The sequence below is a fragment of the Anaeromassilibacillus sp. SJQ-1 genome (genome assembly GCF_046693725.1).
Lineage (GTDB): Bacteria > Bacillota > Clostridia > Oscillospirales > Acutalibacteraceae > Anaeromassilibacillus.
This window is the reverse complement of sequence record NZ_JBKEIV010000022.1, coordinates 1-57671: the sequence shown is the minus strand read 5'-3', so window position 1 is coordinate 57671 and position 57671 is coordinate 1. Positions and strand designations below refer to the sequence as shown.

45 protein-coding genes, 1 other RNA gene and 7 pseudogenes (1 of these 53 running past the window's edge) are annotated in these 57671 nt (G+C 48.4%); 43 read left to right on the top strand and 10 right to left on the bottom strand.

The genetic code is table 11. The features are described 5' to 3' along the window. The 3 genes from ACGCCZ_RS06140 to ACGCCZ_RS06130 form a co-directional block, all read left to right on the top strand. On the top strand, positions 1 to 136 hold the 3' portion of the coding sequence (locus ACGCCZ_RS06140; RefSeq protein ID WP_054324755.1) for a CTP synthase. It extends 1478 nt beyond the left edge of the window; the window shows 136 of its 1614 coding nt (coding positions 1479–1614); its start codon lies beyond the left edge, outside the window; its stop codon occupies positions 134 to 136. Between the two features lie 314 nt (positions 137 to 450). Next, positions 451 to 1512: a TasA family protein gene (locus ACGCCZ_RS06135; RefSeq protein ID WP_411655568.1), complete on the top strand. Its 1062-nt coding sequence runs from the start codon at positions 451 to 453 to the stop codon at positions 1510 to 1512. A 389-nt stretch (positions 1513 to 1901) separates the two neighbouring features. Then, positions 1902 to 3008, top strand: a complete 1107-nt coding sequence (locus ACGCCZ_RS06130) for a TasA family protein (protein ID WP_411655567.1) — start codon at positions 1902 to 1904, stop codon at positions 3006 to 3008. Positions 3009 to 3760: 752 nt separating this feature from the next. Here ACGCCZ_RS06130 and ACGCCZ_RS06125 read toward each other — a convergent pair. The 5 genes from ACGCCZ_RS06125 to ACGCCZ_RS06105 form a co-directional block, all read right to left on the bottom strand. Beyond that, positions 3761 to 4621 carry a DegV family protein gene (locus tag ACGCCZ_RS06125; protein WP_085533367.1) on the bottom strand — a complete coding sequence of 287 codons (861 nt, stop codon included), beginning with the start codon at positions 4619 to 4621 and terminating at the stop codon, positions 3761 to 3763. 282 nt (positions 4622 to 4903) lie between these two features. Then, positions 4904 to 7600: a bifunctional acetaldehyde-CoA/alcohol dehydrogenase gene (gene adhE, locus ACGCCZ_RS06120; protein ID WP_082402283.1), complete on the bottom strand. Its 2697-nt coding sequence runs from the start codon at positions 7598 to 7600 to the stop codon at positions 4904 to 4906. 363 nt (positions 7601 to 7963) lie between these two features. Continuing rightward, positions 7964 to 8614, bottom strand: coding sequence for a redox-sensing transcriptional repressor Rex (locus ACGCCZ_RS06115; RefSeq protein ID WP_054324758.1), 651 nt, complete (start codon positions 8612 to 8614; stop codon positions 7964 to 7966). 67 nt (positions 8615 to 8681) lie between these two features. Beyond that, a complete protein-coding gene (locus tag ACGCCZ_RS06110; RefSeq protein ID WP_054324759.1) occupies positions 8682 to 9893 on the bottom strand; it encodes an NADP-dependent isocitrate dehydrogenase in 1212 nt (403 codons plus the stop codon). Positions 9894 to 9919: 26 nt separating this feature from the next. Continuing rightward, entirely contained in the window at positions 9920 to 11854 is a 1935-nt protein-coding gene (locus ACGCCZ_RS06105) for an aconitate hydratase (RefSeq protein ID WP_085533361.1), read from the bottom strand. A gap of 333 nt (positions 11855 to 12187) precedes the next feature. Here ACGCCZ_RS06105 and ACGCCZ_RS06100 point away from each other — a divergent pair, with 333 nt between their 5' ends. The 11 genes and pseudogenes from ACGCCZ_RS06100 (at position 12188) to ACGCCZ_RS06050 (ending at position 25790) form a co-directional block, all read left to right on the top strand. Next, positions 12188 to 13003 carry a ClpP family protease gene (locus ACGCCZ_RS06100; protein ID WP_305764611.1) on the top strand — a complete coding sequence of 272 codons (816 nt, stop codon included), beginning with the start codon at positions 12188 to 12190 and terminating at the stop codon, positions 13001 to 13003. 433 nt (positions 13004 to 13436) lie between these two features. Next, a complete protein-coding gene (locus ACGCCZ_RS06095; RefSeq protein WP_082402284.1) occupies positions 13437 to 15917 on the top strand; it encodes an FtsK/SpoIIIE family DNA translocase in 2481 nt (826 codons plus the stop codon). A 70-nt stretch (positions 15918 to 15987) separates the two neighbouring features. Beyond that, a pseudogene (locus ACGCCZ_RS06090) lies at positions 15988 to 17872 on the top strand (YgiQ family radical SAM protein). A 12-nt stretch (positions 17873 to 17884) separates the two neighbouring features. Further along, on the top strand, positions 17885 to 18802 hold the full coding sequence (locus ACGCCZ_RS06085; RefSeq protein ID WP_054324762.1) for a ComEC/Rec2 family competence protein: 918 nt from the start codon (positions 17885 to 17887) through the stop codon (positions 18800 to 18802). Positions 18803 to 18816: 14 nt separating this feature from the next. Further along, positions 18817 to 19074, top strand: coding sequence for a DUF3006 domain-containing protein (locus ACGCCZ_RS06080; RefSeq protein WP_411655566.1), 258 nt, complete (start codon positions 18817 to 18819; stop codon positions 19072 to 19074). A gap of 398 nt (positions 19075 to 19472) precedes the next feature. After that, entirely contained in the window at positions 19473 to 20207 is a 735-nt protein-coding gene (locus tag ACGCCZ_RS06075; protein WP_054324764.1) for a YveK family protein, read from the top strand. Further along, on the top strand, positions 20156 to 20815 hold the full coding sequence (locus ACGCCZ_RS06070; RefSeq protein ID WP_054324765.1) for a CpsD/CapB family tyrosine-protein kinase: 660 nt from the start codon (positions 20156 to 20158) through the stop codon (positions 20813 to 20815). The genes ACGCCZ_RS06075 and ACGCCZ_RS06070 overlap by 52 nt, the downstream gene beginning before the upstream one ends. Before the next feature lie 109 nt (positions 20816 to 20924). Further along, positions 20925 to 22388, top strand: coding sequence for an NADP-dependent glyceraldehyde-3-phosphate dehydrogenase (locus ACGCCZ_RS06065; protein ID WP_411655565.1), 1464 nt, complete (start codon positions 20925 to 20927; stop codon positions 22386 to 22388). 89 nt (positions 22389 to 22477) lie between these two features. Then, positions 22478 to 22678, top strand: a complete 201-nt coding sequence (locus ACGCCZ_RS06060; RefSeq protein WP_054324767.1) for a hypothetical protein — start codon at positions 22478 to 22480, stop codon at positions 22676 to 22678. A 918-nt stretch (positions 22679 to 23596) separates the two neighbouring features. Beyond that, a complete protein-coding gene (locus ACGCCZ_RS06055; protein WP_411655564.1) occupies positions 23597 to 24277 on the top strand; it encodes a response regulator transcription factor in 681 nt (226 codons plus the stop codon). Then, a complete protein-coding gene (locus tag ACGCCZ_RS06050; protein ID WP_411655563.1) occupies positions 24267 to 25790 on the top strand; it encodes a sensor histidine kinase in 1524 nt (507 codons plus the stop codon). Before ACGCCZ_RS06055 ends, ACGCCZ_RS06050 begins: the two co-directional genes overlap by 11 nt. An 11-nt stretch (positions 25791 to 25801) precedes the next feature. Here ACGCCZ_RS06050 and ACGCCZ_RS06045 read toward each other — a convergent pair whose 3' ends face one another. Next, the gene (locus tag ACGCCZ_RS06045; RefSeq protein WP_411655562.1) at positions 25802 to 26263 is read right to left on the bottom strand and encodes a hypothetical protein; all 462 of its coding nucleotides are present in this window, start codon (positions 26261 to 26263) and stop codon (positions 25802 to 25804) included. 327 nt (positions 26264 to 26590) lie between these two features. Here ACGCCZ_RS06045 and ACGCCZ_RS06040 point away from each other — a divergent pair, with 327 nt between their 5' ends. From ACGCCZ_RS06040 to ACGCCZ_RS05910, 27 genes and pseudogenes are all read left to right on the top strand, one after another. Then, a complete protein-coding gene (locus tag ACGCCZ_RS06040; protein ID WP_054324592.1) occupies positions 26591 to 27550 on the top strand; it encodes an NAD(P)H-dependent glycerol-3-phosphate dehydrogenase in 960 nt (319 codons plus the stop codon). Between the two features lie 118 nt (positions 27551 to 27668). Beyond that, complete coding sequence (locus ACGCCZ_RS06035) at positions 27669 to 28499, top strand: Mrp/NBP35 family ATP-binding protein (protein ID WP_085533341.1); 831 nt, start codon at positions 27669 to 27671, stop codon at positions 28497 to 28499. Between the two features lie 355 nt (positions 28500 to 28854). Beyond that, on the top strand, positions 28855 to 29391 hold the full coding sequence (locus ACGCCZ_RS06030; RefSeq protein WP_054324591.1) for an HdeD family acid-resistance protein: 537 nt from the start codon (positions 28855 to 28857) through the stop codon (positions 29389 to 29391). A gap of 386 nt (positions 29392 to 29777) precedes the next feature. After that, positions 29778 to 30179: a MarR family winged helix-turn-helix transcriptional regulator gene (locus ACGCCZ_RS06025; protein WP_158089005.1), complete on the top strand. Its 402-nt coding sequence runs from the start codon at positions 29778 to 29780 to the stop codon at positions 30177 to 30179. Continuing rightward, complete coding sequence (locus ACGCCZ_RS06020; RefSeq protein WP_411655561.1) at positions 30176 to 31822, top strand: ABC transporter transmembrane domain-containing protein; 1647 nt, start codon at positions 30176 to 30178, stop codon at positions 31820 to 31822. Before ACGCCZ_RS06025 ends, ACGCCZ_RS06020 begins: the two co-directional genes overlap by 4 nt. A 17-nt stretch (positions 31823 to 31839) precedes the next feature. Beyond that, positions 31840 to 32394, top strand: coding sequence for an ATP-binding cassette domain-containing protein (locus ACGCCZ_RS06015; protein ID WP_411655560.1), 555 nt, complete (start codon positions 31840 to 31842; stop codon positions 32392 to 32394). Next, a complete protein-coding gene (locus ACGCCZ_RS06010) occupies positions 32391 to 34310 on the top strand; it encodes an ABC transporter ATP-binding protein (RefSeq protein ID WP_411655559.1) in 1920 nt (639 codons plus the stop codon). The genes ACGCCZ_RS06015 and ACGCCZ_RS06010 overlap by 4 nt, the downstream gene beginning before the upstream one ends. Before the next feature lie 375 nt (positions 34311 to 34685). Further along, positions 34686 to 36536 carry a TasA family protein gene (locus tag ACGCCZ_RS06005; RefSeq protein WP_411655558.1) on the top strand — a complete coding sequence of 617 codons (1851 nt, stop codon included), beginning with the start codon at positions 34686 to 34688 and terminating at the stop codon, positions 36534 to 36536. Positions 36537 to 36555: 19 nt separating this feature from the next. Then, complete coding sequence (locus tag ACGCCZ_RS06000) at positions 36556 to 37515, top strand: hypothetical protein (protein ID WP_411655557.1); 960 nt, start codon at positions 36556 to 36558, stop codon at positions 37513 to 37515. 201 nt (positions 37516 to 37716) lie between these two features. Beyond that, on the top strand, positions 37717 to 38067 hold the full coding sequence (locus tag ACGCCZ_RS05995; protein ID WP_054324586.1) for a DRTGG domain-containing protein: 351 nt from the start codon (positions 37717 to 37719) through the stop codon (positions 38065 to 38067). Continuing rightward, positions 38064 to 38507 (top strand): ATP-binding protein, encoded by a 444-nt coding sequence (locus tag ACGCCZ_RS05990; protein WP_054324585.1) that lies wholly within the window; start codon positions 38064 to 38066, stop codon positions 38505 to 38507. Before ACGCCZ_RS05995 ends, ACGCCZ_RS05990 begins: the two co-directional genes overlap by 4 nt. Before the next feature lie 3 nt (positions 38508 to 38510). Then, complete coding sequence (locus tag ACGCCZ_RS05985) at positions 38511 to 39545, top strand: [Fe-Fe] hydrogenase large subunit C-terminal domain-containing protein (RefSeq protein ID WP_411655556.1); 1035 nt, start codon at positions 38511 to 38513, stop codon at positions 39543 to 39545. Then, positions 39524 to 39826 (top strand): (Fe-S)-binding protein, encoded by a 303-nt coding sequence (locus ACGCCZ_RS05980; RefSeq protein WP_411655555.1) that lies wholly within the window; start codon positions 39524 to 39526, stop codon positions 39824 to 39826. The genes ACGCCZ_RS05985 and ACGCCZ_RS05980 overlap by 22 nt, the downstream gene beginning before the upstream one ends. Then, positions 39816 to 40148, top strand: a complete 333-nt coding sequence (locus ACGCCZ_RS05975) for a DRTGG domain-containing protein (protein ID WP_054324583.1) — start codon at positions 39816 to 39818, stop codon at positions 40146 to 40148. The genes ACGCCZ_RS05980 and ACGCCZ_RS05975 overlap by 11 nt, the downstream gene beginning before the upstream one ends. Further along, positions 40145 to 40864, top strand: coding sequence for a PHP domain-containing protein (locus ACGCCZ_RS05970; RefSeq protein ID WP_085533329.1), 720 nt, complete (start codon positions 40145 to 40147; stop codon positions 40862 to 40864). Before ACGCCZ_RS05975 ends, ACGCCZ_RS05970 begins: the two co-directional genes overlap by 4 nt. 163 nt (positions 40865 to 41027) lie before the next feature. Continuing rightward, positions 41028 to 41549, top strand: a complete 522-nt coding sequence (locus ACGCCZ_RS05965) for an NAD(P)H-dependent oxidoreductase subunit E (RefSeq protein ID WP_411655554.1) — start codon at positions 41028 to 41030, stop codon at positions 41547 to 41549. A gap of 1 nt (position 41550) precedes the next feature. After that, positions 41551 to 42105 (top strand): ATP-binding protein, encoded by a 555-nt coding sequence (locus ACGCCZ_RS05960; RefSeq protein WP_054324580.1) that lies wholly within the window; start codon positions 41551 to 41553, stop codon positions 42103 to 42105. A 1-nt stretch (position 42106) separates the two neighbouring features. Next, positions 42107 to 42478, top strand: coding sequence for a (2Fe-2S) ferredoxin domain-containing protein (locus tag ACGCCZ_RS05955; RefSeq protein WP_054324579.1), 372 nt, complete (start codon positions 42107 to 42109; stop codon positions 42476 to 42478). A 12-nt stretch (positions 42479 to 42490) separates the two neighbouring features. Beyond that, positions 42491 to 44282, top strand: a pseudogene (gene nuoF, locus ACGCCZ_RS05950) (NADH-quinone oxidoreductase subunit NuoF). An 18-nt stretch (positions 44283 to 44300) separates the two neighbouring features. Next, positions 44301 to 46047, top strand: a pseudogene (locus tag ACGCCZ_RS05945) (NADH-dependent [FeFe] hydrogenase, group A6). A 259-nt stretch (positions 46048 to 46306) separates the two neighbouring features. After that, entirely contained in the window at positions 46307 to 47596 is a 1290-nt protein-coding gene (locus ACGCCZ_RS05940) for a dihydroorotase (protein WP_054324576.1), read from the top strand. 33 nt (positions 47597 to 47629) lie between these two features. Continuing rightward, a pseudogene (pyrF, locus tag ACGCCZ_RS05935) lies at positions 47630 to 48560 on the top strand (orotidine-5'-phosphate decarboxylase). Next, on the top strand, positions 48557 to 49321 hold the full coding sequence (locus ACGCCZ_RS05930) for a dihydroorotate dehydrogenase electron transfer subunit (protein WP_411655553.1): 765 nt from the start codon (positions 48557 to 48559) through the stop codon (positions 49319 to 49321). The pseudogene pyrF and the gene ACGCCZ_RS05930 overlap by 4 nt, the downstream one beginning before the upstream one ends. A 12-nt stretch (positions 49322 to 49333) precedes the next feature. Continuing rightward, positions 49334 to 50245, top strand: a pseudogene (locus ACGCCZ_RS05925) (dihydroorotate dehydrogenase). A gap of 28 nt (positions 50246 to 50273) precedes the next feature. After that, entirely contained in the window at positions 50274 to 51002 is a 729-nt protein-coding gene (locus tag ACGCCZ_RS05920; RefSeq protein ID WP_411655552.1) for a histidine phosphatase family protein, read from the top strand. After that, positions 50999 to 51439 (top strand): Holliday junction resolvase RuvX, encoded by a 441-nt coding sequence (gene ruvX / locus ACGCCZ_RS05915; protein ID WP_054324573.1) that lies wholly within the window; start codon positions 50999 to 51001, stop codon positions 51437 to 51439. Before ACGCCZ_RS05920 ends, ruvX begins: the two co-directional genes overlap by 4 nt. Before the next feature lie 184 nt (positions 51440 to 51623). Continuing rightward, positions 51624 to 52043, top strand: a complete 420-nt coding sequence (locus tag ACGCCZ_RS05910) for an RrF2 family transcriptional regulator (RefSeq protein WP_242967290.1) — start codon at positions 51624 to 51626, stop codon at positions 52041 to 52043. Positions 52044 to 52291: 248 nt separating this feature from the next. Here ACGCCZ_RS05910 and ACGCCZ_RS05905 read toward each other — a convergent pair whose 3' ends face one another. From ACGCCZ_RS05905 to ACGCCZ_RS05890, 4 genes are all read right to left on the bottom strand, one after another. After that, positions 52292 to 53167: a DegV family protein gene (locus tag ACGCCZ_RS05905; RefSeq protein WP_054324572.1), complete on the bottom strand. Its 876-nt coding sequence runs from the start codon at positions 53165 to 53167 to the stop codon at positions 52292 to 52294. 27 nt (positions 53168 to 53194) lie between these two features. Further along, positions 53195 to 53998, bottom strand: a complete 804-nt coding sequence (locus ACGCCZ_RS05900) for a DegV family protein (RefSeq protein WP_411655551.1) — start codon at positions 53996 to 53998, stop codon at positions 53195 to 53197. Between the two features lie 222 nt (positions 53999 to 54220). Next, a non-coding RNA gene (ssrS, locus tag ACGCCZ_RS05895) (6S RNA) lies at positions 54221 to 54409 on the bottom strand. 2 nt (positions 54410 to 54411) lie between these two features. Then, positions 54412 to 54756 (bottom strand): DUF1292 domain-containing protein, encoded by a 345-nt coding sequence (locus ACGCCZ_RS05890; RefSeq protein WP_411655550.1) that lies wholly within the window; start codon positions 54754 to 54756, stop codon positions 54412 to 54414. Positions 54757 to 56495: 1739 nt separating this feature from the next. On the opposite strand from ACGCCZ_RS05890, the pseudogene trxB reads away from it, so the two are divergent. Together trxB and ACGCCZ_RS05880 are read left to right on the top strand one after the other, a co-directional pair. After that, positions 56496 to 57418 (top strand): annotated as a pseudogene (gene trxB / locus ACGCCZ_RS05885) (thioredoxin-disulfide reductase). Between the two features lie 15 nt (positions 57419 to 57433). After that, a pseudogene (locus ACGCCZ_RS05880) lies at positions 57434 to 57652 on the top strand (tyrosine-type recombinase/integrase); the annotation flags it as partial. Positions 57653 to 57671 lie beyond the last annotated feature (19 nt).

Below are 57671 nucleotides of genomic sequence, written 5' to 3'. Positions count from 1 at the left end.
ATTGCCGGATCATCCTTGGTTTTTAGCGGCACAGTTTCATCCAGAGTTTAAGTCGCGCCCGAACCGTCCGCATCCTTTGTTTCAGGGTTTTATTGAAGCGGCAAAAGTCTTTCAAGAAAAAAACAGAAACGTGTAAAGTATAAGAGCCAGCTTTTCTGTTCGCAGAAGGGCCGGCTCTTATTATGAACCATAACTCTAAAAATATCTCAGAAATATTTCTAAAATCAGGAAATATGGATTGACAAGCGATAGGGAAGGTGGTATTCTGAACAAGGTTTTCCGGAAAACGATGTTATAAAGTTAGCTGATGCTAATTTTAAAAAGTCCGCGCAGGTAGTGAATTTTTTGGCAGTTAGATAAAGCTAAAAATGAAACTTACGAATCATTTAGATGAATAACATCAATGGAGGGAAAACTTACAAAATGGGTAAAAGTGGAAAAAGACTAGTATTGTCTGTTGGGACAGTACTGACCGCCCTGTGCGTTACTGCAGGGGCAACGATGGCGTACTTCAACGATACGGAACCGCTCGCAGGGGACTTCGTATCCGGCAAGCTTGATATTTCGGTTACACCGGATCAGGCAGAGCCTGGCGAGCAGAAAATTGACTTTGAGAACCTTCGTCCCTTGACTGAAGAAGCTTTTGAGGCAGAGTTGACTGAGGTCAATGGAAAGGTTGTCAATGCAAATACAGAGGGATATTCCCCAATTCCAGTTTATTTTCAGCCGGTAACAGTCCGCAACGAGGGAACTTTGCCGGCACAAATTATGTTCCAAATGGTGGACGACGGTCCGGACGGCAAGAAAGATGTCGATGAGATCACCGTGGAAAACGTGACCATAAATGACAAGGTCTACGGCGAAAAGGTAACCCAGACAGGTGAAAAGGTAACTTGTGAAGAATCCAACTACATTTTGAAGGACAAGCTGAAGATCTTTGTTTACGAGAAGAACGGTGACGGTGAATGGGAAAAAGTTCCGAATGTAAACCTGAATGAGAACACTCTTGAAGAGGGAGAGACGGCGGAATATCAGCCGTTTACCTCGGAAGATCCGTTGCCGGCCGGAAAAGAGAGTGAAGAACAATTCCTGATCGCTGGCTATCTGCCGGAGGACGCAGGAAATGCCTATCAGGCAAAGCATTACCACGGAGTACTGCTGGTTTATGCTAATCAGGTAGAGGAAGAAGCAGAGCCAGATAAGCTTCCTGCACCGACCATCGGTGGAGAGCCTTATAAAGCATTTTTTAGCGATTACTATATCATCCAATTCAATGAGGATAATGATGTATTGGACCCCTGGATGGAGGCAGTTGAGAGAGTAACAGTAAACGGCGAAGAATTTGAAAAGACAGATTATATCACTCTCTATGGCTATAAGACCTATGGAGTGCGTTCTGCGGATAAACAATTCTGCATCGGAAACGCAAGTTTCGAGGTCGGTGAGACCTATCATGTAGTAGTCGAAGCAGAAGGCTACGAAACACTTACCTTCGACATTGTGGCCGAATAAATAGCGATTGGAAGAAATCCAAAGACCATTGAGTGCCCAGCCTGGTATCAGACTGGGCATTTATTTTCTATGAAGAATATGATGCCTAAGCCCTTTGATAGTGTATAAAAGATTGTTCTATGAGAGTAGAAATTCTAAAGAAGAATCCTATAGGGCTCCGTAGTTTTCTAGCTTTTACAGTTATATTACAAACTCTATTTAAAAAATTTATAAGAATTTAATTGTTGACAAGAATTTGGAATGATGGTATCCTGAAGATACGTTTTCCGGAAGATTGTACCAAACGATTAGCTTAAGCTAACTTTAAAACTTTTAGAAGTAAGTGAACACTTCACGTGTTAGCTTGGCCTAAATTTATGCTTAGTCAGTAATAGAAAGGGAATACAAAAATGAAAAAGAACGGAAAGCGTCTTGTACTGTCTGTTGGGGCGGTACTAACTGCTCTTTGCATCACAGCAGGGGCAACGATGGCATACTTCAACGATACAGAACCGCTCGCAGGGGACTTCGTATCCGGCAAGCTTGATATTTCGGTTACACCGGATCAGGCAGAGCCCGGCGAGCAGAAAATTGACTTTGAGAACCTTCGCCCTTTGACCGAAGAAGCTTTTGAAGCGGAGCTGGCTGAGGTCAATGGAAAGATTGTCAATGCAAGTACAGAGGGATATTCTCCGGTGCCGGTCTATTTCCAACCGGTAACAGTCCGCAACGAGGGAACTTTGCCAGCACAAATTATGTTCCAAATGGTGGACGATGGTCCGGACGGCAAGAAAGATGTCGATGAGATCACCGTGGAAAACGTGACCATAAATGACAAGGTCTACGGCGAAAAGGTAACCCAGACAGGTGAAAAGGTAACTTGTGAAGAATCCAACTACATTTTGAAGGACAAGCTGAAGATCTTTGTTTACGAGAAGAACGGTGAGGGCGAATGGGAAAAAGTTCCGAATGTAAACCTGAATGAGAACACTCTTGAAGAGGAAGAGACGGCGGAATATCAGCCGTTTACCTCGGAAGATCCGTTGCCGGCCGGAAAAGAGAATGAGGAGCAATTCCTGATCGCTGGCTATCTGCCGGAGGACGCAGGAAATGCCTATCAGGCAAAGCATTACCATGGCGTGTTGTTGGTCTATGCTGGCCAGGTGGATGAGGGCGCTGAATGGGGACCAGCGGAGCCGGACAAGCTTTCTGCACCGACCATTTATGGCGAGCCGCAAACCCAATCCTACATGGATTACTATACCGTTGCGTTCAATGAAGGTTTTGATGTAGTAGATCCCTGGAAAGAGGCAGTCCAGAGAGTTACGGTAAATGGTGTGGAGTATCGAGAGACGGATTATATCAGTTTTGATTCCAACCAGACCTATCAACTACCGCCAGCGGACAACGAGATCCGCATCGGAAGCGAAAGCTTTGAGAAGGGTGAAACCTATCATGTTGTTGTCGAAGCAGAAGGTTATGAGGATCTTACCTTCGACATTGTAGCGAAATATTAATCGTTGTTTCTCTATATTTAAATAGTCCAGTGCTCGGCCTGTTCTGAGACCGAGCACTTATTTTATGTACACAATAAAACCCTTGATTCCAATTATAAAATAAATCATCCATTGCTTGTGTGAAAGTGCTGAGAAATAAATACATATTACATTTTATGGGGAGGATTTTTTCTGTTGCCTTCATTATAATTCTGTTTATTTGGTTTCTTTGCCCGCATCGAAATCATAAGAATTTTGTCATTGACAAGAGTAAGGGATGGTGATACCTTAAATGTGCGTTTTTCGGAAAATGATACCAGGCGGTTAGTTTTAGCTAACTGAAAGAGGTGCACACTAACAGTGAATTCTTTCACTGTTAGTGCTGTCTAAACCTACAACTACAATACAGATCGGACCTATCAGATCTCCGAATATGACAATGAATTCTGCATTGGAGCCGAAAGTTTTAAACGTGGAGAAACCTATCATGTTGTCATGAAAGCAGATGGTTATAAAGGTTTCACATGTGATATGAAGGCATAACGGCTAGACGGCACACCACAAAAATTAAGCGCCCAACCTTGAGGAAGGTCGGGCGCATTTTTTATCAAAGCGACGTTAAGAAAACAATTTACTTTAATTTCTATCATGATCAAGTTGAAACGTTTGGAAACCGATGGAGATGAATCCATTTCATCCTCATTGTAAACCGTAGTAAAGACAAAATCATGTCTATACTCTTTGATACAGGCAAAGTAGATTCTCGCATAATTTTATTCTCTTGTTTTTCGGAATACACCAATTCCCAGTAGACCAGGCCCTGTATGAACTCCCAAGGCCGGACTGATCTGTCCCTGTACAGTAATCTTTCCTTTGGGAATTTTAGTTTTGAGATCTGCATAAATCCGTTCTGCCTCTTCCGCAGCGTCCCCATGCATAATCGCGAGCTCTACTTCCGAGTGGCCAGCCATCTGTTGCGCAAGCGCTTCAAGCTTGTGGATGGATTGTACACGTCCGAGGGCCTTTCCAGCCGTATAGTAAATTCCGTCGGAATTGCAGGATATGATTGGCTTTAGGTTGAGCGCCGTGCCAAAAGCTGCGGCAACCAGCCCAATTCGGCCCCCTTTTTGTAGGTATTCTAAACTTTTAACACAAAAGAACACGCGGCTATTTGGAACTTCTAAGGGCAACTTTTGCAATAATTCCTGCCAACACATCCCATGTTCCAGATATTGAGCAGCCCGCAGAGCCAGAAAGCCGCTGCCAATGGAGATATTTTTTGTATCCAATACATGGCACTCAAGACCGTGATAGGCATCCCCTAAGATTTTCATCACATTACAGGTTCCGCTCAGATTGCTGGAAATACAGACGATCAATACCTTTTCATAACCATCCGCTTTAATTTGATCGAAAACCTGATTGATGAGGGCGCCATCTGGAAGAGAGGTCTTGGGAATTTCAATGGGAAGCATGGCATATACCGTGTTGGCACTGATGTTCACGCCGTCCAGATATTCCCGTTCTTTGTACAAAATACGCAGGGGAATTTGATAGATATGATATTTCTCCAAAAGCTCCTTGGGAATATCTCCGCCGGAATCGGTTAAAATGGCTACTTTATCCTGATTCATAGTAAAAGCCTTCCTATTAAAATTATGTAATGATAAGCACGCTGTTATCTGGTTTTTATAACAAGATTATAGCGTGCTTTTATAGAAAAGTCAAGGCAACGGCTGTTACAATTCATAGAAGTGTCGTACGCTTTAAGCGCTGATATAGCCCTTCCCTCCATTTGAGGACCTTCTGAAAGAGGAAGAATCGAAAATGCCAACCATCGAGAAAATTTTGGATGGTTTCTTCTTCATGAATCATATTGAAACTTTGTTTGGTGTTTTAAAGCTATCCGGGTCTTATCAACCTCTATAAGGAGCATAATACGCCTGCGCATAGATTTCCTGAATTTCGCGGATCAGCGGATACCTTGGGTTTGCGGTAGTACATTGATCCTCATGTGCACGCTCCGCAAGTTCCGGAAGACGGTCAAAGAAAATCTTTTCTTCCACACCACAATCCTTGATACACAGGGGACAGTCGAGCTCCTGTTCTAGGCGGTAAACCGCTTTGATAAGATTTTGAACACTTTCCTCTGTGGTCCGTCCACCACAGCCGATAAATGAGGCGATCTTTGCGTACTTTTGATCCGCAACAAAGGTTTCGTACTTTGGAAAAGCAGTAAACTTGGTGGGCTTTTGCGCATTGTAGGCAATGACATAAGGAAGAATGACCGCGTTGGCCCGCCCGTGGGGAATATGGAACTCTCCGCCCAATTTATGCGCCATAGAGTGGTTGAGTCCCAAAAATGCGTTGGTGAATGCCATTCCTGCGATACATGAGGCATTGTGCATCTTTTCACGCGCTACAGGGTCTGCGGCGCCGTTTTTATAGGCGCGCGGGAGATATTCAAATACCATTCCGATCGCCTGAAGGGCCAGGCCATCCGTGTAGTCGCTTGCCATGACGGATACATACGCTTCAATTGCATGTGTGAGGACGTCCAGACCGGTATCACGGGTGGCTGCCTTGGGAAGGTTCCAAACGAATTGCGGGTCGATGATGGCTACATCTGGACGGACTGCATAGTCGGCAAGCGGATATTTAATGTTCCCGTTTTGGCGGTCCGTGATAACAGTGAATGCAGTTACCTCACTTCCAGTACCAGAAGTGGTTGGAATCGCGACAAGTTTTGCCTTTTCCCCTAAACGTGGGAATTTATAGGCGCGCTTCCGGATGTCCAGAAACTTTAAACGCAGACCATCGAACGAAGCTTCCGGATGTTCATAAAAGAGCCACATCCCCTTTGCTGCATCGATAGCAGAGCCGCCGCCGAGCGCAATAATCACATCGGGTTGGAATGCGCGCATAGCCTCTACGCCTCTTCGAATGGTTGAAACATCCGGATCGGGTTCTACATCGGAATAGATCTCGGAATGGCAGTACACAGGCCGTTTCCGCAGATAGTATAAAATCTTGTCCACATATCCCAGCTGCACCATGGTCGCATCCGTGACGATAAAGGCGCGTTCGATGTCCGGCATCTTTTCTAAATATTGAATAGAATCTTCTTCAAAGTAAATTTGTGGCGGTACTTTGAACCACTGCATGTTGACCCTCCTCTGGGCAATCCGTTTGCGGTTAATCAGATTCACAGAGGACACGTTGGAGGTGGTGGAATTGTGACCATAGGAGCCACATCCAAGCGTCAGAGAAGGGGTATTGGTGTTGTAAATATCACCGATTGCCCCCTGTGAGGAGGGGGAATTGGAGATTACACGGCCGACTTTCATCTCCTTGCCATATGCTTTGATGAGGTCTGGATTTGTAGAGTGAATCACAGCGGAATGCCCCAAACCGCCGAGTTCCAACATTTTTTTAGCCATCGCAAAGCCTTCGCCGTGACCTTTGACCACGAAATAAGCCAGAACGGGAGAGAGCTTTTCGCGCGAAAGCGGATAGTCAGGTCCTACGTCAGCAAGACGTGCGATAAGGATCTTCGTCTGATCCGGCACATGAATGCCGCTCTGCTCGGCAATCCAAGAGGCAGATTTTCCGACAACATCTGGGTTGACTGCTTGTGTCTGTGGATTGATAACAAAGTTGGAAACCTTTTCAATCTCATCCCCCTGTAAAAAGTAGCAATTGTTTGCCTTCATGATGCGTTCAAAGGAATCTGCAATTTCTTCATCCACAATGACAGCCTGTTCAGAAGCGCAGATCATGCCGTTGTCAAAAGTTTTGGAGAGCATCAAATCTGTACAGGCACGTTCCAAACGGGCGGTCTTTTCAATGTAGCACGGGACATTTCCAGGTCCGACACCCAAAGCTGGTTTCCCCGTACTATAGGCCGCCCGGACCATTCCACTGCCGCCGGTCGCCAGGACCAAGGATACGCCGGGATGGTTCATCAACGCATTGGTAGCCGCAATGGATGGCGCTGTAATCCACTGTATGCAGTCCTCCGGAGCGCCGGCCCTGACTGCGGCGTCGCGCATCACCCGTGCAGCCTCGACAGAGGATTTTTGGGCGCTTGGATGAAATCCGAAGATGATCGGATTGCGCGTTTTCATACAGATCAACGACTTGAAAAGCGTAGTAGAAGTCGGATTAGTAACAGGCGTGACACCGGCGACCACACCCACAGGTTCTGCCACTTCCACATAGTCCTCTAGCTCATTTTCTTCCACAATTCCAACGGTTTTCTGGCCCTTAATGGAGTGCCAAATGTATTCTGTCGCAAAGATATTCTTGATAATTTTATCCTCGACAACGCCGCGTCCGGTTTCTTCATAGGCAAGTTTTGCCAACCGTACATGTTGGTCCAATCCGGCCAATGCCATAGCGTGAACAATGGAATCGACTTGTTCCTGGTTCATGTCCATAAAAGCCTGGAGGGCCCTTTGCGCCCGCTGAACCAGGCGATCAATCATTGTGTGTACTTCTCCTTCGGTGTCAGCCGCTGCCTCCCGTGCCCGTGCTTCCACAGCGGCATCTGTTTCGGATTCCGGGATGCCTGTTTTCTTTACCACAGGTACTTTTCTTGCTTTTTCATCCATACCTTGGTTCCTCCCCTGTTGTATTTGTTGGTAGTATCTCCTTGTGGAAAAGGAAATATGCTGAAAAGTAGGGGGGACTTGCGGCTTTTTGCGTATAAAGGCAGCGCGCAGTTGGAAAAAGAGCTTACTAGTAAGAAAAGAGCTTTGACACGTTCCTTTTGAGATGGAAACAGGTCATGGCTTAACAAAAATGAGTCCATAAAAAAGTGTGTCTCAAGGCTACGAATTTTGAATTCATAGGAAAGGAACATCCTTTTTTCTGTCTGGAAATAACATCGAAGTCTCTAAAAAGCGAGGGTATCCCAAAAGTCATAAAATGACTGAAGGATACCCTCGTTCTGCAAGGATCCGTAGGATCTACAGTTATTTTGTTGGATGCATGGGCTCATTGGTGATGCGATAACAAAGCGTCATCAAGCTGTCGTTCAGATGGACGTTTTCCACAATCGCATCGGCATATTTCATGCTGATGTCATAGTGACTAAAATTCCAGAAACAGCGGATACCCAACGCATACAGCCGGTCACTCAAGGATTCCACCGCACTTCGGGGAACACAGAGCACTGCCATGGTTGGCTTTTCAAGGTTACAAAAGCGCTCCAATGTATCGATGTTGCGCACGGTGAGCCCATTGATGGTTTGACCGATCTTTGTATCGGAATTGTCAAAAATCCCCACCAGCGTAAATCCCTCCGTTTCGAAGGAAAGATGGGAAGCGATGGCCCGCCCCAGATTACCTGCACCGATTAGTACCGCTTTGTAGGCATGGGATAGACCCAGAATGTTTCCGATTTCTGTACAGAGCTGATCCACCATGTAGCCGTATCCCTGCTGCCCAAACCCACCAAAACAATTGAGATCCTGGCGGATTTGGGAGGCGGTAAGCCCCAGTTTGGCCGAAAGCTCCGTTGAGGAGATGCGTGTAACGCCTTTTTCTCCCAAAAGTTTGAGGAATCGGTAGTACCTGGGAAGCCGCCGGATGACGGACATGGAGATATTTTCCCGTTTTGGCATAATTGATTAGGTCCTTTCTATTCAGAAAAAGAAAGCCAGTTGAGATTCCGCCGTCCGTGCGGAGTGCTTACAGCATTGCCACAAGGCGCTTGTCAATCTCTCTCAGGAAGGTTTCCGTATCCACGGTCGTTTTATTCGGAAGATTGGAAAGGCTGGCGAGATCGCCGGTCATAACGCCCTCTTCAATGGTCTGAATCGAAGCGTGCTCCAACTTGTCCGCAAAGTCCATCAGAGCGGAATTGCCGTCGAGTTCGCCGCGTTTACGCAGCGCGCCTGTCCAGGCAAACAACGTCGCCATGGAGTTTGTGGAGGTTTTTTCTCCCTTTAAGTGCTTATAATAATGACGCTGTACGGTGCCGTGTGCCGCTTCATATTCGTATACGCCGTCCGGGGAAACCAATACACTGGTCATCATAGCCAGGCTACCGTAGGCGGTGGCGACCATATCGCTCATCACATCGCCATCGTAGTTTTTACACGCCCAGATATAACCGCCTTCAGAGCGGACCACGCGGGCAACGGCATCGTCGATCAAGGTATAGAAATACTCGATCCCTGCTGCATCGAATTTTTCCTTATATTCAGCGTCAAAGATCTCTTGGAAAATATCCTTGAACCGGTGATCGTACTGCTTGGAAATGGTATCCTTGGTTGCAAACCAGAGGTCCTTTTTGGCATCCAAAGCATAGTTAAAGCACGAGCGCGCGAAGCTGCTGATGCTCTTGTCCAGATTGTGGATTCCCTGGATGATACCGGGGGTCTGGAAATCATGGATGGTAGCGCGCGTTTCCTTTCCCTCGGAATCCGTGACAACAAGCTCGGCCTTGGCGCCGGCTGGCACCTGCATCTCTACATTGCGGTATACGTCGCCGTAAGCATGACGGGCGATGGTGATGGGTTTTGTCCATGTGGGGATGAATGGCGTAATGCCTTTTACCAAAATGGGAGTGCGGAAAACCGTACCGTCCAACATGGCGCGGATGGTTCCATTCGGGGATTTCCACATCTCCTTGAGGTTATACTCTTCGACGCGCGCCGCATTCGGAGTAATGGTAGCGCATTTGACAGCCACGCCGTACTTTTTGGTGGCGTTGGCGCTGTCCACAGTCACCTGGTCGTTGGTTTCATCGCGGTGTTTGAGGCCAAGATCGTAATATTCAGTTTTCAGATCAATATAGGGCGTGAGAAGAATATCCTTTATCATCTTCCAGATGATACGGGTCATCTCGTCGCCGTCCATCTCCACAAGCGGGGTGGTCATAGGAATCTTATTGGCCATGGGAAATCCCTCCATTACGTTCAATTTTATTTGGACTGCTCTCTTGTATAGTTCAGTAGGCCGCCAGCCAGGACCATCTCGCGCTGGCGCGCTGAGAGGACGGCCTCTGCTTCGAATTCAATCCCCTTCGTTACATCCTTCACAACGATCTTTGAATCATTGGCGATTGCTGTACGAATTTCCGGCAATTCCAGCTCATCCATCTGATCTACACGATCATAATCGGACTCATTCTTAAAGACCAATGGGAGTATTCCAGCATTGGCCAGGTTTGCGCAGTGGATACGCGCGAAACTTTTGGCCAGGACTGCCTTTACCCCCAGATACAGCGGCACAAGCGCCGCATGTTCACGGGAAGAGCCTTGTCCGTAGTTAGCGCCGCCGATAACGATGCCCTTGCCATATTCTTTGCAGCGTTCCGGGAACTCTTTATCGCATACAGCGAAGCAGAAATTGCTGAGGTACGGGATGTTGGAACGGTAGGGAAGGATCTTCGCGCCGGCCGGCATGATGTGATCGGTTGTAATATTGTCGCCAACCTTGAGCAGCGCTTTCGCCGCAATGGTTTCCGGCAGCGGGTCCGTGGTGGGAAATTCCTTGATGTTTGGTCCGCGCAGGATTTCGATTTGGTCCATCTCGCTCTCCGGAGCTGGCGCAACAACCATGTTGTCGTTGATAAGGAACTTCTCCGGCAGGGCAATCGGCACTTCATCCCCGAGAGTCTGCGGATTTGTGAACACACCGGTCAGTGCAGAAGCTGCAGCTGTCTCCGGGCTGACCAGATAGATTTGGCCATCCGCAGTACCGGAACGGCCTTCAAAGTTGCGGTTGAAGGTGCGCAGGGAGATCCCTTTGGAATTCGGGGACTGGCCCATACCGATACACGGACCGCAGGCGCATTCCAGAATACGGGCTCCTGCAGCGATCAGATCTGCCAGAGCGCCATTCTGCGCCAACATATTGTAAACCTGCTTGGAACCAGGGGCAATGGCCAGGCTTACATCCGGATGAACCGTCTTGCCTTTTAGGATGGAGGCGACACGCATCAAATCCAGATAGGAGGAGTTGGTGCAGGAACCGATGCAGACCTGGTCGACCTTGATGGCGCCGATCTCATCCACGGATTTTACATTGTCCGGGCTGTGGGGGCAGGCGGCCAACGGGACCAATTCGGACAGGTCAATGGAGATCTCTTCGTCATACACAGCATCCGGATCAGAAGAAAGCTCAATCCAATCCTCCTCGCGGCCCTGCGCCTTCAGGAAGGACCGGGTGATTTCGTCGGATGGGAAGATGGAGGTAGTGGCGCCCAGCTCTGCGCCCATGTTGGTGATGGTAGCACGTTCCGGTACGGACAGACTCTTGACACCCTCGCCGGAATATTCGACAATTTTTCCCACACCGCCCTTGACCGAGAGAATCTGCAAAACCTTCAAGATGACATCCTTCGCAGAAACCCAGGGGGAAAGTTTCCCTGTCAGGTTTACGCGCAACATCTTGGGCATGGTGATGTAATAGGGACCGCCGCCCATGGCGACTGCGACATCCAAGCCGCCTGCACCCATTGCCAACATCCCGATACCGCCGCCGGTTGGCGTATGACTGTCGGAACCGATCAGGGTCTTGCCCGGAATTCCGAAGCGCTCCAGATGCACCTGATGGCAAATACCGTTTCCTGGGCGAGAGAACCAGATGCCGTGCTTTTTGGCGATGCTTTGGATAAAGCGGTGGTCGTCGGCGTTTTCAAAGCCGGTTTGCAGGGTGTTGTGGTCGATATAAGCAACGCTCCGCTCTGTTTTGACGCGCGGAACGCCCATTGCCTCAAATTCGAGATAGGCCATGGTACCGGTCGCATCCTGTGTGAGGGTCTGATCGATTTTCAGGCCGATCTCGCTGCCGACTGTCATCTCGCCGCTCACAATATGGTTTTTAATGATCTTTTGCGCCAAAGTCAGTCCCATATGATTTTCCTCCATTTTTACTTTCGAAAGTTTTCGTGAATGATCCTGTCTAATTTATTATTCCTATTATCGTTCAATTTCCTAAGATTGTCAATATATTCACACAGATGGGGCCTTGTATCGGTTCTATGTTACCGGTTTATGCTCTGTGAAATTTTGGCGAGGCAGCAAGCTCTGCAGATCAGGATTTGGAAATCGGAACAACCCCTGGCTTGAAGGCCGTGTGGAATGATGTTATAATACAATTGAACTTGCCTATACCGCAATTTTCCCGCGTCCTTCGTGTATGAACTGCTGGATGGCCGGAACACTAAGCGGTAGGAGGTGGCAAGTATGGAAAAAACGTATTCGGCCATGCGTGCCGCGCGGTATGCTGTGGCGCAGCCCGCTGGCGTAAGAAATGATAGCGGAGAAAATAAAGACCGCAGTGAAGCGCGAGACGACGAAAAGCAACAGACCGATCAAATTGTGGATACCGGTTCGGTCATCACCGGAGATGGGCGGCATATGATTCATTGCTTGACGGTGATTGGCCAGATCGAGGGACATAATGTCTTGCCGTCGCAAAATAAGACCACAAAATATGAACATGTAATCCCGCAGCTTGTGGCCATCGAGGAAGAACCACGCATTGACGGTTTATTGATTATTCTAAATACCGTAGGCGGGGATGTGGAGGCCGGACTCGCAATTGCGGAACTGGTCGCTGGCATGAAAAAACCGACGGTTTCTTTGGTGTTGGGTGGAGGGCATTCCATCGGAGTGCCGTTGGCTGTAGCAGCAAAGCATTCCTTTATTGCACCGAGCGCAACCATGACAATCCATCCAGTGCGGATGAACGGATTGATGTTGGGGGTTCCACAGACCTTGGAATACTTCCAGAGGATGCAAGAGCGAATTACGCAATTTGTGACCGACAATTCGCATATTACCCCTCAGCGCTTTTATGAGCTGGCTATGAATACCGAGGAGCTGGTCATGGATGTGGGAACGGTCTTGGACGGGCCGGACGCGGTGAAAGAGGGCTTGATTGACTCCTTGGGGAGCCTGTCGGATGCGATCGATTGTTTATACAAGATGATTGACAAGGAGAAAAAGGCAGCAAAAAAGACCTCGAAGTCGACAAAAAAGACCGGCAAAAAGGCTTAGAATGATAGCCTCACCCCGTAGGCGGAAAATAAAGGCTTTTGAAGGCTGTAAGAATATTGAACGCACAGGCGGCTGGAAAACATGACAGGCTACCGTTAGGTAGATTGAACGAATGTAAAAAACGGTTCCCGCTATCCTAATGCCGTAGATGGAAAGATTTGGTGACCGTTTGCCGAACAGCCTTATAAAAATTTCCACACGGATTTGTGTATTTTGGCCGTTTGGTTTTTGAGGAACACAGGCGCGGTGTAAACCGCGCTTTACATATTTTACTTGAATAGACGGCGGATAGGCGCCGAAGTAATTGGGGGATAAAGTGGCTGGTAAATACGAAAAAAAGACGAGGACTACAAAAAAGAATACGCCTGCAAAGCGAAACAGCAACTCGCAGGCGCGGCGGCAGGCAGAAAAACAGCGTGCCGCTAATCGCCGAATGAGTGAAACAAAAACGACGAAAGCGGAACGGGAAGCGAAACGGGCGGAAGAAGCCAAGCAGCGCAATCAGATTTTAGCGATATTGCTTTTTGCCTTGTCCATTTTTATGGCCTGCTTGGTTTTGATCGAGGGAGACCATGTATGGCTTTGGTTACATAATCTGTTGATGGGCCTCTTTGGAACTTGTGCAATCCTTTGGCCTGTGCTGCTCTTGTATATTTCGATTGTTACAGCGTTTGAGCGGCGCAGTGGGAAGATGCGGGTGAAAATCGGCATCATGGTTGGAATCATCATCTTGGTGTGCGCTGCTTTCTACATATTTGGCGAGAGCGCACAGGAAGGGATGTCCTTTTTCCAGACGCTTGGAGGGCTCTATGGGAAGGGGATTGAACGTTCCGGGGCTGGGCTGGTAAGCGGCCTGCTGGGAATCCCGCTTGTGATGCTTTTAGGAACCGTTGGGGCGCGAATTGTGATTATCTTACTATTATTTGTGGCGGTGATGATTCTCACGGGCACAAGCTTGGTGCAACTTTTCCGTACGGTGGCAAAACCTGCAGAGGTGGTTGCCAACAACATTGGGGAAGCGCGTGAGCGCAGGCAGATGGAACGCCAGCATGACATGAATATCGACATCGCTCTTGATCCGGATGATCCCAACCACTTGCCAGCCCACCCGGTCAAGTCGGTCAAACCACAGCGGAATGAAAAGCTGGAAAAACTGGAGAAGGTTTTTCATACGCCGGACCCCGTGCTCGAAGGAGAAGACCGCCCGGAAGAGCCTGCCGAGGTATTCCGCAAGCCGATTGGCGTGCAGCCGACGGACTCTGTGGTACAGCCAGTGGAGGGAATCCCGGTACCGGAACCACTGACTCCGCTTATGCCGAAATCTATGGAGAAAAAGCAGTTACCAGAGGAGCAAGCGCCCGCCAAGGAGGTTCAACTCACGATGTTGGACGAACCGCCGGAGGACGGTGAGTATCATTTTCCGCCGGTTTCGATGTTGGAGACAACGAAAGCAGCCGACGAAAGCGAGATTGCCCATGAGTTGCAGACCAACGGCCGCATGTTGGTGGAAACGTTGAAGAGCTTTGGCGTACAGACGAAAATTCTGGATATCTCCCGTGGCCCGGCGGTGACACGCTATGAGCTACAACCTGCGGCGGGAGTAAAAATCAGCAAGATTACCAATCTTGCGGACGACATTGCCATGAACTTGGCCGCTTCCGGTGTGCGCATTGAAGCGCCCATCCCAGGAAAGGCAGCGGTGGGCATTGAGGTACCGAACAAAAAGGTCAGTGTGGTGCGTATGCGTGAGCTGATCGAATCGAATACCTTTGTCACCAGCAAGAGTCGTTTAACAGTGGTGTTGGGACGCGATATTGCGGGCGAAATCGCTACGGCCGACCTGGCGAAAATGCCACACCTGCTGATCGCCGGTTCTACGGGGTCCGGCAAGTCCGTGTGCATCAATTCGTTGATTGTCAGTCTTTTGTATAAATCGACACCGGATGAGGTGCGTTTTCTGATGATCGACCCAAAGGTGGTCGAGCTCGGTATTTACAATGGAATTCCACAGTTGTTGGTCCCTGTCGTGACCGATCCGCGTAAGGCCGCAGGCGCATTGAGCTGGGCGGTTACAGAAATGCTCAAACGCTATAAAATCTTTGCCGAAAACAATGTGCGGGATCTAGCGGCGTATAACCGCTTGGCCAGTTCCTGTGGGTATCAGGATGAGCAGGGGCAGCCGATGCAGCACATGCCGCAGATTGTGATTATTATCGATGAGTTGGCAGACCTGATGATGGCCGCCCCCAACGAAGTAGAGGATTCCATCTGCCGGTTGGCTCAGATGGCACGTGCCGCAGGTATGCATTTAGTGATCGCCACACAGCGCCCTTCGGTGGATGTTATCACAGGGATCATCAAGGCGAACATTCCCAGCCGAATCGCTTTTGCTGTCTCTTCACAGGTGGACTCCCGCACAATTCTCGATATGGGCGGCGCAGAAAAGCTTTTAGGGCGCGGCGATATGTTGTTTGCCCCGGTGGGTTCTCCGAAGCCCATTCGAATTCAGGGCTGTTTTGTCAGCGACAGCGAAATTGAAAGCATTGTAAACTTTGTTAAGAAATCGCAGGAACCCGGCTACGATGCAGGAATCGCAGAGGAAATTGAGAAGAATGCTGTGGCAGAAAAGGGGAGTGCTGGCAACGATACGGCGGATTCAGACCAGGACCCGATGATGCAGGAAGCAATCAAGTGTGTGGTGGAGGCAGGACAGGCTTCTACGTCTCTCTTGCAGCGCCGCCTGCGTTTGGGATACGCACGCGCGGGCAGATTGATCGACGAGATGGAACAGATGGGAATCGTCGGCCCACACGAGGGAAGTAAACCGCGCCAAGTGCTGATAACCTACCAGCAGTGGCTCGAAATGAATATGCGGGTTAGCGACGAGCAAAGCAATCCGACGAACGAATCGTAAGATGAATCCGGGCCGCTTCAAACAATGGGAAGCGGCCCGCCAATGTAAAAGGGAGCAAAAGGGAAGGAATATGGCTTTTTTACCAATTACAAACAAAGAAATGTTGGAACGTGGGTGGGATGCACCGGATTTTGTGTTGGTGACAGGTGACGCCTATGTGGATCACCCGACCTTTGGTACAGCGATCATTTCACGTCTGTTAGAGCACTATGGGTATCGGGTAGCGATTTTATCACAGCCGGATTGGCGAACGGATCGGGATTTTCAACGTTTTGGCAAGCCTAAATTGGCTTTTTTGGTGAATGCGGGAAATATTGATTCCATGGTGGCCCATTATACCGTGGCGCGAAATCGTCGGAAAACGGATGCTTATTCTCCGGGAAACCGGCCAGGGTTACGACCGGATCGGGCGGTCACGGTTTATTCGCGCAAGTGCAAGGCAATCTATCCGGATGTACCGGTCATTATCGGCGGCCTGGAGGCTTCCCTGCGGCGGTTTGCCCACTATGATTACTGGGAGGACAAGATTCATCCCTCGGTTCTGGTGGATTCCGGTGCGGATCTGATCTCCTACGGGATGGGCGAAAAGCAAGCGCTGGAGATTGCCCAGCGATTGTTGGAGGGAGTCCCGGTTTCCAGCATCACAGACGTTCGCGGTACCTGTTACCTGGTACCGACGCATGAGTACCGTCCGGGACCAGCCGTGGAATGTCCCAGCTATGAACAAGTCTGTGCGGACAAACGCGCTTATGCGCTCTCCTGCCGGAAACAACAGGATGAACAGGATGCGGTGCGTGGAAAGCGGGTTATTCAGCGCCACGGGAATCAAATTCTTGTACAGAATCCACCGATGATGCCTCTTTCCCAGAAAGAGCTCGATGAAATCTATGAACTGCCCTATGAACGAACATACCATCCTTGTTACGAATCCATGGGAGGAGTACCGGCGATTCAAGAGGTGGAATTTTCGATTACACACAACCGCGGATGTTTTGGGGCATGTAATTTTTGTTCCATCGCTTTCCATCAGGGACGCGCCGTTACAACGCGAAGCGAGGCGTCCGTTTTGCGGGAGGCCAAGATTCTGACCCCAAAACCCGCATTTTAAGGGGTATATCCACGACATAGGAGGACCGACCGCCAATTTCCGGGGACCGTCCTGTAAGAAGCAGGAAAAGGCTGGCCTTTGCCCGGGAAAAAAGTGTCTTGCTCCAAAGGCGTGCCCTGCATTGCAGGTTGACCATAGGGAATATCTTGAGCTATTGCGCAAGGTGCGTGCCCTGCCGGGCGTCAAAAAGGTATTTATCCGCTCGGGCATTCGATTCGACTATTTAATGGAGGACCCGGACGACACCTTCTTTCGGGAACTGGTACAATACCATGTCAGTGGACAGCTCAAGGTTGCTCCGGAACACTGTACAGCGCGTGTCTTGGATTGCATGGGAAAACCACATATTGAGACCTATCTGGCTTTTCAAAAGCGCTTTTTTAAACTGACCAAGGAGATCGGAAAGGAGCAGTACCTGGTTCCCTATCTGATGTCTTCGCACCCTGGAAGTACCCTCAAGGATGCGGTGGAGCTGGCGCTTTTTATCAAAAGGAATCATCTGCGTCCAGAGCAGGTGCAGGATTTTTATCCCACACCGGGGACTATTTCTACATGTATGTTTTATACGGGCCTGGACCCATACACGATGAAGGAAGTCTATGTTCCGCGAAGCAGTAAAGAAAAGGCAATGCAGCGGGCTTTGATGCAATATTTTATCCCCAAAAACAAACCGTTGGTGTTAGAAGCGCTGAAATTGGCGGGGCGCACCGACCTGATTGGACGCGGGGAAAATTGTTTGGTATGGGGCCCTGTTCCGGAAGTTCCCCATGGGAAGAAGCAGGAACCGAAATATGGAAAAAGGCCCCCGAAAAGGAAGTCTGGGTCCCGGCGTGGCGCGCACCGGTAAGGAGGGGGGCTTGTGCAGCAGAAACAGACGCTGTGGCGGCGATATATGCCTGTGCTGTTGTTTGTGCTCATCCTCGTAATCTTTTCCCTTCTTCCCTCCTCGCCCGCCGTATGGCGCGATGTACGCCGTGCCTGCGGTTTGGGAACATTTTCAGATGCGGCGGATCGTGCGCCGTTTGCTTTTCATGTATTGGATGTCGGGAAGGCGGACAGCCTACTTTTGGAGTGTGCAGGCGAGGCCATGCTGGTGGATGGAGGGACCCCGGATCAGGGCGCTGGGGTTGTACAATATCTGAAGCGAAGAGGAATTTGTTCTCTGCGCTACGTGGTAAACACGCACCCGGATGCGGATCACATTGGAGGCCTTCCGGAAGTCCTGAGGGCGTTTCCGGTGAAAACATATCTTTCACCGGAGCAATCTGCAGATACGGAGGAATACCGCCAAACGCAGCAGGCGTTGCAAGAATGTGCTATTCCGGTTCAGCATCCACAGGCGGGAAGTGTCTTTTTTCTTGGAGATGCGGAGATACAAATTGTAGCGCCGCTGTCCATTGCAGAGGATACAAACAATAATTCCTTGGTTCTACGGATTGTGTACGGTGATACAGCCTTTTTGCTAATGGGCGACGCCGAGCTGGAAGAGGAGGCGTCCATCTTGGCGAGTGGTGTACAATTACAGGCGAATGTGCTCAAAGTGGGGCATCATGGAAGCGATACTTCTACGGGAAAGGCTTTGTTAGATGCCGTTCAGCCCGAATATGCAGCGATTTCGACTGCTTGGGATACCAGCCGCCTTCCGCGGGAGTCGGTGCTTCGCCGCTTACAAAGTATCGGTGCATCCTCCTTCCGTACAGACGTATGTGGGACACTGTTGTTTTTGAGTGATGGAAAAGCGGTTTGGGCTATGACGGAGAAAGAGTCTTGCGCTTGAACGGGCTTTCGTGTATGATGAGAAGAATAGAAACAAGGGAGGAATCCATTATGCGCATTTTGGTGATCGACCGTTTTGAAGGCGCCTATGCAATCTGTGAAGACAAAGATCAAAAGTTTTTTGCAATTGAGACCGGGGAGCTTCCTGCCGGAGCGGTGGAAGGTTCCGTTTTGGAGATCGACGAAGAGGGTACAATCCACATCAATGAAGAGAAGACGGCAGCGCGCCGGTCAAAGATTAAAAAGCTACAGGACAAGCTTTGGAAAGAATAAAATAGCCTAAAATATGCCTACGGATAAAAAGTCAATGTATTTTTCAAAAGAAGTATATGAAAAGGGGATACTCTATATCCGGCCGAATAGACCGTGATAGGGAGTGTCCCCCTTATTTATGCTTTTGCGAATAGAATGTAAGCAGAAGCTTTTGCAGATCGGTAGCCAGGAAGTGGCTGAACCGCTGCTTTGATCGAGAAAAACTGTTATTCATATCATCGGTGGATGCATGAAATGGTCCTATTTTTATCGTAGACGATGCAATCGCCACTTTAAAATATTGTGCAAGTTAGATATGTGAATAAAGTTGACTTTGGAGAATATTCCCAATTTAGGATTGTTTTACAGAGCGGGCTGTGCTATGATTTTTGTATCACTTTGAGAAAGAAGGCGGATTTGTGCACAAATGGACGGATTTCCCTTCGCTATTGTGGTTGCTCATTCGGAGCAGTCCGATTTGGCTTCTGTGTATGTTCCTTTGTGCTTGTGCGGCATATGGGTTTTCGGCTTATGTACTGACGCCTTCCTATACGTCATCTGCTACCTTGTATATATACAATTCACAGGATACAGCCCGCGAATTGAATGCTGGCAATGTGGATACTTCCCGAAAACTGGTGGATACCTGTGCGGTGATTCTGCAAAGCGACCGGACCTTGGAACAGGTTTTGCGCCGGACAGGAGGCAAACAATCGTTGGAAGAGTTGCGTGGAATGCTCACTTTGGATTCAGTGGACCATACGGAAATTTTACGGATTTCGGTTACCTCTAAAGATCCGCAGCAGGCTGCTCTCCTGTGCAATACACTCGTGGCTTGTGCACCGTCGGAAATTCTGCGGGTACTCCAAGCGGGCAATGTCAAGGTGGTCGATTCCGCATCTGTGCCGGAGAAACCCACTTCCCCGGACCTTGCAGTCAACACCATATTAGGGGGCCTGCTGGGACTGGGGTGCTCTATTACGGCCATTCTGGTATGGAAGGCATTGGATGGACATATCCGAACCGCAAAGGATTTGGAAGAGTGCGGAGCACCTGTGCTTGCAGAAATCCCTCTTCCGGCTTGCTTGGGGGAGGTGACCATATGGTACGGGGTAGAAAACCAAAGCACTTTGAACAAGCGCCGCATTTGCTGACACAGTTCAGCCCGATCGAGCAATGGGAAGCCTATCGGACGCTATATGCGCGTCTGCTCGTTTCGCGCGGTTTGGAGGAACGCTGCTCGGTTGTGGTTTCCGGAGTGCCGTCTGCGTTTTTGCATGCGGTGGTCTGTACGAATTTGGCGATTGTGGCTTCCCGATCTGTACCGGTTCTCCTGGTGGATGCATGTCTGAAAAATCCACAGCTGCACTCCCTTTTACAGATCTCAAATGGTTGCGGTCTGTCGGAGGTCCTTCGGGGACAGAGAAAATGGGAGGATTGTGTCCAAAGAGAAGTCCTTCCCGGACTAAATATCCTGTCTGCCGGATCGTGGTCCAAAGATGCGGCAGCTTACCTTCACACGGAACAGATGGAGGGATTGCTGCAAGAGGCGTGCCAATCCCATGCCCTTGTCCTGGTAGATACCCCGCCGGTTTGTGATTCACCGGACGCCCTTCTAGTAGGACGGTATACGTCGGGAGTGTTGCTAGTTGTATGGAAAAATGTTGCAAAATGTGCAGATATTCAGCAAACTGTTTCAAGATTGAACGATGCATGCATCCCCATTTTAGGGAGCGTATTGGTATCCAAAACCAGGCGATAAAGGGCAGTTTTACTTTACAGATCGTTTGATAGGCACCTTCTTTTACAGGGTGTATTTTCCTTTCGGAAAGAGAATACTATATCATAGAACAAAAAGGAGGAACTTGCCGATGTTTCAAAATACGGTTCACGGGGAATGCATATATGGAAATCTGCTCAATGGCGAATGGGTGGAGTCCGACTCCGGAAAGCAGCTTGAAATTCATTCCCCAGTAGACGGAAGCTTGATTGGGAAAATTCAGGCGATGACAAAGCAAGAGGTCGATGAGGCCATAAGAGATACCAAGATGCATGTGCGTACTTGGGCGGAAACACCCATCTATGAGCGTGCAGAGGTATTTTATCGCGCAGCAGATCTGTTGGAAGAGCGTGCGCAGGAAATTGCCGAGATTTTGACGATGGAAGTTGCAAAGGAAAAGAAATCGGCGCTTTCTGAAGTAACGCGTTCGGCAGACCTACTCCGTTACACGGCCGACATGGGAAAGAGCATGGAAGGGCAGGCGATCAGCGGCGAGAACTTCCCCGGCGGGTCCCGCCAAAAGCTCTCATTTGTTCGCCGGGTTCCCCTCGGGACCGTTTTGGCAATATCCCCGTTTAATTATCCGGTGAATCTCTCCGTCTCCAAAATTGCTCCGGCGCTGATTGGCGGCAATACCGTTGTCTTAAAGCCGCCTACACAGGGGGCGATCAGTGCATTACATCTGGCAGAGGTCTTTCAGAGCGCGGGTTTACCCGGCGGTGTACTCAATACCGTAACTGGGCGCGGCAGTGAGATCGGGGATTACATCGTTACGCACGAAGGCATTGATTTTATCAATTTTACCGGAAGTACAGAAATTGGAAGGCACATTTCAAGCTTAGCACGCATGACCCCGCTTCTGCTGGAGCTCGGTGGCAAGGATGCGGCGATTGTGCTGGAGGATGCGGATCTGGATTTCACAGCCAATACGATTGCCGACGGTGCATATGCCTATTCCGGCCAGAGGTGCACAGCAGTTAAGCGCGTGTTTGCAACCGATGCTGTGGCCGACCGATTGGTGGAGAAGCTCAAAATGCGTGTGGATAAGATGCAGGTGGGCGATCCCCGCAACGGCGCCATGATTACTCCTTTGATTGATGAGAAGGCGGCTGCGTCCGCTATGGAGCTGATTGCAGAGGCTTTGGAGAAAGGCGCGACCTTGGTAACTGGCAACCGTCGGGAAAAGAATCTGGTATATCCAACTCTGCTGGATCATGTAACGGAAGATATGGAGGTTGCTTGGAAAGAGCCTTTTGCACCGATTCTGCCGATTATCCGGGTCAAAGATGTAGGCCAGGCAATCGAGTTGGCGAATCGTTCGGAATATGGTTTACAGTCCTCTGTTTTTACCAATGACATCAACCGAGCGTTTTCTATTGCAGAGCGGCTTGAGGTCGGCACTGTGCAGATCAATAACAAGACGGAGCGCGGTCCGGATCACTTCCCGTTCCTAGGGGTAAAAGCCAGCGGTATGGGTACACAAGGCGTACGGTATTCCATTGAGGCGATGACCCGTCCCAAGGCAATCACCGTCAATCTCCGCGAGGACTTTTAATAAATATCAATACAGAGAAGTATCGAATAATAGCGTATCGAAATCTCTTATACCAGTAGTGTCTTCCATAGAACTAGGAAATAGAGATGATGGATATGCGGGATGAAGATTTTGGCTCTGTTCGGATGAAACTGGAAGAAGTGATTCAGTGGAGCGGCTTGAGTAAAAATAAAGTTGCCCAATTTTCTCAAACGCAAAGAGGGCAGTTAAATCATTGCTGTAAAATGTTTAACGTATTGATTTGGCCATTTTACCCCGTTTTTGTTATGCACGGGACTGCTAGGGAGTGAATCTTCTGGATCTCGTTTCGCCGGTAAGGAAAGAATAATATGGCAAGCCTGTTGTGGAATGATGAAAAGCCTTCACGACAGGCTTGTTTTTGTATTTAGAGAGACAATTGTTTTGGAAGAAGGGAATGGACACTTTATAAAGAATGTTCTTTCGAGGTACTTTCAGAAGCTGCACTCCGGTAGAAACGATTAAAAAGGGGATAGACTTTCTGTTGCATATTCGCTGTCAGACAGAACGCCGTCCCCAAAATGTCCAGCGGCGAAGTAGGGGGCTCGCCGTATACCCTAGTAATTTTGCCGACGTACAGTAAATAACACCAAAAAATAGATGAAGTTTGATTTAGCGCATGGAATATTTCTGCGATGCTCATGTCTGCATATCTGCTACGTTGTAACATCCGTGTGTTTGAAACCCCCGAAGCAGAAATAACTGTAAGTATATTAGCAAGAGGGACACCCTACCTTTTGCGGAGACTGTCCCTATTAAAAATATTCATTAGTCAATTAGTGAGAGGAATCATCCGTCATTTTACAGCTGCCGTTTGATCACAGTTATCCCTATTACCAATATCCGTTTATTTATTTGTAATGGGGATATATCAAATGACAGTCCCCACCAAATTGCAGGGTATCCCTGTCACTACTATGATTTTGTCGAATATGTACTTAGCTGTCGTTAATGCTTTATAGCGCTTATCGTTCGATTGTATTCGTCCTTTTCTACCGGCAAAGAATACATTCGTACTTGACGTTTACCAGCACATCTTTTTACAACATAGTATATCGGGAAGAATTGTAAAACCGATTCTTGCCCTTTCCCGGGGATTGTAGTACCATGAGGAGGAAGAAAATCCGAAAAGCATCACAGAACCGTCACAGATCTGTGCGAAAATACAGATATTACAAGGAGGAGTGTTCATGTATCGTATTTTAGTGGTGGACGACGAGGAGAAGATCCGCGCGCTGATCCGTAAATATGCGGAATTTGAAGGCCATACCGTTCGTGAGGCGGCGGATGGGATGGAAGCTGTCCACATTTGTCGCGAGCATCCGGACGATTTTGATATGATTATTATGGATGTGATGATGCCGGAACTGGATGGCTTTTCCGCTGTACGCGAAATTCGAAAGTACAGTGCAACACCCGTGTTGATGCTGTCTGCACGCGGTGAAGAATACGACAAGATTCACGGCTTCGAATTGGGCATCGACGATTATGTGGTCAAGCCTTTTTCTCCAAAAGAACTGATGATGCGTATCAATGCTATTATGAAACGTGCAAAGCCCACTGTAGACCAACCAAAGAAGGACCAGGTGAGTTTCGAGGGACTAAATATCGACTTTACAGGCCGCATTGTCACGATTGACGGGGAAAAGGTGGATTCGTCTCCCAAAGAATATGACTTGCTTTTTTATTTTGCAAAAAATCGCAACATTGCGTTGACCAGAGAAAATTTAATTACAAATGTCTGGGGCTATGATTTTTATGGAGACGACCGCACCTTGGATACACACATTAAGCTTCTGCGCAAGAGCCTTAAGCAATACAGTAAATTTATTGTCACATTGAGGGGAGTGGGCTATCGGTTTGAGGCTTGAAGCATTTTTCAAACAGCTGAAAGACCGCGTCCGGGGGCTTGTTCCCCATCGTGTTGGGATAAAATGGGGACTGTTTTCCGGTTTTGCGGCTTTTGCCGCCATCATTTTGGTGATGTTGTGGGTTTTTCAGATTATGTTCCTCGGTAGTTTTTATAAGTTTATTAAGGTGAGCGACATCAAAAATTCTGCACAAACCATCGAACGCAATATCAATTCCGATGATCTGAGTACGCTTTTACAGGATATCTCACAAAACAATCAAATTTGTATCATTGTTTCAGATGAGTACGGGGATCTGTTCTATTCGGAGGATGCGGTGCCAAATTGTGTTATTCATCGGTTAAGCGGACTTCAGCGAGCATTCATTTATGAAATTACCCGCCGCAATGGAGGGGTTTATTTTGAACAATTTCCACAGGACAATATGCGTACGGTACCAAATTGGCAACGGCAACAGGTTACCGATGATGCTGATGCGCCGGAAAGTATGATCTATACATTTATTACAGAGAGGGAAAATGGGAAGAGGCTATTGGTTTTGCTGAATTCAACGATTTCTCCGGTCGGCTCTACGGTACAGACACTACGCATACAGCTTACGTGGATCACGGTAATTATGTTGGTTTTAGCCTTCTTCTTGGCGCTATTCCTGTCCCGGCGAATTTCTGGTCCCATCATCAAAATTAATTCTTCTGCAAAAGTATTGGCCCAGGGAAATTATGATGTGCGTTTTGAAGAGGATGGCTATCGGGAGATTGCAGAATTGGGTGCGACGCTCAACTATGCAGCAAAAGAACTCTCTAAGGTGGAAACACTCCGGCGCGACTTGATCGCCAATGTTTCTCACGATCTTCGTACACCGCTTACAATGATTACCGGGTATAGCGAAGTCATGCGGGACCTTCCCGGGGAAAACACGCCGGAAAATGTTCAGGTTATCATTGATGAGGCTAATCGATTGACAACGCTGGTGAACGATATGCTTGACTTGAGTAAAATGCAGTCCGGTGCACAGAAGTTATCGCCCAGCTTTTTCGATCTAACGGAGAGCGTACGCGATATTTTGGGACGATACAATAAGTTGACAGACTATGATATCCGATTTACAGCGGATCGTGATGTGACTGTCTATGCAGATGAATTGAAAATCTCTCAGGTAGTTTATAATCTGGTAAATAATGCGATTACTTATACAGGTGAGGACAAAGTGGTGCGCTTGAAGCAGTCAGAACACGATGGAAAAGTGCGCATTGAGGTACGAGATACTGGAGAGGGGATCGACCAGGACAAGCTCAAGGACATTTGGGAACGTTATTACAAGGTGGATAAGGCACATAAGCGCGCACAAGTGGGGACCGGATTGGGACTTTCGATTGTCAAAACCATATTGGACATGCATGGTGGAGCGTATGGTGTGCAGAGTGAACAGGGGGTTGGAAGTACGTTTTGGTTTGAACTGGACATTCAGGACGAGCAAAACAATTCTGTATCGACTACCTCGCCGTTTATGTGAGACGGTTTGTCCTATTTTTGTGGGGGATGTGTTATAATAACCTCACGCCGTAAGCGGAAATCAAAGATTTCCGACGGCTGAGAGAGCATTGAAACATCCAGATAAGAGGCTGTGGAAACCATGTGGGGAATATTTTTCAATTCGTTCTTTTGGATGTTATAGATAACCTCACGCCGTAAGCGGAAATCAAAGATTTCCGACGGCTGAGAGAGCATTGAAACATCCAGATAAGAGGCTGTGGAAACCATGTGGGGAGTATTTTTCAATTCGTTATTTTGGATGTTATAGATAACCTCACGCCGTAAGCGGAAATCAGAGATTTCCGACGGCTGAGAGAGCATTGAAACATCCAGATAAGAGGCCGTGGAAGCCTTGCGGGGATTTTTTCCATTCGTTATTTTGGATGTTATAGATAACCTCACGCCGTAAGCGGAAACCAGAGATTCTCGACGGCTGAGAGAGCATTGAAACATCCAGATAAGAGGCTGTGGAAGCCTGCGGGGATTTTTTCAATTCGCTATTTCCGACGTTATTGAAATTTTACGTTGTAAGTAAAGACGGGGTTTGGTAAAGTATACTGCAAGGAAGTAAAGTTGGAAGCGAAAAGGTTATCGTAAAAGTAGAATCAACTGCTTTTTGCTAGTGAGTAGGTGTTTGTTTAATACTTATTGTATAATGATGAATATATAATACAAATATTATATAATCGAACCTTCACAATTTGCGTTGTTATCGTGGACGTTTGATTTACTTTTGGAGAGGAGGAGGGTACAAGTCGTTTTGGCGCTTGTATCGCAGGTATGAACATATCGATAATTGGTTGCGGTCGATGGGGAAGTTTTTTGGCATGGTATGCGGACCGCTTGCAGCATCAGGTGATTCTTTATGGACGGGATGAGTCCAAACGGATGAAGAGTCTGTATGAGACCCGCACCAACGGTCTCGTACAATTAGGGGATACCATCAAGTTGACCAGCGACCTTGGAGAGGCGATTCAGCATGCAAAGATCCTAGTGATTTCGATTGGAGCCCAGAGCTTGCGGACCTTAATGCAACAAATGTCTATATTTGATCTCAACGATAAGGCGATTGTGCTTTGTATGAAAGGAATTGAAGCAACTACGGGGAAACGCTTGACACAAGTCGTGAATGAATACGTGCCCAAGACGGCGACGGTTTCCATCTGGGTGGGACCGGGACATGTACAGGACTTTACGGCAGGCATTCCCAATTGCATGGTGATTGATAGCCGTAGCCAAGAGGCAAAAGAAATGTTGATAAAGGCTTTTTCAAGCGATCTGATTCGATTTTATTATGGTAGTGATCTGATCGGCAATGAAGTGGGAGCAGCGGCGAAGAATGTGATCGGTATCGCGGCGGGGATGTTGGATGGAAAAAATAAGACCGCGTTGAAAGGAGCTCTGATGGCCCGTGGTACACGGGAGGTGGCGCGTCTGATTAAAGCGATGGGGGGAAATGAGATCACCGCCTATGGATTGAGCCATTTGGGGGATTATCAGGCAACTGTCTTTTCGGAGTACAGCCATAATCGGCGTTTTGGCGAGGCGTTCGTTCGTGGAGAACCATACGGGGAGTTGGCAGAAGGTGTGGCAACAACGACGGCTTTGTTGCGATTGTGTGATCTATATGGCGTGGAGATGCCCATCTGCCGGGCTGTAAATGCGGTTGTCAACTGTGGCGAAGATCCGGATCAAGTGTTATTGGACCTCTTTATGCGCAGCTTAAAGAAAGAATTTTAGCTGAGCTCCTTGGTTTCGTTGACAAATTTGGTATATATTATTACAATAAAAGAGCGCCCGTATCAAAACGGGCGAATTTTTCCGTTGCGCGGCAGCGGATAGACAAAGGAGAATCTGTATGAGTGAAAATTGTACGCACGATTGCAGCAGTTGTGGGGAAAATTGCCCCTCCAGAGAGGCAAATCCTGCGGATTTTTTGGAAAAACCGAATGCGATGAGCCATATTAAAAAGGTTATCGGTGTCGTCAGCGGAAAAGGCGGTGTGGGCAAAAGTATGGTTACGTCCATGCTCGCCGTGTTGTTGAACCGTCGGGGAGCGCATACTGCGGTGCTGGATGCAGATATTACCGGTCCTTCCATTCCAAAAGCATTTGGGATTCATCAGAAGGCCATGGGCAGCGAATTTGGCATTCTGCCGGCACGTACCAAGACGGGGATTGATATTATGTCGGTCAACCTCTTGCTGGACGACGAAACAGCACCAGTGGTATGGCGTGGGCCCATCATTGCCAATACAGTAAAACAATTCTGGACGGATGTGATCTGGGAAGATGTCGATTATATGTTTGTGGATATGCCTCCGGGGACTGGCGATGTTCCACTGACTGTTTTCCAAAGCATTCCGTTGGATGGAATTGTAATCGTCACCTCTCCGCAGGAACTGGTTTCTATGATCGTTGCGAAGGCAGTTAATATGGCCAAGATGATGAATGTACCGATCATTGGTGTGGTAGAGAATATGAGTTATGTCAAGTGCCCGGACTGCGGCCGAGAGATCAAGGTGTTTGGAGAAAGCCATGTAGAGCAAACGGCACAGCAGTTCAATTTAAAAGTTTTGGGCAGGGTGCCGATCGATCCGGAAATTGCTAAGAATTATGACGCGGGTTTGGCGGAACTGGTCAATACCGATTGCCTGAACACCGCAGCGGATGCGGTGGAACAACTCTGAATTTTTGAAACCACTTTAAATCATTAGGCTGTCAAAAAATGGGCATCCTGTTGCGTGGATAATGTAATTTGCGCAACAGGATGTATTTTTTATTTAAAATAATACTAAAAGTAAATTGCAACTTGTTAAAATAAGGAAATTATTGTTTCTTTTTCGGTTCACAAGGGGTATAATAAACTATATTTTTGAAAATGAGACAGCTATAGAAAATACGTAGCAGAAGATCTTTTAAAGGCCCATTCGAGGCCAGCGTTCCGGATATGAGAAAGAGATAAATTTGTTTGCAGGAGATAGGATTTTCAGTTTTCATTTCAGTAAAATGAAATTTCGCGACGTAAAGAGGGGGATCTATAGAATGAAACCAGGTGTTTCTAAAACTTTATGGCTTATTTCCGGTATTTTATTGATTTTTGCCGGAGTACTGGCGATTGTAGCGCCGTCGTCTATTTTATTGTCGTTAACCATTGTTTTTGGTTTGGCGATGTTCATTTCTGGCGCGCTCAGTATTGTGATTTATATTTTTTGTTTCCGCAACCTGTATGGTGCGGGGTGGCTTTTGGCGGAGGGAATCCTTACGATACTTTTGGGCTTGTTTGTCTTGTGCGATCAGGTGGTTACAATTAATGTAATTCCCTATATCTTTGGCCTTTGGACGGTGTTTTCCGGAGTCACACGAACAGTGGATTCCCTGGAAATCAAACGATTTGGCGTAAAGGGCTGGTATTGGATGACGCTGGTCGGTGTGGCTTCTATTCTTTTGGGGTTCATCTCGTTTATCCGTCCAGTAATTGCGATTCAAATCATTGGGATTACCATGGGTTTGGTATTTCTGGTGCAGGGTGCTGCAGCTCTGTTTATGTGGTGGTTTGAGAGTCACCTCAAAATGGAATAAGATGCAACCTATTTAAGGTTAAATTGGAAAGCCTTCGCTTTAAAGCGGAGGCTTTTTGTATTCCGTATTTTTGATAGAAATGGGTCCATCTGGAAAACCTGACCAGAAAGGACAAAATACGAAATCTAAGGATTGAGAATAGAAATATTGCACGAAAAGAGTATTAAGAATTTGTGAAGATTGCAAACTTCGCCTTGACAAAGTTTGATGGCCTTATATAATATTAATATACTTAACTATTTAGAAACAAAAATATAAGGAAGGGAAAACACAGGGCTATGGTAGGGTATGAGGATTGGGAGTCGCACAGCGGGAAAAAAATATTGGAGTTGTTTTGGCGCTATAAATGTATAAAACCGCTTTTTGCGCAGAGGGATGGCTTGCCGATGACCGCCTTTTTTATGCTGCATAAAATTGCAGCCTGCGGTAGACTGCAAGGCGAAATGGGCGGGACGGACGGTGTTCGCATCACTGAGATCAGCCGGCGGACAAACATGTCGATGCCGGCAGTGTCGCAGATGCTCAATTCTTTGGAGGGCAAAGGGTTGATTGTACGGAGCATGACCAAGTGTGACCGTCGTGCTGTGTATGTTTGTTTGACTCCTAAAGGATATGAACTTTTGGAACATGCGCGAAGAGAGATTTTTTCCTTGGCCGATGAAGCGGAGCGTCGGATGGGAGAAGAAAATCTCAACCGGTTGTTGGAATTGTCGTCCCAACTTTTCGATATTTTGACAACGCTTAAAGAAGAACGAAATCAAATAGGAAAGGATGAATCCGATTCATGAGAAAACTCGCAAAGTATCTAAAGCCCTACATTGGGCCGATCATTGCGTGTGTGGTACTTCTATTTGGACAGGCTATGTGTGACCTGAATTTGCCCAACATGATGTCGAACATAGTGAATGTGGGAATTCAGCAGGGTGGTATAGAGGACCCGGCGCCGAAGGCAATCGGTGCAGATGGGTTTTCTTTTTTGCAACAGTTTATGGATGAAACGGCCCGTTTGCAGATGGAACAAAGTTATCATTTGGTTGCTGTAGACAGTGCAGAGGCTGCCGCATATTTGGACTCATATCCGGCCCTGCAAAATACCGACATTTATGTGCAAAATACGCTGGATGATCCGGAGTTGGAGGCAACAGCAGATGCATATAGCCGTGGGGTGGCAACAATTGCCAACGCAATGAAAGCCGTTGCAGGCGAACAAACAACAGCAGTTAAGGCAGATCTGGAGAATATAGATCTTCATCAGCTTTACTCGGCCGCTCCGATGTTTGAACAAATTCCAAAAGAGGTTCTTCAACAGGCATGGGAACAGGCAGGGCTCTCGGACGATTCGACCAATCGCCAGATGGGAATTGCTATGACAAAAGCGTTTTATCAGGAATTAGGAGTCGATGTCGGAAAGATTCAAAGCGATTATATTTTACGAACCGGTCTTTTGATGCTTCTTCTCACGCTAGTTGGCGCTGCTGCTACGATCTGTGTGGGACTATTGGCGTCACGCATTGCAGCGGGAACAGCGAAACATCTTCGGCACGACGTGTTTCAAAAGGTGGAACATTTTTCAAACGAGGAGTTTGATCGTTTCTCTACGGCTTCTCTGATTACAAGGACTACGAATGACATCACGCAGGTACAGATGCTGCTTGTGATTGGCCTGCGGATGATCTGCCTTGCGCCTATTACCGGAATTGGCGGCATCGTGATGGCACTTGACAAAAGTGTATCTATGAGTTGGATTATTGCCCTGGGTGTAGTGATTCTGATTGGCCTTGTGGTGGTGATCTTCTCCATTGTGACCCCACGTTTTAAGGTTGTTCAGAAGCTGGTTGATAAGCTCAATTTAGTTACCCGAGAAAACCTGAGCGGTATGATGGTCATTCGGGCGTTTGGGACGCAATCCTTCGAGGAAAATCGTTTTGAACAGGCAAATCGCGATTTAACCAAGACAAATCTATTCGTCAACCGTGTAGTGGTCTTTATGATGCCAGCCATGATGTTTATGATGAACAGCATTTCCCTTTTGGTGGTATGGGTTGGCAGTCAACAGATTGAGCAATCCATGATGCAGGTGGGCGATATGATGGCTTTCATGCAATATGCAATGCAGGTGATTATGGCGTTCTTGATGATCTCTATGATGTTTATCTTGGTGCCTCGCGCGTCGGTTTCCGCAGAACGCATTGCGGAGGTACTCCACACAGAACCAGCCGTCCGGGACGCAGAACAACCGATCCATTTGAATGGGCGGCCCTCTGGTAAGATCGAATTTCGAGATGTGTGTTTCCGCTACAATCAAGCGGAGGATGATGTATTGCAGGACATTCATTTCACGGCGCTTCCAGGACAGACAACAGCGTTCATTGGCTCTACAGGGTCTGGAAAGTCTACGTTGATTAACTTGATCCCCGTTTCTACGATGTAACGGCGGGCAAAATCCTGTTGGACGGTGTTGACATTCGAAAAATCCCGCAGCATGAATTACGGGAGTATATCGGGTATGTGCCGCAAAAGGGAGTGCTTTTTTCTGGAAATATTGCTTCCAATCTGCGTTATGGTTCCCCAAATGCGACGGATGAGGACATCCGTCACTCCGCGGATGTGGCTCAGGCGACGGAATTTATTCGCCGGATGCCGGACGGGATGGAAACCGATATTTCTCAAGGAGGCACGAATGTCTCCGGTGGGCAAAAACAACGTCTTTCGATTGCACGCGCATTGACGAAAAAGGCGCCTATCTATATTTTTGACGACAGTTTTTCTGCGCTGGACTTTAAGACGGATGCCACTTTGCGTCATGCTTTAAAACAGGATACTGGCGACGCGACCGTTTTGATCGTCGCCCAGCGCGTCAGTACCATCATGGACGCAGAACAAATCATTGTGTTGGACGACGGGAAGATCGTTGGAAAAGGGACGCATCATGAGTTGATGCAGTCCTGTAAGACCTATCAAGAGATCGCCCGGTCGCAGCTTTCAGAGGAGGAATTGGCATGAGCAATCCGACAAGCGGATCTACTCCGCGCAAGCGTGGCCCTTTGGGCGGGCGTGGTCCGGTGCGCGGCCCCGTGGAGAAAGCAAAGGATTTTAAGGGCAGTATGAAAAAGCTGCTGCAATACCTCGGAAAGTATAAATTTCGGATTTTTTTGGTGATGGGAACCGCCATGCTTTCCACCATCTTCACCATTGTAGGGCCTAAGGTTTTGGGCAACGCAACCACCGAAATTTTTAATGGAATTATGGGAAAGATTGCCGGTACAGGAACAGGAATTGATTTTGGGCGTATCGCACAGATCCTTCTTTTCCTGTTGGGATTGTATCTCGTCAGTTTGGTGTTCTCCTATCTCCAAGGATGGATTATGACCGGCGTATCGATGCGGGTGACATATCATTTGCGCAACGACATTATGAAGAAGATCAACCGCATGCCATTGAATTATTTCGATACCACCAGCCATGGAGAGGTACTCTCGCGTGTGACAAACGATATTGATACATTGAGCCAAACTTTAAATCAGAGCATCACGCAAATTATCACCTCTGTTACCATGGTAGTTGGTATCATTGCCATGATGTTCTCGATCAGTTGGCAGCTGACGCTAGTTGCCTTGTGCGTGATTCCGGTTTCATTGGTATTTATTCTCATCATTGTGAAACATTCCCAGAAATATTTTGCAGCGCAACAGGAATATCTGGGGCATGTGAACGGCCATGTAGAAGAGATGTACGGAGGACATACCGTGATGAAGGCATTCAACGGCGAAGAGGCCTCCATGCAGCAGTTTGACCAATACAATGAAACGCTATATAAATCGGCATGGAAATCGCAGTTTCTCTCCGGGCTGATGCAACCGGTGATGAACTTTGTGGCAAATGTAGGCTATGTAGCCGTTTGCATTGTAGGTGGGTGGTTGGCTGCTGGTGGCCGGTTAGATGTCGGCGGAATCCAGGCATTCATTCAGTATGTACGTCAGTTTACTCAACCGATCACACAAATTGCCAATATCAGCAACATTCTTCAACAGACCGCAGCCGCGGCGGAGCGTGTATTTGAATTCCTTGCAGAATCGGAGGAGACCCCTGATACACCCGTGGTACACATCAATAACGATGATACTCTGCCGGATACAGATACGTTGGTTCATATTAAGGGGAGCGTACAATTTGCACATGTCAAGTTTGGCTATAACCCCAGTAAGACCATTATCCATGATTTTTGTGCCAGTATTCAGCCCGGGCAAAAAGTGGCGATTGTCGGACCGACAGGCGCGGGAAAGACCACGATGGTCAAGCTTTTGATGCGTTTCTATGATGTGAATGAAGGCGCCATTTTGATCGATGGCTATGACATCCGCAATTTCTCGCGCCAGGAACTTCGCTCGGTATTTGGCATGGTTTTGCAGGATACCTGGTTGTATAATGGAACCATACGGGAGAATATCCGTTACGGAAGATTGGACGCCGATGATGATGATGTGATTGCAGCGGCAAAAGCCGCACAGGTACACCATTTTGTACGCACCCTGCCGGGCGCCTATGATATGGTGCTCAACGAGGAGGCAAGCAATGTCTCACAGGGGCAAAAACAACTTTTGACCATTGCGCGTGCAATTCTCTCGGATCCCAAGATTTTGATTCTGGATGAAGCTACCAGTTCGGTCGATACACGTACGGAAGTATTGATTCAAAAGGCTATGGACAATTTGATGAAAGGGCGCACCAGCTTTGTCATTGCACATCGGTTGTCCACCATTCGGGACGCAGATCTGATTCTGTGTATGAAGGATGGCGATATTGTGGAGCAGGGAACCCATGAAGAACTGATGAAGAAGAATGGTTTCTATGCCAACCTTTATAATAGCCAATTTGAAAAGGCTTCCACATCACCTGTCCGTTTACAGCCTGCCACATAAATGAAAAAGGAATAGGGCCAAATCGATCAAGAGCGTCAAGTTACTATAGTAGCTTGACGCTTTTTGTTTGCTCAGAGGACTGCTGGCCATTTTTAAAAAATTCTGGGAAGTACATATTTTTCACTTATATAGAGCCAATATAAAATTAATTATAGCATTTTATAAATTGTTATGGATTAACTATATATCTAATTCCAATATAAAAGAATCATAAAATATAAAAATAATCAGAGGAAATATGTCTATAAATACGATTCTCAAATGCTTATAATTAGGGTGATCTGAGAATAGGCAGAGTTCACAGATTATAGTCTTATATTGAGGATTTAATGGACAGAAATTAGAATCTGTCCCAAACACGGAGGTGCAGAAGAAATGAAAGCGAAACGAAGCAGAGTCATTCTTTCAGCCATTTCGGTATTATTGGTGCTCAGCCTGTTGATGGGCGGTACAATGGCATGGTTTACGGATACCGAAAAAGTAAGCGGCAATTTCGAGGCTGGTATTTTGGACATTGAGGTCAATCCGGGCGATGACGGATTTACAACCACTGAGCCGATGGAATTCAAAAATCTACGCCCGATGCTGTACGAAAATTTTTATAAAGAATTTGTCAGCGACGGTGGAGACAATGCGCTGACCAACAACAGTCAAAACCCAGAGAACTATCCAGAGGAGAATATCCCGGCATATTTTAAGCCGGTCACCATTCAAAATCGTGGAACATTGCCCACGAAGGTTCAGCTCTCTATGGACTTAGGCGCCGCCTGTAAAGAAGGGGAGGCACAGTTTGAACCAGAAGATCTGGCAAATGGTACAATGACTCCCTCGACGCCAGATCAACCGGTTTGTGAGAATAAGCTTCAGGATGTTCTCAAAATTTTTGTTTACAAACATACTGCCGATGGTTGGACAAAAATTGAGAATGTGAATCTGAATAAGCTCTATGATGATTCCAAAGCGAACCCCACCGGACAAAAGGCAAAGAATGCCGGTACAGAGTATCATACATATACCACCGCGGTGATTCCAGCCGGGGAAAATGCGACATATGTCCTCGCGGGATATCTGCCAGAAACCGTGGACAATCTCTATCAGGGGAAACACTATCATGGGTTACTGACTCTGAATGCCTATCAAGTGGATACAGATGAAGGTGGAAATCCAGATGAAGGCGGCAGCAGTTCTACTCCTGCGGCAGATCCCTATACGGTAACCATTCATTTTTCCGATCCACAGGACGCAGAAGCTACGTTTACGCCAATTGAATATGAGCTCGGTACAGAGCAGAAGGTATATGATGTTTCTACGGGAGATTTGACTGCTCCGGAAGGTTATCAGTTTGTAGAGGGACAGAAGGCCCAGCAGGTTACTGTTAACAGCGAAGGTGTAAATCCCGAAAGTATTACATTCTTGGTGGAAAAAATAAACACGGATTTTGCAGGAGGCGATGGTTCCGAGGAGAATCCTTTCCTGATTATGAATGCGGAGCAGTTCAATAAAATCCGAAACTACAGCGACAAGCACTTCGTTCTGGGCGCAGACATCACCTTGGGTGAGTATACGCCGATTGAATCCTTCAGCGGCAGCTTGAATGGGGAATATCAGGGTGTTAAGCATTCCGTAAGTTACACGATCCACGGCGGAGATCATTTAGGCCTGTTGGCCACAAATACAGGCACTTTGAAAAACCTCACCATTGCGTCAGATAGCGTGATTTATACCACAGGAAACAATTGCGGTACGATTGCAGCAATCAATGGCGGTACAATTGAGGATTGTATTTCTTACGGCACGATCAACGGTGTGTTGGAGGCAAACGAGCAAAATAAAGGGAAGAATATCGATTTTGGCGGAATTGTTTTCCAAAATACCGCAGGAGCGGCTATTCGGAATACAACCTTCCAGGGGAAAATCAATCCGGATTTAAGTGACGAAGACATTATTTTAGCGCTTTATGATGATATTAACATGTTCTTCAACAATGGAGGCTTGGCTTGCTTCAACGCGGGATTGATTGAAAACTGTCAGGTATCTGCTCCAGAAAGCGGCGCCAATGTAAGAGGCAGTACATATAATGCGGGCTTGGTTACCATGAATACAGGAACCATTCGAAATACAAAAACTGTTGGAGGGACACAGGAAACGCCCATTGTTTCAGCTCCAGTGGGGGAAAACTACAAAAATGGTTTGGACGTTTGCCTGAATATAGGTACGATCGAATAAGGAAAAGGAGCTGGATGGTATGAAAAAGAGGCTGTTCGCCCTTCTTTTGGCGGCATGTATGTTGTTTTGTATTTCGTCGGTGGCTTCCGCGTATGATTATTCGATCGACGGGAAATATCAGGTGGAATATCGAATTAATGACGGCGGGTTTAAGACGGTGGGATATTTGTGGGTTCCCTGCGGTCAAACGGTCACAGTGGAATATAAGTGGACGACAGATCCCGCCTATCCATATGATTATGCCTGGGTCCTCCATGTGAACGGGCAAAAAATCCCATCGATTGGCCTCAGCTATGGCTGGCAATATGACTCCTTAGAGGACGCCACAGGCATCGAGGGCTTATCCGGATTTGATCGTGTTCCACAGTATGCGGTTATCCGGAATGGACGGCCGAGTCCTTTGTGCATAGAATACACGGCGCCTGCTACAGGAAATGCTTCCGTATCCAAATATTTTTCACTCAATAAAGTCACTCCTACGTTCTACGCATATTTTGAGGACAAGGATGGAAACCGTGTAGAAGGGTTATCTTACTCGTACCGTCCCTCTTCCTACGGAGAGTTTACCATTGACGAGGCGGATGTACAGGCATACTTGGCGGAAAATGGTTACGTTCTTGATCCGCAGGGGCAGTCCCATACGGTAAATTATACGGTGGACTCCTCTGGCAAGGATGTGTTTGAGCCTTCTGAGGTGGTATTTACGGTGAAGCCCTTGCAGACGGGACCACAGGAGTTATCCATCTATTTTACCGACAATGGAACCCGCGTGGAGGAATTGACCCTCCCTTACACGGCAGATTCCGAGGGAGAACTTACAATTGGTACGGATGATGTGCGGGGTTATTTAGCGGAAAACGGATATATCCTGGAGCCGCAGGAGCAGTCCCACACGGTGAATTACTCGAAACAAAATGGATTTGATCCCTCTGAAGTGACATTTACGGTAAAGCCAGTGTCTATCGGCGGATTTTTCTGATAACATTATTTTTCCTGAGTTCGTAACATTGGATTGATCAAGATACCCTCCTCTGAAAAACTTAGAGGAGGGTATTTTTTATTCTCGATCTTTTGTCTGGCCGGTTGTTTCCGTTTCTGTGATATGTTATAATGAAAATGCATAAATTTTATTGTAGAGTATTTAAAAACATTGTGAATCATGAAACGGGAGGAACGTTCTATGAAGGTACGCGACGTAGTACAGATTTTAAAGGCGGATGTCCTGGTAGAGGGAGACCTCGATACAGAGGTTCGTACGGCGTGCGGAAGCGATATGATGAGCGACGTGCTGGCCTTTGTCAAGGACCAATCCGTGCTGCTCACGGGCCTGACGAACCCACAGGTTGTGCGGACGGCGGAGATGATGGACATGCACTGCATCATTTTTGTCCGGGGAAAGGAGATTGATGATACTGTATTAGAACTGGCTCAAGAAAAGGGGATTACCGTGCTGAAAACCCCCTACCGCATGTTTACTGCCTGCGGACTGCTCTACACCAACGGCTTGTCAGGGGGAAGTGAAGTGCAATGAGCGCCCTGTCGTTTGATTATGTAGTACCGGGGGACGATTTTACCCAGGCTGGCGCGGCTTCCAGCGATGTCAAGAGGAAGTTGAAAAAAATCGGTTACGATGCGGATGTCATCCGCCGCGTGGCTATCGCCATGTACGAAGGGGAAATCAATATGGTCATCCATGCAGGCGGCGGCACGGCGCATGTGGAGATCGACTCGGACAAAATCTATGTGATTTTAGAGGATCATGGCCCTGGGATCAAAGATCTGAGTAAAGCCATGCAGGAGGGATGGTCCACAGCGCCGGATAATGTGCGCTCCTTAGGATTTGGCGCAGGGATGGGTCTCCCGAATATCAAAAAATACTCCGATATCCTAGACATAGATACCAAGGTTGGGGAGGGGACGACCCTTTACATGACTGTATTTACCGATAGGAACCGGGCAGGCGGTGATTAAAAGATGGAAAAGTTTTTCCATTCTGTGATTTTGGACAAGGATAAGTGTATGGGGTGCACGAACTGTATTAAACGCTGCCCAACCGAGGCAATCCGTGTACGCGATGGAAAGGCATTAATCCTGTCGGAACGGTGTATTGACTGTGGCGAATGTATTCGTGTATGCCCACACCATGCCAAGCGGGCTCGGTTTGACCATTTTTCTATGTTGGACAACTACTCCTACAAGATTGCACTGCCAGCGCCAGCCTTATTCGGTCAATTTAATAATCTGGACGACATCGACATTGTCCTCACCGGCTTGAAGGGGATGGGGTTTGACGAGGTGTACGAGGTTTCGCGCAGTGCGGAGCTGGTTTCGGACGCTACACGCAAACTGATGCAGCAAGGATTGTTGCAACGGCCTGTGATCAGTTCCGCTTGTCCGGCGGTGGTACGTTTAATTCGTGTGCGGTTTCCCGAACTTTGTTCCCATGTGCTACCGTTGAATTCTCCCATGGAGACGGCCGCACGATTTGTAAAAAAAGAAGCCAGAAAGAAAACCGGTCTGCCGATGGAAAAGATCGGCGCATTTTTTATAACGCCGTGTCCTGCAAAGGTGACGGATACGAAATGCCCAATCAGCACGAAAACATCCTATGTGGACGGCGCCATTGCAATCAGTGAAATCTTTCCTGCATTGGTGGATAAAATGGAAAAGGCGGAAGCAGTGGAACCCTTGATGCAATGCGGTGTCATCGGCGTAGGGTGGGCATCCAGCGGCGGAGAATCAGCCGCATTGCTTAATGACAAATATCTGGCGGCAGATGGTGTGGATAACGTGATCCGCGTGTTGGAGGAGTTGGAAGATGAGCGGATTAAGGAGCTGGATTTCATCGAATTGAACGCTTGTGCTGGCGGATGCGTTGGCGGCGTCCTCTGTGTGGAGAACGCCTATGTTGCAAAGGCACGGCTACAGCGGCTGCGCCGGTATTTGCCGGTTGCACAGAACCATTTGGAAGGCGGCATTCCCCCTGCATGCAATGGGAGGATAACCTAGAATTTGCGCCAGTGCTCAAGCTTTCCGATGATATGGGAGAAGCGTTGCGGATGATGGCAGACATCGACAAAATTTGTGGGAAACTTCCGGGACTGGACTGCGGTTCCTGTGGGGCGCCCACATGCCGTGCGTTTGCTGAGGATGTAGTGCGTGGCTCTGCAAAGGAAAACGAATGTATCTTTATCTTGCGTGAGGAGATCAAACACGTTGCCCAAGCTCTTTCCTCCATGGGAGGTTTTGTGCCGGGGCATAACAAGGAGGTTGATTCCAATGACCGTTGAGGAATTGCGCGACCAATTGGGGTTGCAGGTACTGGTGGGAGGAGATCTCACCCGTGAGGTGACCGGAGGCTATACGGGAGATCTGCTCAGTTGGGTGATGGCCCGGCTTCCTGCCGATGCAGCTTGGTTTACCGTGATGGGCAATGTGAACGCAATCGCGGTGGCATCGTTGGCGGACGCTGCTTGTATTGTCCTGACAGACCGCGCATCGCTGGATGAAGAGGCACGCAACAAGGCAGAGCAACAGGACATTCTGGTGCTCTGTAGCGAGCAAAACAGTTACGAACTCGGAGCGCGCCTGGCGGAGTTATTGAAAGGATGAAATTTTTTTACGATTTTCATTTGCACTCCTGTCTTTCGCCATGCGGAGACGACGATATGACTCCTTACAACTTGGTCAACATGGCAAAGCTGCTCGGATATGACATCATTGCACTGACAGACCATAACTCTTGCCGGAACGCCGCCTCTGCGGTCAGAGCGGGGGAACAGGCGGGCCTCGTGGTGATTCCGGGCATGGAACTCTGTACCCAGGAGGAGGCACATGTTGTGTGTCTGTTCCCGGATATTCCCGCGGCGGAAGCATTTGAAGACTTTGTGCGGTCGCGTAGTATGGAAATTCCCAATCGGCCGGAGATTTTTGGCCGCCAATTGGTCATGGATGAGCAAGACCATATTCTGGATGAAGAAAAACGGCTGTTGATTCATGCAACACAGGTCGGTGTGGACCATGTACTGTACGAGGCAAGGAGGTTTGGAGGCACCGCATTCCCAGCGCACGTGGATAAACCGGCTTACAGTGTGATTTCTGTCCTGGGCGCCATCCCTCCGGAGGCTGGTTTCCATACAGCGGAGATCAGTTTTACCGGTTCCCCGGAGGCCCTTTTGCAAACCAATCCGGAGTTGTCCGGTATGCTGCTCCTGCGCAACTCAGACGCCCACTATCTGGAGCATATGCGGGACCCCGGCCCAACGTTGGAATTGCCGGAAGCATCTGTACAGGCGGTCATTCGATTCTTGGATGAACAAAATCTCTAAAAATACTTATCCTTATGAAAAATTATTAAACATGATTGTTTCGAGTATATTTTAAGGCAAATTTCTAGAAAAATTGTAGATTTTCTACAAACAATGTGCTATAATAAATCACAATGCATATGTGACGAAATGTTCGAAAAATTACGAAACATTATGCCACATATTGGAATTCACAGGGAGGAACAAGAATGCAAAAAAAATCAGCAATTTGCCTTTTCAAGGGACTCCGGAGCAGGAGCAAAAACTGCACGAAGTGATTGAAAAGCACAAAGATGACAAAGGCGCGATTATGCCAGTCCTGCAAGAAGCGCAGGAAATTTATGGGTATCTGCCGGTAGAAGTGCAGACCATGGTGGCGGAAGGCCTGAACAAGCCGCTGGAAGAAGTCTTCGGCGTGGCGACCTTTTATTCCCAGTTTTCCCTTACACCGAAGGGGAGGTACAATATCTCTATTTGTTTGGGAACCGCTTGCTATGTAAAGGGTGCGGCGGCAGTCCTGGACAAGGTGAGCGCTGCGCTCGGCATCCAGCCAGAGGAGTGCACTGCAGACGGGAAGTTCTCTCTCACCGCTTGCCGCTGTATTGGCGCTTGCGGTTTGGCTCCGGTCATGACCATCAATGACGATGTATATGGCCGTTTGGTGCCGGAGGAAATCGACGGAATCTTGGCAAAGTACAGCGACTAAGATGCGGGAGCTATCTTTAAATGTGATGGACATCGCGCAGAATTCCATTTCAGCGGGAGCGACTTGCATTGAGGTGGAGGTCTGTGAGGATACCGCTCAGGATCGTTTGACGATCCAGATTGTGGACAATGGCCGTGGGATGTCTGCGGATCAGGTTGCCCATGTGACAGATCCTTTTTTCACTACGCGTACAACGCGCAAAGTAGGCCTGGGTATCCCGCTCTTCAAAATGGAAGCGGAAATGACGGGCGGTGAACTGCGGATCGTATCTGAGCCGGGGAAAGGAACAGCGGTGACAGCAGAATTTGTGCCCTCTCACGTGGACTTTATCCCGTTGGGAGACATCAATGCCACGGTTCTCCTGTTAATCACTTGCAACACAGACCGGGATTTTGTGTTCCATCGCAGAATAGATGACCGCGAATTTACACTGGATACCCGTGAACTGCGCGGGATCTTGGGCGAGGAAGTGGAGCTGAATATGCCCGATGTAGTGGCATGGATGCGGGATTTCCTCAATGAACAAACACAAAGCATCAAAGGGGAGAAAATATAGTATGAAGTCGTTAGCGGAACTTCAGGCAATCCGAGATAAAGCTCGCGGCAAAGTCACGCTGCGGGAAGGACAGGATGATGCGATCCGCGTATTGGTCGGTATGGCCACGTGCGGTATCGCTGCGGGCGCACGCCCAGTTCTCACCACCATCGTGGATGAGGTGGCAAAAAGAGGCCTCCAGAATGTCATGGTTACCCAGACGGGATGCATCGGCATCTGCCAGTTTGAACCAGTTGTCGAGGTTGTAGAACCCGGCAAGGAGAAGATCACTTATGTGAAGATGACCCCAGAAAAAGCGGTCCGCATGGTGAACGATCATCTGGTCAACGGCAATGTCGTCACAGAGTTTACCATTGGCGCTAATTCAAAATAAGGAGGCTGCAAAATGTATCGTTCGAATGTACTGGTTTGCGGCGGTACGGGATGTACCTCCTCGAACAGTGAGCTGATTATCCAGCGTCTGAAAGAGGAAATTGCCGCGAAAGGCCTCGATCAAGAGGTCAATGTCATCCGTACGGGCTGCTTCGGCCTCTGTGCCTTGGGCCCGATTATGATTGTATATCCAGAGGGCGCGTTCTACAGCATGGTCAAGCCGGACGATGTACCGGAGATCGTGGAAGAGCATCTGCTCAAGGGCAGAATCGTCAAACGCCTTCTTTATCAAGAGACTGTAGTGGAGGATCCAACTCCGTCAGTCTCTGAATCAAACACCTTTCTATGAAAAACAGCACCGTGTTGCCCTGCGCAACTGCGGCGTTATCAATCCTGAGGACATCGATGAGTACATAGCGGTTGACGGTTATCAGGCGTTGGGCAAGGCCCTCACCGAGATGACCCCACAGGATGTCATTGATGTAATCACCAAATCCGGCCTGCGCGGACGCGGCGGAGCTGGCTTCCCGACGGGCAGAAAATGGCTCTTTGCCGCGCAGAACCAGGCGGATCAGAAGTATGTGTGCTGCAATGCGGACGAAGGCGATCCGGGCGCTTTTATGGACCGTTCCATTTTGGAGGGTGATCCGCATGCGGTTCTGGAAGCAATGGCTATTGCCGGATATGCAATCGGTGCTTCTCAGGGATATATTTATGTTCGTGCAGAATACCGAATCGCTGTAAAGCGTTTGCAAATTGCAATTGATCAGGCTAGGGAGTACGGCCTGCTCGGTAAAAATATTTTCGATACAGATTTTAATTTTGATATTGAGCTTCGTTTGGGCGCCGGCGCGTTTGTCTGCGGCGAAGAGACGGCTCTGATGACCTCCATCGAGGGCAAACGTGGCGAGCCTCGCCCGCGTCCGCCGTTCCCGGCGCTCAAGGGCCTGTTTGGCAAGCCAACCATCTTGAATAACGTAGAAACTTATGCCAATGTTGCCCAGATTATCCTCAAGGGTGCGGACTGGTTTGCATCCATGGGTACGGAGAAGAGCAAGGGCACGAAAGTGTTCGCCCTGGGCGGCAAGATCAAGCACACCGGCCTTGTGGAAGTCCCGATGGGGACCACTCTGCGCGAGATCGTCGAGGAGATTGGCGGCGGTGTGCCGGATGGCCATTCCTTTAAGGCGGCTCAGACTGGAGGTCCTTCCGGAGGCTGTATCCCGGCTTCCCAGATGGATGTTCCGATCGATTATGACAACCTGATTGCCATCGGCTCCATGATGGGTTCCGGCGGCTTGATTGTCATGGATGATACCACCTGTATGGTGGACATTGCGAAGTTCTTCTTGGAATTTACTGTGGATGAGTCCTGCGGTAAGTGCACCCCGTGCCGTGTTGGCACGCGCCGCCTGCTGGAGATCCTCAATAAGATTACCGAGCGGCAATGGCACATTGGAGGACATTGACCGTCTGGAAGAACTGTGCAACTATCTGAAGGAGAATTCGCTCTGCGCTTTGGGGCAGACTGCGCCGAATCCGGTGCTCTCCACCTGCATTATTTCCGCGACGAGTACATTGCACACGTTACGGAGAAACGCTGCCCGGCGGGCGCATGTAAGGCGTTGACGAATTACTACATCTTGGAAGACAAGTGCAAAGGTTGTACGCTTTGTGCGCGCAACTGCCCGGTCGGCGCCATCAGCGGTACCGTGAAGAAGCCGCATGTGATCGATACGAGCAAATGCATCAAGTGCGGCGCTTGCATGGAAAAGTGCAAGTTCAGTGCGATTGTGAAGAGATAAGAAAGGAGTGTGCCATCAATGGATATGGTCAATATAAAAATCAACGGCATGCCCCTCTCGGTGCCGAAGGATTCTACGATTTTAGAGGCTGCACGGTATGCGGGGATCAATATCCCCACCCTGTGCTTCCTGAAGGATATCAACGAAATTGGCGCTTGCCGTATGTGCGTTGTAGAAGTGAAGGGCGCCCGTTCTTTGGTTGCGGCCTGCGTTTATCCGGTCAACGAGGGGATGGAAGATATTCACCAATACACCGAAGGTGCAGGAATCCCGCAAGCTTACATTGGAGCTGCTGCTCTCGGTGCATGACCGGAAGTGCCTCACCTGCAAGCGCAGCGGGAGCTGCGAGTTGCAGTCGCTCTGTTATGAACTGGGTGTGGATGACGCTGAGCACTTCGACGGCGCAAAACCCGAATCTCTCAAAGATGAGTCCACCGAGTATTTGGTCCGCGACAATGGAAAATGTATCCTCTGCCGCCGGTGTGTTGCCGCTTGTGCCCACCAGCATGTGGCTGTCATCGGCCCGAACAGCCGCGGCTTTGATACGCACATCGGCTGCATGTTTGAACGTCCCTTGAACGAAGTGGCCTGCGTTTCCTGCGGCCAGTGCATTGTGAGTTGCCCGACAGGTGCTCTTACCGAGCGCGATCAATGCGATGAAGTTCTTGCGGCGATCAATGACCCGGAAAAGTATGTTGTGGTACAGACCGCTCCCGCCATTCGTGCGACTTTGGGCGAATGCTTTGGAATGCCGGTTGGTACGAATGTAAAAGGCAAGATGGTTGCCGCCCTGCGCCGCCTCGGCTTTGACAAGGTATTTGATACCGACTTCGGCGCTGACCTCACCATCATGGAAGAGGCGACCGAATTCCTGGATCGCGTAAAGAATGGCGGCGTATTGCCGATGATTACCTCTTGCTCGCCAGGGTGGATTAAGTTCTGCGAGCACTATTTCCCGGATCTGCTGCCAAACGTATCGTCCTGTAAGTCCCCACAGCAGATGACCGGCGCAATGATTAAGACCTGGTTTGCCGAAAAGAATGGACTCGACCCGAAGAATATTGTGGTGGTCAGTGTAATGCCCTGCACAGCGAAGAAATTTGAGATCAAACGCGACGATGAGGCTGCAGCAGGAGAGGACATTCCAGACACCGATATTGCAATTACCACCCGTGAACTGTCCCGCCTTATCAACCGTGCTCACCTGGATTTCGTCAATCTGCCCGATGAGGACTTTGACGATGCTATGGGCGTTTCCACCGGCGCAGCGGCCATCTTTGGCGCGACGGGCGGCGTAATGGAAGCGGCGCTCCGCACGGCGGCGGATGTTCTGGAAGGAAAGAGCCTTGACAGCGTAGATTATACAGAAGTGCGCGGCACAGAGGGCATTAAAGAGGCGGTCTATCACATCGGCGGCATGGATGTCAAGGTCGCTGCTGTCAGCGGCCTGAACAATGCGAATGAGGTGCTAGAGAAGGTCCGCAAGGGCGAAGCGGATTATCATTTCATTGAGATCATGTGCTGCCCAGGCGGATGTGTCAATGGCGGCGGCCAGCCGATTCAGTCGGCGACGGTCCGCAGTTTTACAGACCTGAAGGGGCTGCGTGCAAAGGCACTCTATGAAGAGGATAAGAATCTTCCGTTGCGTAAGAGCCATGAAAGCCCGTTGATTAAACTGGTGTACGATGAATATTTGGGCGAGCCGGGTAGCCATAAGGCACACGAGCTTTTGCACACCAGCTACGTTGCAAGAAAAAGATTTTAATAGAAACATCTTTTCACAAAACAAGTTCTAAAAAATCCCGGACGGAAAATACCGTCCGGGATTTTTGTTGCGTATTGAGTCAAATTTTTCTAAGGGATATATGGAAAATTCGACAAGGTTTCCCTGGATTGATGAAATCCATTCGCAGCAATTTTTCTACTGATCTTGTTCTCGACGTTCTCGTGGAAAGGCTTTCTTTACATTTCTCCGTGGAATCAGTATAATAGAAATTATAGAAATTCCATCCAGGAGGTGCACTTTGGAAAAGCTTTTACTGCAACACGCGAGAATTCTTGACCCGTCATCCAACTTGGATGTCATTGGAGATCTTTTGCTGGAGGACGGTCTCCTAAAGCAGGTTGGCGGGACGGTTGAAGCGCCGGATGCCCAGGTGTTTGACGCAAAGGGGTTGGTGGCAGCCCCTGGCCTGGTGGACATGCACGTTCATTTGCGCGACCCAGGCTTTACAGAAAAAGAGGATATTTTTACCGGCTGCCGGGCTGCAGCAGCGGGTGGCGTGACCAGCCTGCTTTGTATGCCCAATACAAAGCCGGCGATCGATACCCCGGACACAGTGCGCTATATTTTGGACAAGGCCGCCGAAGCAGATGCCCATGTTTATGTGGCCGCGGCCATTACAAAAGGACTACAGAGCAATGAACTGGACGATTTGGAAGCCTTGCGGGAAGCAGGAGCGATTGCGCTGAGCGATGACGGACGTCCCGTTGTAGATTCCCGTCTGATGGCCCGGGCGATGAGGGCTGCACCTGGCTTGGGGATGCGGGTTGTTTCCCACTGTGAGGATCTTGATCTCTCCAAAGGCGGACTGATGAACGAGGGGGATGTTTCCCGCGAACTGGGTGTGCCGGGCGTCCCTGCGGCAGCCGAGGATTGCGGAACCGCACGGGACATTGCTTTGGCGGAGGCATACCAGGTCCCCATCCACATCTGCCATGTGAGTTCCCGTACCTCGGTGGCAATGATTCGGGATGCAAAACGCCGCGGTGTGCAGGTCACGGCGGAGACTGCTCCACATTATTTCAGTTTGACCGACGCGATGCTACGGGCGCGGGATGCGGATTTCCGAATGAGTCCGCCGCTGCGCACAGAATCGGACCGATTGGCAGTGATCGAAGGGCTCCGCGATGGAACCATTGACGCAATTGCCACCGATCATGCTCCTCATACGCCTGCGGAAAAAGCTGATTTCTCCAAGGCGCCGAACGGTAGTATCGGGATGGAAACCTCGCTTGCCGCTGGAATTACCTACCTGGTGAAGACGGGTCTTTTGACGCTTCGAGAACTGCTTCGTCTGATGAGTACGGCGCCGGCAAACCTGTTGCACATTCCTGCGGGAACCTTAAATCCTGGCGCCCCAGCGGATATCGTGCTGTTTGACCCAGAAGAGCAGTGGACAGTGGAACCGGAGAAACTCCATGGAAAGAGCCGCAATGCGGTCTTTAAGGGGCGCATTTTGACAGGACGCGTGAAATTGACTGTTTGTAGAGGAAAGATCGTCTACCGCGGCGGCAACGAAGGAAGAATATAAAACCATCAGAAAATAAGAAGGGCGGAAAAGAATATGGCATTTGACCGACTGATTGAACGCATTGCAAAGTTACAGAACCCCACAGTAGCGGGTTTGGACCCCAAGCTTGCCTATATCCCCTCCTATATCAAAGAGGATGCTTTTGAAAAGTATGGAAAAAATTTGGACGGTGCGGCCGCAGCTATTCTGGAATTCAATAAAGGGCTGATTGATGCACTGTGCGATATTGTACCGGCAGTAAAGCCGCAGTGCGCTTACTATGAAATGTATGGCTGGCAGGGTGTTAAAACACTGCACGATACCATTGCCTATGCAAACAGCAAAGGAATGTTTGTGATAACGGATGGAAAACGAAACGATATAGGGACTACCATGGAAGCATATGCGGCAGCGCACTTCGGGGACCACGATGGTAGAGGATACACTCTGTGTTCCATTTGGCGGGGATGCCCTTACCGTAAACGGCTATCTGGGTTCCGATGGAATCAAGCCCCTACTTTCGACCTGTCAGGCGGAGGACAAGGGCATCTTTGTGTTGGTTAAAACGTCGAACCCTTCTTCCGGCGAATTGCAAAACCGAGTTTTTGACGACGGGAAAACCCTGTATGCAACGATGGGAGTACTCTGCGAGCAGTGGGGGACAGAGCTTCCCGGGCAGTATGGGTATTCAGGTGTTGGTGCAGTGGTGGGAGCGACCTATCCGGAACAGCTCCGCGAACTTCGTTCCGCATTGCCGCATACCTTCTTCCTGGTCCCAGGTTATGGAGCCCAGGGAGGCGGCGCAAAGGACGTTGCGCCCGCCTTTGATACAAACGGCCGCGGCGCTATTGTCAATGCCTCCCGCTCAATCCTTTGCGCGTGGCAGAAGCAGAATGCTCCTGAACGCGATTATGCGAAAGCGGCTGCAGCAGAAGCGGTGCGGATGCGCGATGAAATCGTAGGGGAGATAGGGACGATCAAATGATGAAGTATGACGTGAAAACCTGTAAGCTTTTGAAAAAAAGAGAGCTTACAAAGGACATTTTTGATTTTGTCGTGGAGGCTCCGGAGTTTGCTGAGGTTGCACAGGCGGGACAGTTTGCGCACCTCTATGTACCGGGAAAAACGTTGCGCCGTCCCATCTCAATCTGTGGTGTAGACCGCGCAGCAGGTACTTTGCGTTTTGTGTTCCAGATACGCGGCGAAGGAACCCGAATTTTAGCGGGCATGGAAGAAGGAGCAATGCTTGATATTCTGGCCCCGCTTGGGAACGGGTTTGTGTTGGGGGACTGTTCCCGTAAGGCGGTATTTGTGGGCGGAGGGATCGGCGTGCCGCCCCTTTTGGAGGCTTCTAAAGGGTTTGGGAGCCGTGCGACTGCGGTACTCGGTTTTCGGAACCGGGAGGCGGTGATTTTGGAAGAGGACTTCCGCGCCAATGGTTGCGAGGTACGTATTGCGACCGATGATGGCAGTGCAGGGCACCATGGGCTTGTTACAGACTGTCTCAACGATCTCTCTTTTGATGTGATCTTTGCCTGTGGACCGACGCCAATGCTGAAAGCCGTTTGTGCAGTGGCAAAGCAACGCGGCGTTGAATGCCAGATTTCTTTGGAGGAACGCATGGCCTGTGGAATTGGAGCCTGTTTGGGTTGTGCCTGTAAGCTGCTGGCAGATGGACGGGAATACTTTGGACACGTCTGTAAGGATGGACCGGTATTTCCTTATCAGACTGTTGTTTTGGATTAAGGAGGCGGAAGGATGGCTGATTTACGTGTAAAGATTGCAGGGGTTGCCCTTGAAAATCCCTTGATTGCCGCCTCCGGGACCTTTGGCTTTGGCCGGGAATACCAGGAATTATTATCCGCTTTCTACGCTTGGGGGGATTTCCTGCAAGGGAATTACCCTTCAGGAGCGTCCGGGGATCCTCCTCCCGCATCGCGGAGACACCCTCTGGAATGTTGAACTCGGTAGGGCTACAAAATCCGGGTGTGGATCACTTTATCGAAGAGGACCTCCCTTGGCTCAAACAGCAAGGGACGATTGTGATTGCAAATATTGCAGGCAATACGCAGCAAGATTATTGCCGCATGGCGGAGAAGCTCTCAGAAAGCGACGTCGATATGGTGAAGTGAACATTCTTCCTGTCCAAATGTGAAGCACGGCGGTGTCGCCTTTGGCACCTCCTGTGCGAGTGTAGAGGAGATTACCGTCGCAGTGCGCAAATATTGCCGTAAGCCTTTGATTGTCGAACTGTCCCCCAATGTGGCGGATATTGGAGAGATTGCAGCGGCTGCGGAAGCGGGTGGAGCGGACGCAATTTCGCTCATCAATACATTGACCGGTATGCGGATCGATATCCGTACCCGCAGGCCTATTTTGCGCAATAACACAGGAGGGCTTTCTGGCCCAGCCGTATTTCCAGTAGCTGTACGAATGGTGTGGCAGGCCGCACAAAGGGTCAAGATTCCGGTCATCGGCCTCGGGGGAATCAGCACATGGCAGGATGCAGTAGAAATGTTGCTGGCTGGAGCCTCTGCGTTACAGATTGGAACAGTGTTCTTTACGGACCCATATGCGCCTGTAAAAATTCTGGACGGTCTGCGCCGCTATTTGGATGAAAACCATATTGCCTCTGTGACGGAGTTGACCGGAGGAGTATGCGCCTACTAAAGGAATTCGGAAGGAAGGCTGTGTAAGAATGGGACAACTTCATTCGTCGAACGATAGCGCCATTCCCCCAAAGGCGGAGGGGACCACTCGTATCTTGTTGGTTCGCCATTGTGAAGCGGAAGGGAATACGAACGGACGGTTTCAAGGAAGTTCTGACTGTGGAATTTCCGGAAATGGAGAAAAACAGCTTGAGCTTTTAGCGCTTCGTTTGCGGAATATTCGGATGGATTCGATCTATTCCAGTCCGCTCAAGCGTGCGCGGATGACCGCAGAAGCGATCAACCGTTATCATCATCTTACCATCCATGAAGACAAGCGTTTGCAGGAGATCGATGGCGGTGATTATGAGGGGCTTCTCTGGGCGGACCTGCCCAAAGTTGCACCGGAACAGGATGCCAATTGGTACACGGCGCCGCAGGATTTTTGCGCGCCAAACGGAGAGAGTATGCGCCAGGTATATGACCGTGTTTGGCAGGCGATTCGCTCGATTGTGCGCGAGAATCCTGGCAAGACCGTGTGTGTAGCTTCCCATGGATGCGCTATCCGGAATATTCTCTGTCATGCCATGAACAAGCCTTTGGAACAGCTGAACGATGTGGACTGGTGCGACAACACAGCCGTCAGTGTGATTGACTTTGGAGAGCAGGGGAATCCCAAAATCATTTTACTCAACGATGCTTCCCACCTGACACCGGAAGTTTCTGTTTTTGCAAAGCAAACTTGGTGGCGGCGGGAGAATATGGAGCGTAAAAGATGAGGATATTAGCGGTTGATTTGGGAAAGGTGCGCACAGGCCTGGCGGTGTGCGACGAAGGAGAACGGCTGGCGTCCCCTGCCGGCGTTGTTCAGGAATACCATCGGGATCGGCTTGCAGCCGTTGTCGCTGCAAAGGCCGAAGAGTATGGTGTGGGAGAAATTGTGGTTGGTTTACCACGGAATATGGATGGCAGTGAAGGGGAGAGTGCGCAGGGGGCTCGATTGTTTGCTGAACACCTGCGAACCTTGGTTCATGTGCCCGTATGGATGCAGGATGAACGCGGAACCACAATTACTGCGCACGGATATTTGAACGATACGGATACGCGCGGAAAAAAACGAAAGGCTGTGGTGGATGCGGTTGCGGCCACAATCATTTTGGAGGACTATTTGATGGTCCGCCGGAACCGATTGCGCCAGTTGCCCGATCAAGAATAGAGCGTCCAGAAGAAAGAAAATAAAGAACCGTAGAGTTGCAAAGGCTCATACGGTTCTTTTTGTGCGTTCTATATCCCAATTATAGCGGTTTTTTGTTCAAATGTGAGATTTCGAAGCGTTTTAAAAGAACAATGTTGACAAAGCTTATCAACTTTGTTATTCTATAATTACGTTAAAAAAGAGGGTGAGTGTACTGCTGGTCACACGGGAAGCGGATTATGCGTTGCGGATTTTGCGCGCGTTAGCGGGCGGAGAGCAGCGGACAGCGGCGGATATTTGTGAGCAGGAGCAGATTCCGGACAAATTTGTCTATAAGATTGCAAAGAAGCTGGAAAAATCCGGCTTTATTAAGATTGTGCGCGGTGCGGAGGGTGGATGCCGTCTGATTGTGGATTTGCATACGATGAGCCTTTACGACTTAATGGAAGCCCTTGGAGCAGACCGGTTGGTGAATGCTTGTATGCAACCGGAGTACCGCTGTACCTGGCAGGAAAGGCATGCAGAAATTTGTTCACTTCATTGCCGTCTTGGTGAGGTGCAAAAGAAGATGGATGCACTTTTACGCGATTGCAGTTTATATGAGCTTTTATATGGGCAGGAATAAAAACCATTTGTTTGTTTTTCATTGATAGTCGATTTATTTGCTCAAACATTGTTTTTGTAGGGCATTTTTTATTGCTGGGTAAAATCAAGTGCAATCAATATGCTTTGAAAGAGATCACAAGGTGGCCCTGAGAAGGCCACATACCAACCATATTTTATACCGAAGAAATCCTTGAAGAAGAAAGATGCACAGCATCGAAAAGAGAGAACCGCATGTCGTTGTGACGGCGGTTCTCTCTTTCATATCCATCAATTGCGTCCTTTTCCCATGTAGAAAATCGCAATGGCGCCAGGGCCTGTATGGGACCCAATAATGGGGCCGATATTGTTGGTAACGATGCGTTTGATACGATAACGGTTTTTAATTTCTTTTTTCAGATACGCTGCGTCATCCATACAATCGCCATGGACAATGAATACGACCTGGTCACCCGTATCCCGGAAGGTCTTGTCCATATGCTCAAGAAGCACACGAAGCGACTGCTTGCGGCCTCGTACCTTTTCCATGGGAACCAGTTTTCCGTCTTCAGTAATGCGCAGGATGGGCTTGATCCCTAACATAGTTCCAACCAGTGCCGCTGTACCCGACAACCGTCCACCACGCCTGAGAAAATTCAGATCATCAACAGTGAACCAGCCGGAAACAAGCAACCGTTCTGTTTGCACCCATTGATATAAGTCCTCAATGGACATTCCTTCCTGCTGCTTTTGTACCGCTGCATAAACCAGCAGTCCAGTACCGAGGGTCGCGGTCAAAGAATCCGCCACCAATAGCGTTCGATCCGGATACTTTGCAGATAGTTCTTCCGCTACCAATACGGAGTTGTGGTATGTGCCAGAAAGGGCAGAGGAAAAGCCGATATACAATACGTCCACGCCGTTTTGCAGATAGCCTTCAAACACCTCGGTAAAGGCTGCTTGATTAATTTGATTGGTTGTGGACATATCGCCACCGCGCAGGCGGTCAAAAAAGTCTTTTGCAGAATACTCACGCTCATCTGGATAATGGGTATAACTTTCATCCCCAAAGTTAAAAGACATAGGGATCACATGGATGCCTAACTCTTCTACCAATTTGGGAGGTAAATCCGCGCAGGCGTCTGTGATAATTTGATAGTCATTCATTCGATTCGTTTCCCTCCTTGGATGCGCTTAATTTTTGCTGTTTCCCAGGAAAAATAGAGCGACCGTCCCAGGACCGGAGTGCGATCCAATGACGGGACCAATATAGTTGATGTAAATATTTTGCACAGCAAAACGTGATTTTACCTGTTCGGCGACATATTCGGCATCCTTAGGGGCGTTTCCATGGCTGATAAAGATCACCTGCTCTTCAGGATGCTCGACCGTCTTTGCCATATGATTGACCAATGCATCCAATGCGTTTTTGCGCCCACGCACCTTTTCCACTGGGATCAAGTGTCCCTCGTCGTCCACATGTAAAACAGGCTTAATTCCCAGCATGGTTCCAAATAATGCGGCTGCCCCGGATACGCGTCCGCCGCGTTTTAGAAAGTTGAGATCATCTACGGTGAACCAATGCGCCAATCGGTTGCGGTTTGTTTCGACCCAGGAAGCTACTTCATCAATTGTTCGTCCAGCACGTTGTTGCATAACAGCATGATAAACCAAGAGTCCTTCGCCCATGGAAGCCGCCAGAGAGTCTACAGCCAGGATACGGCGGTCAGGATATTTTTGAGAAAGATCCTGTGCAACCAAGCGGGAACCATTGAATGTCCCTGACAATCCAGAGGAGAATCCGATATAAAGTACATCGATTCCCGCTTGCAGGTACCGTTCAAACGTTTCGATAAAGGTAGCAGCGTTGATTTGATTGGTAGTGGTCGTTTCCCCCGCCGCTATGCGTTCGTAGAAGGACTTGTTGGATAAGTCTCGCTCGTCGGGGTATTGAAGATACGATGCGCCACTGAGGGTGAATTCCATTGGAATGATCACAACACCTAACTCTTGTGCAAGAGCGGGGAAAAATCGGTGTTGGAATCCGTGATGATTTGATAGCCATCCATAGGATCAACTCCTTTTGCTCACAAATTCTTCCTACAATAGGACCCCAAAAGATAGAATTGATTATATACCATTTGAAAATGTCTGTCAAAATACACATACATGGGTATAAAGAAAGGCCCCTGTTTTAGAAACAGGAGCCGAATGATTAAAGGAAATCCCGCCTGGCCGTAATGTGCGAAATAACCTGCCTACGAAAGACAGGTGGGTGCCCGCCCAACGGGTTTCCACTCCCTTCTTCCAGCCGAAGCCGGGAGGTCTGCGGTCCGCCGCCGGAGCTAAGCTCCCGATTTAAAAGTGTAGGGTTATTTATACACAAGTCCACGCACCAGGCAGGGAAAAGCTTATTCTTCCGGATCTTCTTCTTCGTAAAGCTCCTCGAAGTGCTTTTCAAAGATTTCAGCAAGGCGGTCGAGAAGTTCTTCATCTTCTACCTCTGCGAGCTGTTGCTCGCCATCCTCTTCAATCGCCTCAAAGATGTAATAAGTTCCTTCTGAATCTACCTCGTCCTGTGGATCGTCAAAGGTAGGAAGCAGAGCGTAGAAACATCCTTCATCGTTATCAATCACATCGAGGATTTCAAACTCGTGTTCTTCACCCTCGTCATCAATCAAGGTAATCAGATCAGCGCCAAACTCGTCGTTCAAAAAGTTCATCTCCTTCACAATAATGTGCTTTCTGTTACTCATTTTACCTTTATAATGGCAGTAAGTCAACAGAAACTTTTGGTTAACAGGTATTCCTTTCAGAAAAAGGATCGAAAGGCTGGAAGACAGAGGGATAAAAGGCAAATATGCTTTCCATATGGAGGGGATCGTTTTATAAAAGGACAGTTATAAAAAATCACCTATAAAATTTAAAAAATGTTAGAAAAAAGTATTGACAAATACGGAAAACGCGCTATAATAGAAACAGAAACAGGGGAGAGAAAAAGAAAAAAGCAAACACCTTCCAAGAAAAGAAATCTGATGAAGGTAATATCACAAAAATGATATTATAAAAATTTGGAAGGTATGGAAAGTCTCCAATGTAGATACTTCAGAAAGGGTGTGAGTCCAATGAACAGCGAGCCAGTTCAGATGAATAGCGGCCAGTCAGTCGGGCTCGTGCCGCTATCTCATCAATAAAAACTTTAAAACAGTAGAGATTGTAGCTTCTGATACAATCAAGTGTCTGTCCTAAAGATTTTATTATTGCAACCAATTGAGATGCCAGGGGACAACGCGGAAACAAGTCGGTTGGAAAATACGGAGGAGTTGAAACGTTGCAAAAACTGGTAAATCCAAGTAAGTAACCATTTGATAGGTACAGAGCGACCAGCAGGATGGAGCGAAAAGGACCGGTGGTTTTGACGAACACTGCATTGTGATTCCTAAAAAGCTTGTGACGCTGGAAATCTGGATGAAGGAACAGAACGAAAGACAGGATGAGGCCTACAAGCAGTTGATCGACAGAGCTTATATTTGCAGCGTGGAGAGCCTGTAATGCCGGATTCGGAAACGACCGGAGCGAAAGCAGGAGAAAGCAAAGCAACTAAGTAATGATGAGCAAACTGTTTTTTGAGAAAGCTGATAATGCCTGTAAGCTGGATCACTTTCAAACAGATACGGACTAAAAACAAGTATGCGGATAACAATTTCGGTTGAATCGAAAAATCGTTGTAACCATAGAGCTGAGAAGCCTGCAATGCTAATCCCTAAGAATGAAGTGCTTACAAGGTTGGTCGCCAAACCGATGGGAAGAGAATTTCGAAAGTGATAAGATACGTAGGGATCGTAAGCCGGGTAGAAATTCGTTAAATCTTCCAAAGGTGAGGCAATCATTCTGAGATATTCAGAAAAGTGAAAAGCCCGGCCGGGTGTTTTTTGCAACACTTAATTGATGAATATGGAAGAATGGTTCCAAGCATCTCGTTTTTATAAAATAAAACGAAAAGGAATGAGTCCAAAGGGCAATTTAGTTTGAGCAACCATTTATTTGAGAAAGGAAACGGTTCGTATTACGCTTCGATTATCAAAGATGGTGTGCGAAAGCACGAAGCAAATCTTATCGGGAATCGCGTGATCTATAGTTTGAAGCCTGTTTTGCTCTTCATAAAAGAGTAGGTTCAATAGAGAACAGAATGATAGTAGGTGAGTCCAAAATATAGTTAAAACACGCATCAAGTTCTTTTGTGAGATTTATTGCTTCTAAAGTGATTCCCAAGTGCTAAATACAAAAGTCCAAGTTTATCGTGTACGGTAAGCAAAGGGTTTTTAGATAGTAAGAGGATCGAAATTGTTCAATAACTCAATATAGAAGCTCCGGTGATTAAGATTGCCGGAGCTTTTGCTTTTATGTCTTCCTATTTTTTCTATTCTTCGGTATAATGGGGTATACTGATCGTGACGATAATAGGTAAAAACCGTTCAAAAAAGGAGGAGTTTCTTTGACTCAATATGATGTGATTATCGTTGGCGGAGGACCAGCTGGTTATACGGCGGCCCTTTATTGTGCGCGTGCAGCGCTCTCTACATTGGTTTTGGAAGCGATGGCGCCCGGTGGACAGATGGGGACAACCGATCAAATCGACAATTATCCGGGCTTTGCTGACGGAGTCAACGGTTTTGAGCTTGCTATGAATATGCAGAAACAAGCAGAACGGTTTGGCGCAGAGAGTACTTTTGCACAGGTTTCCTCTATGGAACTGACGGAGCCGGAAAAAAAATCCACACGGAGGACGGAAATACCTTTACCAGTCGTGCTGTGATTCTTGCTTTAGGGGCTTCCCCTAGGGAGCTGGGCTTGCCAGAAGAACGCGCTCTTCGTGGACGTGGTGTATCTTATTGTGCCACCTGCGACGGCATGTTTTACAAGGGAAAGACGGTTGTTGTTGTAGGAGGAGGAGACACTGCTGCCGCAGATACCGTTTTTTTATCTAAGATATGCCAAAAAATTTATTTGGTGCATCGCAGAGATACGTTGCGTGCCTCAAAGGCTTACTTGAAACCACTTGAAGCCTGTGAAAATGTGGAATTTGTTTGGGATACTGTTGTGGAAGAAATTTTAGCAGATAGTAGCGTCACAGGAGTTCGAGTAAAAAACAAAAAAACCGGGGAATCCAGGGAAATCTCGTGTGACGGTGTGTTTATCGCCGTCGGAAACGTGCCCAATACAGCTCTTATAGCAGAATCTATAAAACTTACTTCCAATGGTTATGTCGATGCAGGGGAGACGACAGAGACAAATCTGCCTGGGGTTTTCGCAGCCGGAGATGTACGCCAAAAAGTACTCCGGCAGGTCGTGACGGCTGTTTCGGATGGTGCTGTAGCCTCTCATATGGCGGAAGAGTATTTAAATAGAATCGAATAATTTTCTGATTTTTTTGCCAAGAAGTATAACAAGTGCCACAAGGAGCCGTTGCCGTCGGTAATGATGCCTCACACTATGCGGCTCACGTTCTGCACCAGAATGGTAAATGAGGGAATGAACCCTAAAGCACTACAATATATCATGGGACATTCCAACGTCATTATGACGCTGAACTATTACGCCCACGCCACATTCCATTTCACCCAAGAGGAAATGAACAGACTGGAAGCCTAGGCGGAAATCAAAGAGGTAA

Bases quoted from the DNA above. Each gene is read 5' to 3' on its own strand.
- ACGCCZ_RS06130 (WP_411655567.1), top strand. From the start codon at position 1,902: ATGAAAAAGAACGGAAAGCGTCTTGTACTGTCTGTTGGGGCGGTACTA.
- ACGCCZ_RS06125 (WP_085533367.1), bottom strand. From the start codon at position 4,621: ATGAATCAGGATAAAGTAGCCATTTTAACCGATTCCGGCGGAGATATT.
- adhE (WP_082402283.1), bottom strand. From the start codon at position 7,600: ATGGATGAAAAAGCAAGAAAAGTACCTGTGGTAAAGAAAACAGGCATC.
- ACGCCZ_RS06115 (WP_054324758.1), bottom strand. From the start codon at position 8,614: ATGCCAAAACGGGAAAATATCTCCATGTCCGTCATCCGGCGGCTTCCC.
- ACGCCZ_RS06110 (WP_054324759.1), bottom strand. From the start codon at position 9,893: ATGGCCAATAAGATTCCTATGACCACCCCGCTTGTGGAGATGGACGGC.
- ACGCCZ_RS06105 (WP_085533361.1), bottom strand. From the start codon at position 11,854: ATGGGACTGACTTTGGCGCAAAAGATCATTAAAAACCATATTGTGAGC.
- ACGCCZ_RS06100 (WP_305764611.1), top strand. From the start codon at position 12,188: ATGGAAAAAACGTATTCGGCCATGCGTGCCGCGCGGTATGCTGTGGCG.
- ACGCCZ_RS06095 (WP_082402284.1), top strand. From the start codon at position 13,437: ATGAGTGAAACAAAAACGACGAAAGCGGAACGGGAAGCGAAACGGGCG.
- ACGCCZ_RS06080 (WP_411655566.1), top strand. From the start codon at position 18,817: ATGATGAGAAGAATAGAAACAAGGGAGGAATCCATTATGCGCATTTTG.
- ACGCCZ_RS06070 (WP_054324765.1), top strand. From the start codon at position 20,156: ATGGTACGGGGTAGAAAACCAAAGCACTTTGAACAAGCGCCGCATTTG.
- ACGCCZ_RS06065 (WP_411655565.1), top strand. From the start codon at position 20,925: ATGTTTCAAAATACGGTTCACGGGGAATGCATATATGGAAATCTGCTC.
- ACGCCZ_RS06060 (WP_054324767.1), top strand. From the start codon at position 22,478: ATGGATATGCGGGATGAAGATTTTGGCTCTGTTCGGATGAAACTGGAA.
- ACGCCZ_RS06055 (WP_411655564.1), top strand. From the start codon at position 23,597: ATGTATCGTATTTTAGTGGTGGACGACGAGGAGAAGATCCGCGCGCTG.
- ACGCCZ_RS06045 (WP_411655562.1), bottom strand. From the start codon at position 26,263: ATGTTTCAATGCTCTCTCAGCCGTCGAGAATCTCTGGTTTCCGCTTAC.
- ACGCCZ_RS06040 (WP_054324592.1), top strand. From the start codon at position 26,591: ATGAACATATCGATAATTGGTTGCGGTCGATGGGGAAGTTTTTTGGCA.
- ACGCCZ_RS06035 (WP_085533341.1), top strand. From the start codon at position 27,669: ATGAGTGAAAATTGTACGCACGATTGCAGCAGTTGTGGGGAAAATTGC.
- ACGCCZ_RS06030 (WP_054324591.1), top strand. From the start codon at position 28,855: ATGAAACCAGGTGTTTCTAAAACTTTATGGCTTATTTCCGGTATTTTA.
- ACGCCZ_RS06025 (WP_158089005.1), top strand. From the start codon at position 29,778: ATGACCGCCTTTTTTATGCTGCATAAAATTGCAGCCTGCGGTAGACTG.
- ACGCCZ_RS06020 (WP_411655561.1), top strand. From the start codon at position 30,176: ATGAGAAAACTCGCAAAGTATCTAAAGCCCTACATTGGGCCGATCATT.
- ACGCCZ_RS06010 (WP_411655559.1), top strand. From the start codon at position 32,391: ATGAGCAATCCGACAAGCGGATCTACTCCGCGCAAGCGTGGCCCTTTG.
- ACGCCZ_RS06005 (WP_411655558.1), top strand. From the start codon at position 34,686: ATGAAAGCGAAACGAAGCAGAGTCATTCTTTCAGCCATTTCGGTATTA.
- ACGCCZ_RS06000 (WP_411655557.1), top strand. From the start codon at position 36,556: ATGAAAAAGAGGCTGTTCGCCCTTCTTTTGGCGGCATGTATGTTGTTT.
- ACGCCZ_RS05995 (WP_054324586.1), top strand. From the start codon at position 37,717: ATGAAGGTACGCGACGTAGTACAGATTTTAAAGGCGGATGTCCTGGTA.
- ACGCCZ_RS05990 (WP_054324585.1), top strand. From the start codon at position 38,064: ATGAGCGCCCTGTCGTTTGATTATGTAGTACCGGGGGACGATTTTACC.
- ACGCCZ_RS05985 (WP_411655556.1), top strand. From the start codon at position 38,511: ATGGAAAAGTTTTTCCATTCTGTGATTTTGGACAAGGATAAGTGTATG.
- ACGCCZ_RS05980 (WP_411655555.1), top strand. From the start codon at position 39,524: ATGCAATGGGAGGATAACCTAGAATTTGCGCCAGTGCTCAAGCTTTCC.
- ACGCCZ_RS05975 (WP_054324583.1), top strand. From the start codon at position 39,816: ATGACCGTTGAGGAATTGCGCGACCAATTGGGGTTGCAGGTACTGGTG.
- ACGCCZ_RS05970 (WP_085533329.1), top strand. From the start codon at position 40,145: ATGAAATTTTTTTACGATTTTCATTTGCACTCCTGTCTTTCGCCATGC.
- ACGCCZ_RS05960 (WP_054324580.1), top strand. From the start codon at position 41,551: ATGCGGGAGCTATCTTTAAATGTGATGGACATCGCGCAGAATTCCATT.
- ACGCCZ_RS05955 (WP_054324579.1), top strand. From the start codon at position 42,107: ATGAAGTCGTTAGCGGAACTTCAGGCAATCCGAGATAAAGCTCGCGGC.
- ACGCCZ_RS05930 (WP_411655553.1), top strand. From the start codon at position 48,557: ATGATGAAGTATGACGTGAAAACCTGTAAGCTTTTGAAAAAAAGAGAG.
- ACGCCZ_RS05920 (WP_411655552.1), top strand. From the start codon at position 50,274: ATGGGACAACTTCATTCGTCGAACGATAGCGCCATTCCCCCAAAGGCG.
- ruvX (WP_054324573.1), top strand. From the start codon at position 50,999: ATGAGGATATTAGCGGTTGATTTGGGAAAGGTGCGCACAGGCCTGGCG.
- ACGCCZ_RS05905 (WP_054324572.1), bottom strand. From the start codon at position 53,167: ATGAATGACTATCAAATTATCACAGACGCCTGCGCGGATTTACCTCCC.
- ACGCCZ_RS05890 (WP_411655550.1), bottom strand. From the start codon at position 54,756: ATGAGTAACAGAAAGCACATTATTGTGAAGGAGATGAACTTTTTGAAC.